The 50,646-nt window shown below is 47.0% G+C and carries 52 protein-coding genes and 1 riboswitch (1 of these 53 running past the window's edge); of the genes, 33 read left to right on the top strand and 19 right to left on the bottom strand.

The features are described 5' to 3' along the window. The 6 genes from C3Y98_RS11965 to dapF form a co-directional block, all read right to left on the bottom strand. Positions 1-858, bottom strand: an 858-nt coding sequence (locus C3Y98_RS11965; RefSeq protein WP_167759938.1) for a TonB-dependent receptor plug domain-containing protein, incomplete at its 3' end; no start/stop codon positions are given. Between the two features lie 66 nt (positions 859-924). Further along, positions 925-1,254 (bottom strand): hypothetical protein, encoded by a 330-nt coding sequence (locus C3Y98_RS11960; protein WP_135278818.1) that lies wholly within the window; start codon positions 1,252-1,254, stop codon positions 925-927. Positions 1,255-1,441: 187 nt separating this feature from the next. Further along, a complete protein-coding gene (locus tag C3Y98_RS11955) occupies positions 1,442-2,023 on the bottom strand; it encodes a Fe-Mn family superoxide dismutase (RefSeq protein WP_135278817.1) in 582 nt (193 codons plus the stop codon). 85 nt (positions 2,024-2,108) lie between these two features. After that, positions 2,109-2,990, bottom strand: a complete 882-nt coding sequence (gene xerC / locus C3Y98_RS11950; RefSeq protein ID WP_135278816.1) for a tyrosine recombinase XerC — start codon at positions 2,988-2,990, stop codon at positions 2,109-2,111. 14 nt (positions 2,991-3,004) lie between these two features. Further along, the gene (locus C3Y98_RS11945; protein WP_135278815.1) at positions 3,005-3,697 is read right to left on the bottom strand and encodes a DUF484 family protein; all 693 of its coding nucleotides are present in this window, start codon (positions 3,695-3,697) and stop codon (positions 3,005-3,007) included. A 28-nt stretch (positions 3,698-3,725) separates the two neighbouring features. Continuing rightward, positions 3,726-4,565: a diaminopimelate epimerase gene (dapF, locus tag C3Y98_RS11940; RefSeq protein WP_135278814.1), complete on the bottom strand. Its 840-nt coding sequence runs from the start codon at positions 4,563-4,565 to the stop codon at positions 3,726-3,728. 336 nt (positions 4,566-4,901) lie between these two features. Between dapF and metK the strand changes: the two genes are divergently transcribed. The 5 genes from metK (at position 4,902) to metF (ending at position 10,400) form a co-directional block, all read left to right on the top strand. Continuing rightward, positions 4,902-6,065, top strand: a complete 1,164-nt coding sequence (gene metK / locus C3Y98_RS11935; protein WP_135278813.1) for a methionine adenosyltransferase — start codon at positions 4,902-4,904, stop codon at positions 6,063-6,065. Between the two features lie 178 nt (positions 6,066-6,243). Next, complete coding sequence (locus C3Y98_RS11930; protein WP_135278812.1) at positions 6,244-7,464, top strand: HD-GYP domain-containing protein; 1,221 nt, start codon at positions 6,244-6,246, stop codon at positions 7,462-7,464. 95 nt (positions 7,465-7,559) lie between these two features. After that, a riboswitch (S-adenosyl-L-homocysteine riboswitch) is annotated at positions 7,560-7,640 on the top strand. Between the two features lie 88 nt (positions 7,641-7,728). Further along, a complete protein-coding gene (gene ahcY, locus C3Y98_RS11925; protein ID WP_135278811.1) occupies positions 7,729-9,138 on the top strand; it encodes an adenosylhomocysteinase in 1,410 nt (469 codons plus the stop codon). Between the two features lie 43 nt (positions 9,139-9,181). Beyond that, entirely contained in the window at positions 9,182-9,526 is a 345-nt protein-coding gene (locus C3Y98_RS11920) for a phage holin family protein (protein ID WP_135278810.1), read from the top strand. Between the two features lie 31 nt (positions 9,527-9,557). Continuing rightward, positions 9,558-10,400 carry a methylenetetrahydrofolate reductase [NAD(P)H] gene (gene metF, locus C3Y98_RS11915; RefSeq protein ID WP_135278809.1) on the top strand — a complete coding sequence of 281 codons (843 nt, stop codon included), beginning with the start codon at positions 9,558-9,560 and terminating at the stop codon, positions 10,398-10,400. 156 nt (positions 10,401-10,556) lie between these two features. Here metF and C3Y98_RS11910 read toward each other — a convergent pair whose 3' ends face one another. From C3Y98_RS11910 to C3Y98_RS11900, 3 genes are all read right to left on the bottom strand, one after another. Beyond that, a complete protein-coding gene (locus tag C3Y98_RS11910) occupies positions 10,557-11,030 on the bottom strand; it encodes a Smg family protein (protein ID WP_135278808.1) in 474 nt (157 codons plus the stop codon). A 65-nt stretch (positions 11,031-11,095) separates the two neighbouring features. Beyond that, positions 11,096-12,211, bottom strand: a complete 1,116-nt coding sequence (dprA, locus tag C3Y98_RS11905) for a DNA-processing protein DprA (RefSeq protein ID WP_135278807.1) — start codon at positions 12,209-12,211, stop codon at positions 11,096-11,098. A gap of 8 nt (positions 12,212-12,219) precedes the next feature. Then, a complete protein-coding gene (locus C3Y98_RS11900) occupies positions 12,220-13,386 on the bottom strand; it encodes a LysM peptidoglycan-binding domain-containing protein (RefSeq protein ID WP_135278806.1) in 1,167 nt (388 codons plus the stop codon). A gap of 183 nt (positions 13,387-13,569) precedes the next feature. On the opposite strand from C3Y98_RS11900, the gene def reads away from it, so the two are divergent. From def to htpX, 3 genes are all read left to right on the top strand, one after another. Then, positions 13,570-14,070, top strand: a complete 501-nt coding sequence (gene def, locus C3Y98_RS11895; protein WP_135278805.1) for a peptide deformylase — start codon at positions 13,570-13,572, stop codon at positions 14,068-14,070. A gap of 20 nt (positions 14,071-14,090) precedes the next feature. Further along, positions 14,091-15,032 carry a methionyl-tRNA formyltransferase gene (gene fmt, locus C3Y98_RS11890; protein ID WP_135278804.1) on the top strand — a complete coding sequence of 314 codons (942 nt, stop codon included), beginning with the start codon at positions 14,091-14,093 and terminating at the stop codon, positions 15,030-15,032. Between the two features lie 65 nt (positions 15,033-15,097). Then, positions 15,098-15,961, top strand: coding sequence for a zinc metalloprotease HtpX (gene htpX, locus C3Y98_RS11885; RefSeq protein ID WP_135278803.1), 864 nt, complete (start codon positions 15,098-15,100; stop codon positions 15,959-15,961). Between the two features lie 172 nt (positions 15,962-16,133). Here htpX and C3Y98_RS11880 read toward each other — a convergent pair whose 3' ends face one another. Beyond that, the gene (locus C3Y98_RS11880; RefSeq protein WP_135278802.1) at positions 16,134-16,667 is read right to left on the bottom strand and encodes a hypothetical protein; all 534 of its coding nucleotides are present in this window, start codon (positions 16,665-16,667) and stop codon (positions 16,134-16,136) included. 137 nt (positions 16,668-16,804) lie between these two features. On the opposite strand from C3Y98_RS11880, the gene rsmB reads away from it, so the two are divergent. From rsmB to C3Y98_RS11855, 5 genes are all read left to right on the top strand, one after another. Continuing rightward, entirely contained in the window at positions 16,805-18,103 is a 1,299-nt protein-coding gene (gene rsmB / locus C3Y98_RS11875) for a 16S rRNA (cytosine(967)-C(5))-methyltransferase RsmB (protein ID WP_135278801.1), read from the top strand. Continuing rightward, complete coding sequence (locus C3Y98_RS11870; RefSeq protein WP_135278800.1) at positions 18,081-18,650, top strand: DUF4390 domain-containing protein; 570 nt, start codon at positions 18,081-18,083, stop codon at positions 18,648-18,650. The genes rsmB and C3Y98_RS11870 overlap by 23 nt, the downstream gene beginning before the upstream one ends. Further along, the gene (locus C3Y98_RS11865; protein WP_135278799.1) at positions 18,647-20,776 is read left to right on the top strand and encodes a sensor histidine kinase; all 2,130 of its coding nucleotides are present in this window, start codon (positions 18,647-18,649) and stop codon (positions 20,774-20,776) included. The genes C3Y98_RS11870 and C3Y98_RS11865 overlap by 4 nt, the downstream gene beginning before the upstream one ends. Before the next feature lie 33 nt (positions 20,777-20,809). Further along, complete coding sequence (locus tag C3Y98_RS11860; protein WP_135278798.1) at positions 20,810-22,126, top strand: sigma-54-dependent transcriptional regulator; 1,317 nt, start codon at positions 20,810-20,812, stop codon at positions 22,124-22,126. Between the two features lie 110 nt (positions 22,127-22,236). Further along, a complete protein-coding gene (locus C3Y98_RS11855; RefSeq protein WP_135278797.1) occupies positions 22,237-22,863 on the top strand; it encodes a hypothetical protein in 627 nt (208 codons plus the stop codon). Between the two features lie 37 nt (positions 22,864-22,900). Here C3Y98_RS11855 and hemB read toward each other — a convergent pair whose 3' ends face one another. The 7 genes from hemB to C3Y98_RS11820 form a co-directional block, all read right to left on the bottom strand. After that, positions 22,901-23,899 (bottom strand): porphobilinogen synthase, encoded by a 999-nt coding sequence (gene hemB, locus C3Y98_RS11850; protein WP_135278796.1) that lies wholly within the window; start codon positions 23,897-23,899, stop codon positions 22,901-22,903. A gap of 71 nt (positions 23,900-23,970) precedes the next feature. Beyond that, positions 23,971-24,759 (bottom strand): indole-3-glycerol phosphate synthase TrpC, encoded by a 789-nt coding sequence (trpC, locus tag C3Y98_RS11845; protein ID WP_135278795.1) that lies wholly within the window; start codon positions 24,757-24,759, stop codon positions 23,971-23,973. A gap of 54 nt (positions 24,760-24,813) precedes the next feature. Further along, positions 24,814-25,263, bottom strand: coding sequence for a DUF3465 domain-containing protein (locus tag C3Y98_RS11840; protein WP_135278794.1), 450 nt, complete (start codon positions 25,261-25,263; stop codon positions 24,814-24,816). Further along, the gene (gene trpD / locus C3Y98_RS11835) at positions 25,260-26,276 is read right to left on the bottom strand and encodes an anthranilate phosphoribosyltransferase (RefSeq protein ID WP_135278793.1); all 1,017 of its coding nucleotides are present in this window, start codon (positions 26,274-26,276) and stop codon (positions 25,260-25,262) included. The genes C3Y98_RS11840 and trpD overlap by 4 nt, the downstream gene beginning before the upstream one ends. A gap of 4 nt (positions 26,277-26,280) precedes the next feature. After that, positions 26,281-26,844, bottom strand: coding sequence for an aminodeoxychorismate/anthranilate synthase component II (locus C3Y98_RS11830; protein WP_135278792.1), 564 nt, complete (start codon positions 26,842-26,844; stop codon positions 26,281-26,283). Between the two features lie 170 nt (positions 26,845-27,014). Next, positions 27,015-28,100, bottom strand: a complete 1,086-nt coding sequence (locus tag C3Y98_RS11825; RefSeq protein ID WP_135278791.1) for an NAD(P)/FAD-dependent oxidoreductase — start codon at positions 28,098-28,100, stop codon at positions 27,015-27,017. A gap of 24 nt (positions 28,101-28,124) precedes the next feature. Beyond that, a complete protein-coding gene (locus C3Y98_RS11820; protein ID WP_135278790.1) occupies positions 28,125-30,110 on the bottom strand; it encodes a cation:proton antiporter in 1,986 nt (661 codons plus the stop codon). A 314-nt stretch (positions 30,111-30,424) separates the two neighbouring features. Between C3Y98_RS11820 and C3Y98_RS11815 the strand changes: the two genes are divergently transcribed. The 14 genes from C3Y98_RS11815 (at position 30,425) to C3Y98_RS11750 (ending at position 43,082) form a co-directional block, all read left to right on the top strand. Further along, positions 30,425-31,450: a KpsF/GutQ family sugar-phosphate isomerase gene (locus tag C3Y98_RS11815; RefSeq protein WP_135278789.1), complete on the top strand. Its 1,026-nt coding sequence runs from the start codon at positions 30,425-30,427 to the stop codon at positions 31,448-31,450. Then, complete coding sequence (locus C3Y98_RS11810; protein WP_135278788.1) at positions 31,451-32,011, top strand: KdsC family phosphatase; 561 nt, start codon at positions 31,451-31,453, stop codon at positions 32,009-32,011. It abuts the gene before it with no gap. 68 nt (positions 32,012-32,079) lie between these two features. Then, positions 32,080-32,787, top strand: a complete 708-nt coding sequence (lptC, locus tag C3Y98_RS11805) for an LPS export ABC transporter periplasmic protein LptC (RefSeq protein WP_135278787.1) — start codon at positions 32,080-32,082, stop codon at positions 32,785-32,787. Further along, the gene (lptA, locus tag C3Y98_RS11800; RefSeq protein ID WP_135278786.1) at positions 32,780-33,466 is read left to right on the top strand and encodes a lipopolysaccharide transport periplasmic protein LptA; all 687 of its coding nucleotides are present in this window, start codon (positions 32,780-32,782) and stop codon (positions 33,464-33,466) included. Before lptC ends, lptA begins: the two co-directional genes overlap by 8 nt. A gap of 39 nt (positions 33,467-33,505) precedes the next feature. Further along, positions 33,506-34,228 carry an LPS export ABC transporter ATP-binding protein gene (lptB, locus tag C3Y98_RS11795; RefSeq protein WP_135278785.1) on the top strand — a complete coding sequence of 241 codons (723 nt, stop codon included), beginning with the start codon at positions 33,506-33,508 and terminating at the stop codon, positions 34,226-34,228. Beyond that, positions 34,225-35,802 carry an RNA polymerase factor sigma-54 gene (locus C3Y98_RS11790; RefSeq protein WP_135278784.1) on the top strand — a complete coding sequence of 526 codons (1,578 nt, stop codon included), beginning with the start codon at positions 34,225-34,227 and terminating at the stop codon, positions 35,800-35,802. Before lptB ends, C3Y98_RS11790 begins: the two co-directional genes overlap by 4 nt. Positions 35,803-35,947: 145 nt before the next feature. Continuing rightward, positions 35,948-36,274, top strand: a complete 327-nt coding sequence (gene hpf / locus C3Y98_RS11785) for a ribosome hibernation-promoting factor, HPF/YfiA family (protein WP_015833100.1) — start codon at positions 35,948-35,950, stop codon at positions 36,272-36,274. A gap of 36 nt (positions 36,275-36,310) precedes the next feature. Further along, a complete protein-coding gene (hprK, locus tag C3Y98_RS11780; protein ID WP_135278783.1) occupies positions 36,311-37,252 on the top strand; it encodes an HPr(Ser) kinase/phosphatase in 942 nt (313 codons plus the stop codon). Positions 37,253-37,291: 39 nt separating this feature from the next. Beyond that, entirely contained in the window at positions 37,292-38,125 is an 834-nt protein-coding gene (gene rapZ / locus C3Y98_RS11775) for an RNase adapter RapZ (RefSeq protein WP_135278782.1), read from the top strand. A gap of 55 nt (positions 38,126-38,180) precedes the next feature. Then, complete coding sequence (locus C3Y98_RS11770) at positions 38,181-38,603, top strand: PTS sugar transporter subunit IIA (RefSeq protein ID WP_135278781.1); 423 nt, start codon at positions 38,181-38,183, stop codon at positions 38,601-38,603. Between the two features lie 29 nt (positions 38,604-38,632). Then, complete coding sequence (locus C3Y98_RS11765; protein WP_135278780.1) at positions 38,633-38,902, top strand: HPr family phosphocarrier protein; 270 nt, start codon at positions 38,633-38,635, stop codon at positions 38,900-38,902. After that, positions 38,899-40,665, top strand: a complete 1,767-nt coding sequence (ptsP, locus tag C3Y98_RS11760; protein WP_135278779.1) for a phosphoenolpyruvate--protein phosphotransferase — start codon at positions 38,899-38,901, stop codon at positions 40,663-40,665. Before C3Y98_RS11765 ends, ptsP begins: the two co-directional genes overlap by 4 nt. Positions 40,666-40,679: 14 nt before the next feature. Then, positions 40,680-41,021 carry a DUF4870 domain-containing protein gene (locus tag C3Y98_RS11755; RefSeq protein WP_135278778.1) on the top strand — a complete coding sequence of 114 codons (342 nt, stop codon included), beginning with the start codon at positions 40,680-40,682 and terminating at the stop codon, positions 41,019-41,021. Between the two features lie 33 nt (positions 41,022-41,054). Then, on the top strand, positions 41,055-43,082 hold the full coding sequence (locus C3Y98_RS11750; protein WP_135278777.1) for a M3 family metallopeptidase: 2,028 nt from the start codon (positions 41,055-41,057) through the stop codon (positions 43,080-43,082). Positions 43,083-43,175: 93 nt separating this feature from the next. On the opposite strand, the gene C3Y98_RS11745 is transcribed toward C3Y98_RS11750, so the two are convergent. After that, on the bottom strand, positions 43,176-43,811 hold the full coding sequence (locus tag C3Y98_RS11745) for an HAD family hydrolase (RefSeq protein WP_135278776.1): 636 nt from the start codon (positions 43,809-43,811) through the stop codon (positions 43,176-43,178). 199 nt (positions 43,812-44,010) lie between these two features. On the opposite strand from C3Y98_RS11745, the gene xth reads away from it, so the two are divergent. Continuing rightward, the gene (gene xth / locus C3Y98_RS11740; RefSeq protein WP_135278775.1) at positions 44,011-44,781 is read left to right on the top strand and encodes an exodeoxyribonuclease III; all 771 of its coding nucleotides are present in this window, start codon (positions 44,011-44,013) and stop codon (positions 44,779-44,781) included. On the opposite strand, the gene C3Y98_RS11735 is transcribed toward xth, so the two are convergent. Then, positions 44,768-47,257: a penicillin-binding protein 1A gene (locus C3Y98_RS11735; RefSeq protein ID WP_135278774.1), complete on the bottom strand. Its 2,490-nt coding sequence runs from the start codon at positions 47,255-47,257 to the stop codon at positions 44,768-44,770. The two genes, xth and C3Y98_RS11735, sit on opposite strands and share 14 nt — an antisense overlap. A gap of 199 nt (positions 47,258-47,456) precedes the next feature. Between C3Y98_RS11735 and C3Y98_RS11730 the strand changes: the two genes are divergently transcribed. From C3Y98_RS11730 to C3Y98_RS11710, 5 genes are all read left to right on the top strand, one after another. Continuing rightward, positions 47,457-48,530, top strand: coding sequence for a pilus assembly protein PilM (locus C3Y98_RS11730; protein WP_135278773.1), 1,074 nt, complete (start codon positions 47,457-47,459; stop codon positions 48,528-48,530). After that, the gene (locus C3Y98_RS11725; RefSeq protein ID WP_135278772.1) at positions 48,527-49,126 is read left to right on the top strand and encodes a PilN domain-containing protein; all 600 of its coding nucleotides are present in this window, start codon (positions 48,527-48,529) and stop codon (positions 49,124-49,126) included. The genes C3Y98_RS11730 and C3Y98_RS11725 overlap by 4 nt, the downstream gene beginning before the upstream one ends. Then, positions 49,123-49,797, top strand: a complete 675-nt coding sequence (locus C3Y98_RS11720) for a type IV pilus inner membrane component PilO (protein ID WP_135278771.1) — start codon at positions 49,123-49,125, stop codon at positions 49,795-49,797. The genes C3Y98_RS11725 and C3Y98_RS11720 overlap by 4 nt, the downstream gene beginning before the upstream one ends. A gap of 47 nt (positions 49,798-49,844) precedes the next feature. After that, the gene (locus C3Y98_RS11715) at positions 49,845-50,348 is read left to right on the top strand and encodes a pilus assembly protein PilP (protein ID WP_135278832.1); all 504 of its coding nucleotides are present in this window, start codon (positions 49,845-49,847) and stop codon (positions 50,346-50,348) included. A 169-nt stretch (positions 50,349-50,517) separates the two neighbouring features. Continuing rightward, on the top strand, positions 50,518-50,646 hold the 5' end (the start) of the coding sequence (locus tag C3Y98_RS11710) for a type IV pilus secretin PilQ (protein ID WP_135278770.1). The gene runs 2,031 nt beyond the window's last position; 129 of the gene's 2,160 nt are visible here — the first part of the coding sequence; the start codon lies at positions 50,518-50,520; its stop codon lies beyond the right edge, outside the window.

Genomic DNA, 50,646 nt, shown 5'->3' with positions numbered 1-50,646 from the left:
ACGCACGTTTTCTTCTGCGACTACGCCGTAGTTGTTGTTCATGGTGGAGAATGAGGTGCCAATGTAGCCGTTATCAAAAGTTAAGGCTGCGCCTAATGCACCGCCGTCACCCTCTGCACTGCTGTTGACGAGTTTGCCGCGGTTCTCGCGGGGAGTATTGTCTTGCTCGCTTTTGCGGCGAGATAGCGCATAACCCGGAATGTCCAAATCGCTGGTTTTTCGCGTATAGGCATCGGCATGTATGGCAATGACGCCATTGCCAACATCAATGACAGCAGCCCCGTTTCTGGTGTTGCTTGGGCCACCAAAGCGCATTTCAGCGCGGCCTGTTGCGCCTTCTAGCTGTTCTTTGGGAATGCGATGGTCAATTGCGTTCACTACGCCACCCACGGCGCTTCCACCGTATAGCAACGCGGCTGGTCCGCGCACCACATCAATTTGCTCTATGATGAGTGGGTCGACCCCTACGGCATGGTCAAAGCTTAAGCTAGAAGCATCTAAAATGCTGGTGCCATTTTGCATGATACGTACACGTTCACCATCTAAGCCTCGAATGACCGGGCGTGAGGCATTGGGGCCAAATTGTGTGGCGCTTACCCCTGGAATGCCATTGAGTGTATCGCCTAAAGTGCTCTCTCGTTTGAGTGAAAGCTCACGTCCGCTGATCACGGCAACTGGCACCACCAACTCGTCAGATGCTACGCCTAGAGGGTTGCCGGTGACAGGTACTGTTGGTAAATCTATCGCAACATTGGCATCGGCGGCGATGGATGAAGTGGAAAATACTGTAGCAACAGCAATCAGTAATGGTTTAAATGCAAATGCGCTAAGCAATTGCAGGTTTGGAGCATAATGCATATCAAAAACCTCAAAATAAAAGCGAGTAATCAGCAAACGTAGTGGCGTTTACTGTCTGGTATTTAGTTAAATACTTGCTATTTGAGGGGGTGCCCTTGCAGAGTAAGGGCTGCTTGCATAGTGCTGAAAAGAGATGTGTACACTAGGTGTTGCAATTAAACCGGGCTGGCCGACAGGCGTGATAGTTGGGGTTGTTAATACACCACTAGCGATTTTTGCATAGCTGATACATTGCGCGCATTGTTCGGCAACAGTATTTTTTTGTTGCGACTTTTCATGGGGTTGCGAGTGTTGCGAGCCATTCGTAATGTGGCTGATTTCATGCGTAGCAACGCCTATTTGCGTGAATGCAAACAGCAGGGCAAGCGTGAGGTGGATGGCGAATCTTTGCAACATAGTTGCGTATTCTAGCAGAGATTTAGTTTTTGGTCGGCTAAAAAATAAAGGTAAGGCGAAACGTAGGTGCTATGCATTGTTGCAATGAGCTATGTTGAAAGGCAAATAAAAAGCCTTAGCGTTTCCGCTAAGGCTTAGTTGTTACTGTGTTGTGCTAACTATTGAGTCGCTGCTGATGCTAGGCGTACTAAGCAAAGTTTGCTGAAGCAAAGTCCCAGTTAGCTAAAGAAGCTAGGAATACTTCTACGAATTTAGCGCGTGCGTTGCGGTAGTCGATGTAGTAAGCGTGTTCCCATACGTCGATGGTCAGCAATGCTTTGTCGCCAGTTGTTAGTGGTGTGCCAGCAGCGCCCATATTGACGATATCTACAGAGCCGTCTGCTTTTTTAACTAACCATGTCCAGCCAGAGCCGAAGTTGCCAACTGCAGAAGCTTGGAATGCTTTTTTGAACTCGTCAAATGAACCCCATTTTGCATTGATTGCATCAGCCAATGCGCCAGCAGGAGCGCCGCCGCCATTTGGTTTCATGCCATTCCAGAAAAATGTGTGGTTCCAGATTTGCGCTGAGTTGTTGTAAATGCCACCTGAAGATTTTTTGATGATTTCTTCTAGGCTTAAGTTTTCAAACTCAGTACCTTTGATCAGGTTGTTTAAGTTAGTCACGTAAGTTTGGTGATGTTTGCCGTAGTGGTATTCAATCGTTTCTACTGAGATATGTGGTACTAACGCATCTTTTGCGTATGGTAAAGCTGGTAATTGATGTTCCATGATAGTCCTTTGTTCGTAAGTTAAAGTCTAAACCGTTATTTTGCCATAATAACAGTGTAAATTAGTAGGGTATTATCGAAATAGCCTATTTTTTCTTGGCCCTAGGGTGGGCGTTGTCGTAGACTTTGGCTAGGTGCTGGAAGTCTAAATGCGTATACACCTGAGTAGTGCTGATGTTGGCGTGCCCGAGCATCTCTTGCACTGCGCGCAGGTCTTGGCTCGATTGCAGCACATGGCTAGCGAAGCTGTGCCGTAGCATGTGTGGGTGCAGGTTTGAGCCCATGCCTTGTTTAATTGCCCATGCTTTAACTCTGTATTGCACTGCACGCGGTGTGATTCTTTTTCCTTGCTGGGTGATAAAAACCGCGTGTTTGTTGATTTCGTCGGTTGATATGTTGGCACGTGCCTGCAGCCATTTTTGCATGGCATTCGCCGCGTGACTGCCCAGCGGAACAATGCGCGTTTTGTTGCCCTTACCAGTCACTTCTATGGTGCCGTCAGTGAAGTCTAAGCGATCAATATCTAGATTAACCAGTTCAGCGAGGCGTAACCCCGAAGAGTAAAACAGCTCCAAAATCGCATGGTCTCTCAGCTCTAGAAAGCCATCACCTTTAATATCAACAAAGTTTACTGCTTGGTCCACTGATAGTGCTTGTGGCAGTGTCTTTGCCGCTTTAGGGGCGCGTAAGCCGTGGACCGGGTTTTGTGTGAATGCGTGGTGGTGAATCAGATAATCAAAAAACCCTCTCCAGGCAGAAAGGGCTCTTGCTATGCTTTTGCTACTCAATTCACGTGCATGTAGCTTGCCGATAAAGCGCCTGATTTGCGCATGCGTTAGGGTTTGCAGCTCGGCACCTTCAGCCAGAGACGCTAGCAGTAAAATATCTCGTGTATAGTTTTTACAAGTGAGCTGACTCAGGCCGCGTTCAAAGGTGAGGTGCTGAATGTATGCGTCTAGGTGAAGCACGGCGTAATGACTATTTATAGATTTAACGCAAATAGATGGTTCAGTAAAGCTGCAGCCACCAGCTCGCCTATGTGCTCTAGGTACAGTGTACCCATGCCGGCTTTAAAACGATCTTTGTCTGCCGAGCCCAGAATAAGTACGCCAAATGAGCGTTGGTCGGCTGCTTTTGTACCTAGGGGGATAATCACAAACGATTGCAGGTTGTGATCAACTAAGTCGCCAACTACTTCAGGTTTGGCGCCACAGTAAGGCTGTGTTAAAGACATTACCCATTCGTTGAATGTATCACTAACGTGGGTAAACACTGCGTCTTGGATGATTGCACTATTGCTTGGTTTTACCCAAATGCGCACTAGTGAGTCCGTGACGGCGAAGTCGAGCTTTAATGTGTCTGCAATCAGTGCTTGTAAGGCGGTGAAGCTTTGCTGATTAAGCAGTTTGACACTAAGGCGGTGGACTTTGGCGCTGGTGGCATCGTTTTCTTCTGCATGCACGATCATTTGCGCCATCATCGCTTCAATCACACGAATTTTATCGCGCTGTGCTAGTTGCTGGCGTTCTGTGAGCGAGATAACACCGCTGCCGTGAGGATTAGGCAGCGTAATCTCCGTGAGTAATGTGGCATTCTTCTCGAAAAAATTGGGGTGATTACGCAGGTAGTCTTTTACATCCTCTGCAGAAATCGTCTCATGTTGATGGCTTGTCATTATCGGACTTTCTTTAAGTTTTATTAATTTAGATCGCGTCTAAGTCTATTTCGCCTGTAAATACGGTGACGGCAGGGCCTGTCATCATCACTGGCGTATCTGTACCTTGCCATGCAATGCTTAACTCACCGCCACGTGCTGATACTTTGACCGGAGAGCTCAAGCGGCCGGACTGGATGCCTGATACCGCAGCGGCGCAAGCGCCTGTGCCACAGGCGAGCGTTTCACCTGAGCCGCGCTCAAAAACGCGGAGTTTGATATGGTGCTCATTCATGATTTGCATAAAACCAACGTTTACACGTTCAGGAAAGCGTGGGTGGTATTCAATCGCCGCCCCTAATGATTGTACCGGTGCTGTTTCTACATCATCCACAATCAACACTGCGTGCGGATTGCCCATAGAGACTGCCGCAATGTTATGTGCCTGATTGTTCACCTCTAGCACGTAGCTATTTGCCGCAGACTCTGCAACAAACGGTATCGCGTCAGGTTTGAATCTTGGCGCACCCATGTTCACAGTGACTAAGCCGTGCGCTTCGAGTTTGGGGGTAATGATGCCACTGGCGGTTTCAACGCTAATTTCACGTTGATGGGTTAAGCCTTGATCAACCACAAAGCGCACAAAGCAGCGAGCACCGTTGCCGCACTGTGAAACTTCGCTACCATCTGCATTAAAGATGCGATATTTAAAATCTGCAACCGCTGATGACTCAACCAATAGCAGCTGGTCAAAACCTATGCCAAACTGGCGGTTAGCGAGTTTTTTAATGGTGTCCGCTGAGAGTGAGATGGGCTGCGTTACGCCATCAATGACCATAAAGTCATTGCCAGCGCCTTGCATTTTTGTAAATTTAATCGTTTTAGCCATATGTTTATTGTAATGAGAATGTATATTCAGGGGTGAAAAAATCGCAGTTTATATGTATCCACTACCAGGTTTTAGGCTGGAGTGTCCGTTTTGTTAATTTATCAGACTTTAATTTATGTAGCGTGCTTGCGGTTGCTACCCACATTATTTGAGCTGAGTAGATTATATTGATGAACCAATCGTAGATATAGCCATCACACACAGTTGGTAATGTGTTGATAATTAGTAATTTTTTTTGATGTCATCACTAATTCAGGTACAATTCACCTCCCCCAATACTTGCTTCAGCCTTTAGTAAGTATCTTAAATAAACTTTTTTCTTTTCAAGGCAGATGAATGAACGAATATCTTTTTACTTCAGAATCAGTATCTGAAGGACACCCGGACAAATTAGCAGACCAAGTATCAGACAGTATTTTGGATGCGATTCTGGCTCAAGACCCAACTGCGCGCGTAGCTGCTGAAACTTTGGCAAACACCGGTTTGGTTGTGTTAGCGGGTGAAATTACCACCACAGCAAATGTTGATTATATTAAAGTAGCGCGTGATGCGATTAAGCGCATTGGCTACGACAATACCGAGTATGGCATTGACTATAAAGGTTGTGCCGTGTTGGTAGCTTATGACAAGCAATCGCCAGACATCGCTCAAGGTGTAGACGGTGCGCATGATGACCCATTGGATCAAGGTGCTGGTGACCAAGGCTTGATGTTCGGTTATGCCGTTGATGAAACGCCGCAATTGATGCCGCTCCCAATCTGGTTGAGCCATCGACTAATGGAGCGCCAGGCGCAATTGCGTAAAGACGGCCGCTTGCCATGGCTGCGCCCGGACGCTAAGTCACAAGTGACGGTGCAATATGTAGATGGCAAACCGTATAAAATTGATACGGTATTGGTATCAACACAACATGCACCTGATATGAGTCTGGAAGCCGTGCGCGAAGCGACGATTGAAGAGATCATCAAGCCTATGTTGCCTAAGGAGTTAATCAAGGGTGACATCAAGTTCTTAGTGAACCCTACCGGCCGTTTTGTTGTTGGTGGTCCGCAGGGTGATTGCGGCTTAACTGGCCGTAAGATTATCGTTGATACATACGGTGGTGCAGCGCCTCACGGCGGTGGTGCTTTCTCAGGTAAAGACCCTTCTAAAGTTGACCGTAGCGCTGCTTATGCAGGTCGCTATGTAGCGAAGAACATCGTTGCTGCTGGTTTGGCATCACGTTGCCTAGTGCAGGTAAGCTATGCGATTGGTGTGGCAAAACCAACCAGCGTGATGGTGGAAACCTACGGCACAGGTAAGGTATCCAACGAAGTGCTGACGCAGTTAGTGTTAGATCACTTTGATTTGCGTCCAAAAGGTATCGTGCAAATGCTTGATTTGTTGCGCCCTATCTATACGAAAACAGCTGCTTATGGTCATTTTGGCCGTGATGAACCTGAATTTACTTGGGAGCACACCAATAAAGCAGCTGCGTTGCGAGCGGCTGCCGGCTTTTAGTTAATTTAGCTACCTAGCTAGTTGAATTTCAAAACCCCGCCATGTGTGAAGCAAGGTGGGGTTTTTGTTAAATGGTGCTACATTTTTCTTAAAAATAATCACGCAGCAAACGGGTCAGTTGTTGAAAGTAATTCATTTATTCTAGGTATAATAGGCATAACTAAATGATTGTAATCACATGTTAAAAGTCGTTTCTACAAAGCAGGTGCGTTTGGGTATGTTTATTCATGAGCTTAAAGGCTCTTGGATGGATCATCCTTTTTGGAAGAAGGCTTTTAAGTTAGAGGATTCGACGGATTTAAAGAAGCTGCAGGCTAGTGCAGTTAAAGAGATTGTGATTGACACATCTAAAGGATTGGATGTCCTACAAGAAGTTGCGCTAGAGAAGTCTGTTGAACTCCCCCAATCCAAGTCCATTGAAGAGCCTCGGATTCTTAATCAGCGGGTGGCCGAGGTTAAGCGTGTGTCTGCAGCTGAAGAGCGAGCGCGTGCTAAACAAGTTATTTCTGCTTCAAGAAAAGCGGTAACTTCTATGTTTAATGATGCTCGTATGGGTAAAGCCATTAAAGCTGAAGCCGCCATGCAATTCGTTGATGATATTGCCGACTCCGTATTCAGAAACGAGGGCGCACTTATCAGTTTAGTTCGGCTCAAAAATAAAGATGATTACACTTACATGCACTCTGTAGCCGTTTGTGCATTAATGATTGCTTTAGCTAAAGAGTTGGGTATGCCTGAGTCAGATGTTAAGCAAGCTGGATTAGCCGGGTTATTACATGATATTGGTAAAGCCTCGGTGCCTGTTGATGTTCTTAATAAGCCTGGCGCATTGACTGATGACGAATTCTCTATGGTTAAGTTGCATCCAGAGCGTGGACACGAGTTGTTGATACAAGCAAATATAACAGACCCTGTCACGCTAGATGTCTGTTTGCATCACCATGAAAAAGTAAACGGCACTGGATACCCGCATCGTTTGCAAGGTGATGCGATTAGTTTGTTTGCCAGAATGGGCGCTGTCTGTGATGTATACGATGCAATTACTTCAAACCGACCTTACAAGGATGGTTGGGAGCCTGGTGTTTCCCTGCAGCGCATGGCGCAATGGGCAGGACATTTTGATGATGTTGTATTTAAAGCATTCGTGAAAAGTGTGGGTATTTACCCCATAGGCTCTATGGTGAAGTTGAAATCAGGGCGTTTGGCCGTGGTAATTGATCAAAGTCCAAAATCCTTACTGACACCGATCGTCAAAGTTTTCTTTTCAACCAAGTCTAAAACAAGGCTGCCAGTTGAAGTCTTGGATCTATCAAAAGCTGGTGCAAGCGATGCGATTGTTGGGCATGAGGACCCCGTGCTTTGGGGTGTGCTCGATGTAGACAAGTTATGGGCCGAATAGTCAGCGAAATTTTGATATAAAACAGATGGTTGATGCAAGGTGCGGGGCTGGTTGTCCACATTTGCGCTAAAAATAATATCAAGTATAATAGATTATCTTCTGAGGGGCGTTGCGAGGCGTGTTAACCATACAGGCTCCCAGGCTCAGAAATCTGCAGTAAACGACGCTCACCAATATTAACCGTGCCGGGCACGGGATATGGGTGAGATAGATTATCTTCCAATAAACACCCCTTCCCCCCGGTCACACATTCAAGGAAAACACATGAATACTGTGACTGATTTTAAAGATTACGTAATTGCGGACATCAATTTAGCGGCTTTCGGCCGTAAAGAAATTGCGATTGCTGAAACAGAAATGCCAGGTTTGATGGCGATTCGTGAAGAGTTCGCGAAAGCACAGCCACTTAAGGGCGCCCGTATTACCGGTAGTTTGCACATGACGATTCAAACTGCGGTGCTGATTGAAACCTTAAAAGACCTAGGCGCGGACGTGCGCTGGGCGTCTTGTAACATCTACTCTACCCAAGATCATGCGGCAGCTGCAATTGCTGCAGGCGGTACCCCTGTGTTCGCGGTTAAAGGCGAAACACTGACTGAGTACTGGGATTATACGCACCGTATTTTTGAGTGGACTGACGGCGGTCACAGCAACATGATTCTGGATGATGGCGGCGATGCAACTTTGCTGTTACACCTTGGTACGCGAGCAGAAAAAGATTTGTCTGTGATTGCTAACCCTGCGTCAGAAGAAGAAACCTGTCTGTTTGCAGCGATTAAAGCTAAATTGGCGACCGATCCAACATGGTACTCAACACGTTTGGCGCAAATCAAAGGTGTGACTGAGGAAACCACGACAGGCGTACACCGTTTGTATCAAATGCATAAAGAAGGCAAGTTGGCTTTCCCAGCAATTAACGTGAACGACTCTGTGACTAAGTCTAAATTTGACAACTTGTACGGCTGTCGTGAATCTTTAGTGGATGCCATCAAGCGCGCAACCGATGTAATGATTGCCGGTAAAATTGCAATCGTGGCTGGTTATGGCGATGTAGGTAAAGGTTCTGCACAAGCATTGCGCGCGCTATCTGCACAAGTCTGGGTGACGGAAATTGACCCAATCTGTGCATTGCAGGCAGCGATGGAAGGTTACCGCGTGGTAACCATGGATTATGCAGCAGAGCATGGTGATATTTTTGTAACAGCGACTGGTAACTACCATGTGATTACACATGACCACATGGCAAAAATGAAGGATCAGGCAATTGTTTGCAACATTGGCCACTTTGATAATGAAATTGATGTTGCCTCACTTGAAAAATACACTTGGGATGAAATTAAGCCGCAAGTTGACCATGTGATTTTCCCTGATGGTAAAAAAATCATTCTGCTGGCAAAAGGCCGTTTGGTGAACTTAGGTTGCGGTACTGGTCACCCAAGCTATGTAATGAGCTCATCATTTGCTAATCAAACCATTGCACAAATTGAGTTGTTTACACAAACAAGTAAATACCCAGTTGGCGTATATACTTTACCTAAACATCTGGATGAAAAAGTGGCTGTATTGCAATTGAAGAAACTGAATGCGCAATTGTCTGTACTCACCGACGAGCAAGCTGCTTATATCGGTGTACAGAAACAAGGCCCATTCAAACCAGATACTTATCGTTATTAAGTAAGTTAGGGCTTAATTGCTCAAACATTCAAGGAGCTACCTCATGAAGTTACTGTTGGGTTGGATATTAAATGCACTGGCATTATTGGCGGTTGCTTACCTACTGCCCAATATTCATGTGGCAAGTTTCTTGAGTGCTTTGCTTGCGTCCTTCATCATAGGTTTGGTCAATGTACTGATTCGGCCATTGCTTATATTGTTGACGTTGCCTATTACTGTGCTTACATTAGGGCTATTTATTTTAGTTATTAATGGGGTCTTGTTCTACTTTGTCGGGCAATCGTTACAAGGCTTCCGCGTAGATACCTTCACAGCAGGTATTCTGGGTGCGGTGCTTTATAGCGTGTTCTCATGGGTGCTGACCGCGTTATTGGTTGATGATAAGTAATCACTAAAGAAATATATATAAAGACATACAAATGAAAACGACTACTAAGAAGTTTGATGTTAGTTTCGAGTTTTTCCCGCCTAAAACCACCGAAGGTATGGATAAGTTGCGTGAAGCACGTAACCAACTGGCAAAGTTTAACCCAGAGTTTTTCTCGGTGACCTTTGGTGCGGGTGGTTCTACGCGTGATAGAACCATGGATACAGTGTTGGAAATTCAGCGTGAAGGTTTTCAGTCTGCGCCGCATATTTCCTGCATCTCATCTAGTAAGGCGGAGATTCGAGACCTCTTGCACGCGTATCAGGCACAAGGAATTAAGCGCTTGGTGGCATTACGGGGCGATATTCCATCAGGTGAGGTCAGTGCCGGTGATTTTAGATATGCATCGGAGTTGGTGGCGTTTATTCGAGACGAAACCGGTAGCCATTTTAGTGTTGAAGTTGCGGCTTATCCTGAGTTTCACCCTGAGGCGCGTACCCCAGCTGCAGATTTGTTGAATTTGAAGCGAAAAGTAGATGCAGGTGCAAATTCTGCCATCACACAGTATTTTTATAATGCGGATGCCTATTTCCGCTTTGTTGATCAGTGTGATGCATTAGGCATTACCGTGCCGATTGTGCCGGGCATAATGCCTATTTACAATATTACCCAGTTAGCGCGCTTTTCAAGCGTGTGCGGCGCTGAAATTCCGCGTTGGTTAAAAATGCGTTTAGAAGAGTACGGTGACGATATCGCATCGCTAAGGGCATTTGGTGTAGATGTGGTGAGCGAGTTATGCGAAACCTTGTTGGCTTGGGGTGTGCCGAGCTTGCATTTCTATACGTTGAATCAGTCTAATACTATCAGCAATATTATCGAGAACGTTCAGGACTAGTGGGTCGGTTTAAAGCTAGCCAGTTAGTTTCAGGCTCTTGCGTAGGTTGGAGCTGTAGCCAATGTAAATGACTTACTCGCCATACTGTACTGTCGGTGTGGTACGGCGAGTAGAGTTATCATCGTAGTGTGCATATCGGTTGTAAAGGCCTGACATTTAATGCAGTGTAGGCTTTTTATCATTTAGTAATACATCTTCAATAAACAAATATTCTTTTGTTTTGTCCGGGCCAGATTTACTTGCGCCCCATGTTGTCATGAGTACTATCCAGCGCATTTCTTCAATGCCTATCATGGCCTGCGGCACGTTCATAGCAAGTTCCAGTACCAATTCGCGCTGTGAGGTGTTGAGAATGTTGGCTTGTACTAAGAATAAAATAAAGCCTATACTTTCGGCCGATATTTTTTTTAGTTCTATTTCTGTAAATATCCTGCTGTTGGCAGCGTCTGCCATTTGAAATAGCTCAGGTTTGCCAGCCATGGATTCAAGCTGATTGAACCAATCGCAAGCGCCGTTAATATCTTCTTCGTCAAACCCTGCGGCAAATAACTCTCTGGTGAGGGTGTTATTATCGGGTCTGAATTGTGTGTCAATGTAGTTTTCGAACATATAAACCAAGGCTTCAAACATAATTTTTATCCTTATTAAATGATTAACTTAAGTGAGATGGTTTAATTAAACTTTTGAATTAAAAACTACATAATTTTTTGATATTGCCCTCCTGATAAGCTGGCTACTTTTCCATCAAGCTCCAGTAACATTAGCATGGATGAAACTTCGGCCACCGTCAAGCCTGTTAACGTGACAAGACGCTCTAAAGGTGAAGGGTCAAAGCCCATAGTCTCGAGTAGTAACTGTTCTGAGGAACCGCTAGGGGCGCTGCCTTGCTGCACTTGTGCGCTGGAGGGTGTAGTATCAAGCCTGGGCTGCAGTTTTAGCTCCTCAGTAATGTCTTGTATGCAATCGACCAGCTTAGCACCTTGCTTAATTAACTGATGGCAACCTTTAGACATTGGTGAGTGAATTGAACCTGGGATCGCAAAGATCTCACGACCTTGCTCTGCTGCCATCCGCGCCGTGATTTGTGAGCCACTCTGTACATTGGCTTCTACCACTAAGCAACCCAAACTTAAGCCGCTGATAATGCGATTTCTTTTGGGGAAGTTTTGCGGTTTGGATGGCGTGCCTAATGGAAACTCTGACAAAATCAGACCGCGCTCCACAATTTGGTGCGCAAGTTCGCGGTGCTTTGCCGGGTATACAATGTCTAGCCCCGTACCGACTACAGCAATCGTTGCACCGTTGGCCTTAAGTGCCCCGCGATGGGCTGCACCATCAATGCCTAGTGCTAAGCCACTGACTATACAAAGTCCGTGCTGACATAGGTCATATGCAAATGCCTCTGCATTCTTTTCGCCCTGTACCGATGCATTGCGGCTACCCACAATGGCGATGCTGGACTGATTTAATAGCGCTAAATTGCCTTTTGCATAGAGATAAGGCGGCGGGTCACTGATTTCTAATAGTGCTTTTGGGTACTCAGGGTCCGCAAGTGTGACTAGATGATTGTTGGGCGCCGCTAGCCATTGTGCTAGCTCGTTTGAGGGTTCTTGGTTTGCCCCATTGCTAATTACATTGGCAATGTTTGCTGAAACCACTTCTTTTAATTGAGAGATGCTTGCCGCGTAGATGTTGTATGGGCTACCAAATGCTTTCAGCAAGTGGCAAAAGGTCTGCGACCCGATGCCGGAAATGCTGCCCAAGCTCACCCATAGCGATTTTTCCGCAATTTCTTCGCGATTAATCGTCATGCGTGTTTTTATGGGTTGTGTACGGAGTCTAGTGTGTTGATCGGGTCACTGGCCTGCATCACTAAGCCATAAGCAATGCGATCAAATACGCGGAATACCATGATTAAACCTACGCGCTCATCCGGTAGTTTTATATAACCAGGCTCCAGTACTGGCTCAGCCGTATTCTCGGCTTTGTCTTTGCCAAAGTTGACGATGGCTTTGCCATCTTCACCAGTGGATATGTCAAAATTTAATTCTTTTAATTTTGGTTTGGCATCCGCTTTCTTGGCTTCTGCTTTGTCTTCTTTGGTCGGTTCAGGGTCTTTAATAATGCGACCATAACGGCTAATCGCCAGTACTTGCCCCACTTCTACGCCATCTTTTGAGCCGCGGCTGATTGAAATAATGCTCCCAGGCCCGGTTTCAGCTAAGCCGCCATAAATCTTCAGCACTCTGCCTTTGATAGGAGTGTCTGGCGCATGTGGAGTAAAGTTGGCAGAAATTTCATCGCCGCTTGGTACTAAGCGGTCTTTGACGAAAATTTCCTCTTTTGCTTTTACCACTTCTGCCGTTGCAGGTTTACCGTATTTTTTAACTCTTAAGTCGCCGAGGTACGTAGCTTCTACGCCAAGCACTTCTTTGGTATCAGGGTCAATAAAAGAGTCACCTGGGCGGTAAATAAACCAGTTCAGATCCTTATTTTCTTCAATTTTATTGATGTAGACACGAGTGCCCGTGCTTAACACCACGCGGTTATCTGGGCCAGCAATAATTCTTGGTGATTCTGCTAATTGGTCTTTTTCTATGACCAGTGGCTGGCTTAAAAATGGTGCAATGGCATTAATCGGAATGGTTGAAATAGCAGCTTGGTCGAGTGGCTCTACAACAACACCAGGCTCCAGCGTAATGGTTTGACGCAACAGCTTTAACTGCGGCTTGCCGCTACTTTGATCCAGCACGATGACGTCGCCAGGGTAAATTAAGTGCGGATTTTTAATTTGGGCACGGTTCAGCTGCCAAACTTGTGGCCACAACCATGGATCTTTAAGAAAACGAGCGGATATCCACCATAAGGTGTCACCTTTAACAACAACATGACGATCGGGATGATCTTCTTTTAGTGCAATTACTTGTGCATTCAGATTGAAGCTTAAGCAACAAAACATGAGCAGCGTTATAATATTGCGAAACATATGTTGATGACCCCGGTCAAAGATGCATTTAGACGACATACAATGGCGTGCAATATGAGCTACACACACCGTGAATTTACGTTAAATTTATCACGTAATTCATTAAAGAATCAAGCTTTTATAGAAAAAGCTATGGTTTTGAGTTTTTTTAGAATTTTTGAATGTGAATATTAAAGAGTTTTTATGGCGATATTAGATATCCTTAATTATCCTGATCCGCGTTTGCACACGGTGGCCAAGCCTGTAAAAGAGGTGAATGCCACTATTCGCCGCTTGATTGATGACATGGCGGAGACCATGTACGCGGCGCCAGGGATAGGGTTGGCAGCAACGCAGGTTAACCAACATATACAGCTGCTACTGGTTGATACCAGTGAGACCAAAGATCAGCTGCAGGTGTTTATTAACCCCAAAATACTGGAACGAGATGGCGAGCAGGTGTATGAAGAGGGCTGCCTGTCAGTGCCTGGCATCTACGAGAGTGTGAAACGCGCAGAAAAGATTTTGGTAGAGGCTTTGGATCAGGACGGTAAAAAATTCACACTGGAAGCACATGGCTTGTTGAGTGTATGCATTCAGCATGAAATGGATCATTTGCTAGGTAAGGTATTTGTAGAATACCTATCGCCACTTAAGCGTAATAGAATTAAAAACAAAATGCTCAAGCAACATCGTGGCAAATAGTCTGATTAAAGGTTAAAGCGTTGAAAATTATATTTGCGGGGACCCCCGATTTTGCAGTGCCGGCATTGGCTGCCTTGATTAATGCCGGTCATGAAATTGTCATGGTGCTGACACAGCCTGATCGTCCAGCCGGGCGCGGCATGAAACTCAAGGCTAGCCCGGTGAAGGTGTTGGCGGAGCAGCATGGCTTGTTTGTGTTTCAGCCCGAAACTTTAAAAAATGAGGCTGTGCAAGCGCAAATTGCGCAAACTCACGCGGATGTCATGATCGTTGCCGCCTATGGTTTAATTATTCCTACTATTGTTTTGCAGATGCCTAAGCACGGCTGTTATAACATCCATGCTTCATTGTTACCGCGCTGGCGCGGTGCTGCACCGATTCACCGTTCCATCTTGGCTGGTGATCAGGAAACGGGAGTTACCATCATGGAAGTTGTGCCGGCATTGGATGCTGGCGCGATGGTGAGTAAAGGCGTGGTAGCCATTACAGAGGCTGACACTACACAAGGCTTGCATGACGCGTTGGCCGCGATGGGGGCTGATTTAATGGTGGAGGCGATGCAGACATTAGCCCAAACGGGTTATCTGGCCAGTGTGCCACAAGACGAATCGCAGGTCACTTACGCACACAAGTTAGAAAAAGCTGAAGCCATGATTGATTGGCGCAAAAGTGCAGTTGAAATATCAAGGCAGGTACGCGCATTTAATCCCTTTCCTGTAGCGCAAAGCCTTTTGCATGGTGACGTTTGCCGTATTTGGATGGCAACCAGTGTCGCTGGTATGCCGAGTGCGGCGTTGCCCGGTACTGTGCTAGATGTACATGATGGCATTTTGGTCGCCTGTGGCGATGGCGTGCTGCGTATTAGTGAGCTGCAAGCCCCGGGCGGTAAGCGTTTAAGTGCGCAGGTGTTTATGCAGGGGCATGCGTTAAAAACTGGTGATCAGTTTGGCGGCGCACTATAAGCTTGAATTTTAAGATTGACGCCACCACTTTATGCAATGTTTAGGCATGAGATAAAGGGGAAATAATGTTAGAGAACTGGCTTAAAACTACTATTTTAATGGCAGCAATTGTGGCCTTGTTTGGCATGGTTGGTGCCGCGCTAGGTGGTGCTGGCGGAATGATGATTGCCTTGGTGTTGGCTGGAGCGATGAATGTTCACGCGTACTGGTTTTCTGATAAGGCCGTACTTAAGATGTATGGGGCACAAGAGGTGACGTCGGACAATCTCCAGTTTCGCAGTTATTATCAAATGGTGCGGCAGTTGGCAGAAAATGCACAATTGCCCATGCCTAAAGTGTATGTGATTAATGAGTCGCAGCCCAATGCTTTTGCGACCGGACGCAACCCTGAGCACGCCGCTGTTGCCGCTACCGTAGGTATTATGCAGATTTTGGACGCCAGGGAGTTGCGTGGAGTAATGGCGCATGAACTTGCGCATGTGAAAAATAGAGACACCTTAACCTCAACGATTTCTGCGACTGTTGCTGGTGCCATTGCCTCTATTGCCCAATTCGGCATGATGTTTGGCGGTGGTCGTAATGAACAGGGTGAGCGTAATATGAACCCTATTGTTGGCTTGTTAGTAATGTTGCTCGCACCGTTGGCGGCGTCATTAATCCAGATGGCGATTTCACGTGCACGTGAGTTTGAGGCGGATAAAGCCGGTGCCGCAATTAGCGGTGATCCACGTGCTCTGGCGAGTGCATTGCAAAAAATTCACCACTACGCGCATCAGGTGACCAATCAAACCGCAGAAGCACATCCAGAAACAGCGCAGATGATGATTATTAATCCTCTCTCCGGTGTTTCATTTGACCGTTTATTCAGCACACACCCCAGTACTGAAGAGCGCGTGTCGCGTTTAATGGCAATGGCTGACCGATACTAGCAGTTTGTTTTAGCTTGATTGGACTGGCCTGGTTGTAATAATTCGTCTAGCCCAAGTCCATTGCAAAGTTGTGTACAACATCTGTTACTGTGTAGCGTGCATTGCATTAAGGCAATATTCATCAGTTAACGGGGAGTAGAATTTTCGCTCCCCGTCTATCGACGGTCAGGCCTTAGTCCCTGCCTCTGCCATGGCCGTTACCATGATTGCCTTTGTCACCACCATGCCCGCGGCCTTGGTTGCCACGATCATGATCTCCCCTGCCGCCGCGATCATCTCTGCCACGGTCATCCCAGCCGCCTCTACCACGATTATCATCATAGTCGTTGTGATCGTAGTAGCCACCATGATGGCGTGCGCGGTATTGCGGCGCAAAGTCGTCGTGATACCAGCGGTCTTGCACGAAGTATACTGGACGACCGCATGCATTGTATCGACCACAATAGCGGCGCCAGTTTTTATAATGGCCTGGGGGTACACGCAAGTACATAGGCTCATATACATCTACATGACGATGCACAATGATAGGTTCTCTGTAAATTACCCGAGGCTGTGGGTATGGGTAGTCGCCAATATCAATCTGGCCGTAAAATCCAGGTTGGCCTACGCTGATGGATACGCCAACATCTGCTGCAAATGCAGTGTTTGCAGAGGCAACTAAAAAGCCGGTAATCAGTAATCGCTTTAATATATTTATTTTGTTCATGGATATCTCCTTGTGAATCGAAATCATATAACGCATGAGCTTCGCTTTGCGATGACAACATAATGAACAGCTTAACCCTAATCTGGCGGATATCAAGTAAAATCAGTGTTTTAGCAATTTATGAATAGAAACTAATTTTGTATATTTCTCAACTAATCGCTGCAGATGCGGTGCATCAAGTGTTTTCAGGTCGTAATCTGACCACAGCATTGCCTGCTGCCTTATCTGTTTTCCCTAATGCAACCCCGCAACAAAAAGGCGCCGCGGCTGATTTGAGTTACGGCACCTTACGTTTTTATGGCGAAATAGATGCATATTTAAAAGCGCTACTTGAAAAGCCGCTGATAGATGAGCGGATTCATGCCTTATTGCTAGTGGCGATTTATCAGCTACGGCATGATAAGGCCGATGCTTTTACCGTGGTGAATCAGGCCGTGCATGCGGTTAGTCAATTAAGGCGACCAGCAGCCAAGGCTTGGGCCAAGGGGTTAGTGAATGCCATCTTGCGTAATTTTTTACGTCAACAAGCGCAATTGGCGCTAAAGTTAAAAGCGAATGAGGTTGCAACTTACTCTTACCCGCAATGGTGGGTAAATAAATTAAGATTGCAATATCCTGATGTCTGGCAGGGAATGCTAGCCGTGGGCAATCAGCACCCACCTATGAGTTTGCGTGTGAATACACAAAAAATCAGCACTGAAGACTATGTGCAGTTGTTAGCGCGTAGCGAAATTGATGCGACGCAGGTTGGGGCGCAGGCGGTAATCTTGACCAAACCTATCGCCGTAGAGAAAATTGCAGGTTTTACTGATGGTGTGGTTTCAGTACAGGACTACGGTGCGCAATTGGCAGCACATTTGATTGATGCCCAAGCTGGTATGCGTGTGCTGGATGCATGCTGCGCACCAGGTGGTAAGACCGGACATATTTTAGAGCTAGCTAATGTGGAGATGACCGCATTAGACAGCGACGCTCTGCGCCTAGAGCGAGTGCAGAGTAATTTGGCACGCCTTAACTTAAAAGCACATTTAATTGCGGGCGATGCGGCAGCCTCAGATTGGTATGATGCTAAGCCATTTGATAGAATTCTGGCAGATGTCCCTTGTACTGCCTCTGGTATTGTGAGGCGCCATGTGGATATTAAGTGGTTGCGACGAGAGGCTGACGTTGCTTCGTTTGTGGCTCAGCAAGCGAAAATTTTACCAAGCTTATGGCAGATGCTGGTAAAGGGTGGTAAATTGCTTTACGTCACTTGTTCAGTTTTTAAAGAAGAAAATCAAGCGCAAATTGATCAGTTTTTACAGAAAAATGCTGATGCACAGCAACTGCCAATTGAGCAGGCGCTCGCACAATATAACGTCACTCATACGCATGGTCAGCTTATTCCCTCTAACTCACATGATGGTTTCTTTTATGCACTGCTGCAAAAAAATTAAGCTCATTTTTTGCATCATTGCGTTGGTGTTATTTTCAAGCTCGGTATTGGCAGAGGGTAGTAGTTTGCGCCTGCGTAGCGCAAACTTAACGGCTTACGAAGATGATTACCTACTTAACGCCGATGCGGAAATCAACTTTGGGGCTGAGGTCGAAAAGGCAATCTTAAAAGGTTTTACGTTTAGCTTCTTGATTGAGTTTCAATTGCTTTCGCCTAAAAAGTACTGGTTCGATGATGAAGTTGTTACGACTGTGCAGCAAGTTAACTTAAGTTATCACGCACTGACGCGCCAATATATTGTTACACGCAATGATCAGCAGCGCGCTTATGCCAGCCTAGATGAGGCAGTTGAAGATCTATCCATTATCCAAGACATGAAAGTATTTCAGGAAGCGGATGTTGATAGGAATGAGCGCTATCGTGCAGTTTTACTGATGCGTTTGGACCAGAAAAAGCTGCCTAAAGCCTTACGCATAGAGGGTATGACCTCGAGTGAATGGAAAATTAGCTCCCAACGCTTTGAATGGACCCCTAACTTATTCAAATGAAATACATTGTTTTTACCAGTGCGTTACTAGGCGGCCTGCTGCTGTACTTGCTATCTAATGCAAGTGCCAATACCGCTGCGTCTGGAGAGCATTATACCTTGCTGGTGGGGCTAAATATTGCGCTAGCCGTGTTGCTGGTAGTGTTGATAGGCGTACAGCTGTTTAGCCTCTACCGTAATATCAGGCAGCGAGTGATGGGTAGCCGCTTTACGCTACGCTTGCTAGGCTCATTCGCGTTGATGGCGATTATTCCCGGCCTGATCGTGTATCTGGTATCTGTGAATTTTCTCACGCGGTCTATTGAGTCCTGGTTTAACGTCAAAGTGGAGTCTGCACTAGAGGGCGGGCTTAATCTTGGGCAAACTGCACTTGAAATCATGCTGGCCGATGTCAAAGAAAAGGGCGAAAGCATGGCGACCAGTTTGGCATTTCAGCCGGCTAATACGCACTTTTCTACGCTGAATGATTTACGTGAGAAGAGCGGCATTCAGGATGCTACGCTCTTCACGCCGCAAGGTGGCATATTAGCGGTGTCCAGCGGCGATGCGAGTAGCTTTTTGCCGGATCTGCCCAGTGTGGCACAACTGCGGCAAGCGCGGCAGCGCATCTATGGCAATATAGAGCCGATTGGTGACAAAGGTTTGTATCTACGCGTGCTGGTGCCCGTGAGTGTGCAGGATATTTCAGGTGAAACACGTATTTTGCAGCTGCTGCAGCCTGTACCTAAGTCGCTGGCCACAACAGCAGAGGCGGTGCAGGATGTGTATCAAGACTATCAGCAGCTCTCATACAGCCGCACTGCGCTTAGAGAAGTGTTTGCGCTAACGTTGACCTTGGTGATGATGTTGGCCATGTTTACTGCGGTGGCGATTGCCTTTGTGTTGAGCCGGCGTTTATCTGCCCCGCTTACCGTGCTAGCTGAGGGGACCAAGGCGATTGCGAGTGGCGATTACAGCACCATGTTGCCGGCACATGGTAAAGATGAGTTAGGCGTGCTGGTGCAGTCATTTAATAGCATGACCCAGCAATTGGGGGACGCGACCAAAGCTGCCGATAGAAACCGTGCGCGTGTTGAAGCGGCACGCGGCTATCTGGAAACGATATTAGCGCATTTGTCGTCAGGCGTGCTGGCACTCAATGAGCGTAGCGAGTTACGCACTTTTAATGAAGCAACAGTGAATATTCTTGGTATTTCCCTTGAGTCTTATGTTGGATTTACGCCAGAGAAAATTATAGAAAAGCAGCCAAATCTGGCGAGTTTCTTCCAGACTATCGCGCTGAGTGTACAGCAAGACGTTGTGCAAAAAGAAGAGGTGCAGGCACAGGTTGAGTTGGCGACTGCACAGGGTAAAAAGATTATCACCCTGCGTGGCACACGACTGCCAGATGGTGGCTATGTGGCCGTGTTTGATGATGCTACCGCCATGGTGCAAGCGCAGCGTGACGCGGCATGGGGTGAAGTGGCAAGGCGTTTGGCGCATGAGATTAAAAATCCGCTGACACCGATTCAATTGTCAGCCGAGCGCATGGCGCATAAATTGCATAGTAAATTGGCGGCGACAGATGCTGAGATTTTGCAGCGCTCCACCGAAACCATTGTGAATCAAGTAGATGCACTGAAGAAAATGGTGAATGAGTTTAGCGAGTACGCGCGCTCACCGACGCCACACTTGGAAAGCCTAGACCTTAACGCGTTAATCCGCGAGATTGTTTCTTTTTATGATGCACCTAAAGTTCGTATCCAATTGGCGCTCACGGAGCAGGCTTGCTTAATCAAAGGAGATAGCACGATGTTGCGGCAGGTGTTGCATAACCTGTTGCAAAACGCACAGGATGCCTTGGCGTCAGCGTCGTCACCACTGATTCAGATTACAACCGCTGTTTACGACAACATGCTGGTGTTAACGGTGCAGGATAATGGCGGCGGCTTTCCTGCGGAGATGATGCTGCATGTATTTGAGCCTTATATGACGACCAAGCCACATGGCACAGGCTTGGGCTTGGCAATCGTTAAAAAGATTATTGAGGAACACAAGGGTAATATTAAAGTTGAAAATGTATTAAGCAATGAAGCGAATAGCTCGGGTGCTATTATTACGATTAGCATCCCGCTATTCATCAGCTAACTAATAACTAACTTAATTAATCAAACAAACCGTATGGCATCAAAACATATATTAGTGATTGACGATGAAATAGGCATACGCGAACTATTGCGTGATATTTTACAAGATGAGGGCTACCAAGTGCAGCTCGCAGAGAATGCGGCGGCTGCACGTGCCATGCGTTTGCATGAGCGTCCGGATGTCGTCTTGCTGGATATTTGGATGCCTGATTGCGATGGCATCAGCTTGCTTAAAGAGTGGGCTAACGGTGGTCTGCTGACCATGCCTGTCGTCATGATGTCTGGTCATGGCACCATTGATACTGCGGTAGAGGCGACGCGTATTGGCGCTTTTGACTTTTTGGAAAAGCCGATTGCACTGCAAAAGCTACTTAAAACGGTAGCGACTGCATTAAAGCATAGTGAGCAGCTACCCAAGTCTGAAATGAACTTGATTAGCTTAGGTAAGAGCCCGATAGTCGCGGCGCTAAAAGAGCGCTTGGATAAAATTGCTATGAGCTCTAGTGTGGCACCTAGCCCAGTGTTGCTGATTGGGCCGTTGGGCTGCGGTGCTGAGCTGTGTGCGCGTTTTCTGCACAACGCGGGTACGCCGTGGCTAGCATTAACCGAGTTTAGTCAGTTGGTGAATGCGCCATTAGAAATTTTAGGGCAGGCAAATGATGGTGTGGTCTATTTGCCAGAAATTGCAGAACTCAGTAAGACTGAACAAAAAGGTCTGCTGCTGTTAATTACCAAGGCCGAAAAATATAACGTGCGTGTGATTTGCGGCACCAGCCATAATTTACAAAAACTGCAGGCGGAAGGGCTGTTTGACCATAATCTGCTGCAATTACTCTCTGCAGTTTCGTTAAGAGTGCCGGCGTTAGAAGAGCATAAGGAAGATATTCCAGATTTGGTGCTGACGATTGCAAATCTGCAGTTTGAAGTTGCCAATTTACCTTATCGTGAGATTGATATTGCCGCGCTCAATGCCTTGCGCAATGCCAGTTGGCCCGGCGATATTGCGCAATTGGATGCAGTGGTGCGTAATCTGATTCAAACCAGTTTGGGTGATAAGATTACTTTAGATGACGTGAATCGGGTCATGCATCAATTTGACGGACAGATGCACTCTGAGTTGAAGGTGATTGTAGATGCGGCGGTGGTTGGTGTTAAACCAACAGGCCTGGAAAACGACGTGAATCTTAACCAGCCTTTACGCGAGGCACGTGATGAGTTTGAACGGCAGTACTTCAATCACCATATTAAGCTAGTGGCGGGAAATATGAATAAACTGGCTGAGATTTCCGGACTGGAGCGTACGCATTTGTATCGTAAGCTTAAGCAGTTAGACGTCAAAATTAAAGGGTAGTCCTACTTTATCACTAGATAATATTAAGCAATGCCGAGTACGAGGTGTGCAGTCTTGATAACGAAGTCTGCGAGATGCCCCGGTTAATGCTGCCATAGAGATAGTCAATAATGTCAAAAGAGAACTTAATGCATATCCGCCAGCTGGTTGCACAGCAAGCTGCACGCATGATGGCTGAGGATGGGATTTCAGATTATGCGTACGCTAAAAAGAAGGCGGGGCGGCAACTAGGTGCGCTGGAGAACAGTAGCTTGCCATCCAACGCTGAAATTGAAGAAGAGCTCAAACGCTACAACGCGTTGTTTTTAAGTGAAGCGCAACCTGAGAATTTACTGGAGCTACGTAAAAACGCACTGTACACCATGCAGCTACTAGCAAAATTTAATCCACATTTAACAGGTGCCGTGCTGGATGGCACCGCAGGATTGCTGTCAGAAACGCACATACATTTATTTGCAGATAGCATTAAAGAGGTGGAGATGTTTTTGCTCAACGCCCAGATTCCGTTTGATGTGAATGAAAAGTCTTATCGCATCATGAATGACGGCAAGCGCGATAAAAAGGGTGATGGTCGCAAAACCGTCCCCGTATTTACCTTGGAAACTGATATCGGCTTAATTAAACTGAGCGTGTTTGAAGTGGATGATATCCGTGTGCCTACTAAGCGTGCGGCAGATGGCAGCAACGCAGATCGGGTCAATATTGAGGGCTTAAGGGCACTATTGACCTTAAGCTAATTGACCCATCAGGCTTGCGTGGTGCGGATGCAAATGGTTATGCGTCAGTTTCCTGCAGCCAGCGCGCTACATCCATAGCAAAGTAAGTCAAAACTCCGTCAGCGCCAGCACGCTTAAATGCAAGCAGGCTTTCTAGCACGCAAGATTTTTCATCTAACCAGCCGTTTTGAGCAGCGGCTTTGAGCATGGCATATTCACCACTCACTTGGTATGCAAAAGTCGGCACGCCGAACTCATCTTTAACGCGGCGTACTATGTCTAAATAAGGCATGCCAGGTTTCACCATCACCATGTCAGCGCCTTCTGAGATATCCAGCGCGACCTCTTGCATAGCTTCATCGCTATTGGCAGGATCCATTTGGTAAGTGTATTTATTGCCCTTGCCCAAGTTGGCCGCAGAGCCTACCGCATCGCGAAACGGACCATAAAATGCAGAGGCGTACTTAGCCGAGTAAGCTAGAATTTTAGTGTGTATATTTTGCGTGCTCTCCAGTGCTTCGCGAATCTGGCCTACACGGCCATCCATCATGTCGCTTGGCGCAACAACGTCAGCACCGGCATTGGCGTGGGAGATGGCCTGTTTCACCAATACTTCGATGGTTTCGTCATTGAGCACATAGCCAGAGGCGTCAATCAATCCATCTTGGCCGTGGGTCGTGTATGGGTCTAAAGCGACATCTGTAATGACGCCCAGTTCTGGAAAATTGGTTTTTAGCGCTGCAACGGTACGTTGCACCAGGCCATCCGGGTTATAGGCTTCAGCAGCGTCTAAGCTTTTGAACTCACTATCCACCACTGGAAATAAGGCAATGGCCGGAATGCCTAGGGCTACACATTCTGCTGCGGTTTTCAGCAGGTTGTCTATGCTTTGGCGTTGCACGCCTGGCATCGATGCCACTTCTTCAATGCGGTTTTCGCCATCTAGCACGAATACTGGGTAAATTAGGTCGTTGCTGGTGAGTACATTTTCCCGCATTAGGCGGCGGGAGAATGCGTCTTTGCGCATACGACGCGGACGAGAATAGGGATAGCTCATGATTAAACCTCAATAAAAATAGTGCCGCAGTCGCGCCCCGCTCTATAGCTACTTGGCGAGGGCTGCAGGCGTTAAGCGAACACCTTTGCTAATTCAATGCCAGGCTCAGGCTGGCGCATAAATGCTTCGCCAACTAAAAATGTATGGACATGGTTTTGACGCATCAGCGCAACGTCGGCTTGGGTGAAAATACCAGACTCTGTAACCACGATTTTATGTGCGGGAATACGTGCTAACAAGCCTAGCGTGGTGTCCAGCGTGACATCAAAGGTGCGTAAATTACGGTTGTTAATGCCGAGCAATGGGGTGTCTAGCTGTAAGGCAAGGTCTAGCTCTTCACCGTTATGCACTTCAACCAAGACCGCCATGCCTAAACTATGTGCGATGGTTTCCAGTTCACGCATTTTGGCTAAATCAATTGCGGCTGCAATCAGCAGAATGCAATCAGCACCCATCGCGCGCGCTTCGTAGACCTGATAAGCGTCTATCATAAAGTCTTTGCGTAATACCGGTAAGCTACATGCTGCACGGGCTTGCTTCAGGTACTCGGGTGACCCTTGAAAATATTCGACATCGGTCAGTACCGACAAACACGCGGCACCACCTTGTTCGTAGCTGGTGGCAATAGCGGCAGGCTGAAAGTCGGCACGAATCACACCTTTGGATGGGCTGGCCTTCTTGATTTCTGCAATGACCGCGGCTTGGTTGTTGGCGATTTTTGCACGGATGCTGCCTACAAAGTCCCTTGTTGCCACGGCCGCAGCAGCCTCTTGCTGCACGACGGCTAGTGGTTTGGCAGCTTTCGCTGCAGCAACCTCTTGCGTTTTGGTGGCGATAATTTTATTCAGAATGTCAGACATATTGCTTTCGCTATTACATTAATCAATCAATGGGTACGGTGGCGTTACATCGCGTTACTGGTATTTCTCATTGTTATGCATGACCCAGCCGCCCGGGTGGTTGCCTTTGGGGCTATGGTGCGTCCAATGGATAACTCCGCCTTTTGGATTATATACATACTCACCGCTAAACGAAATTGTATCACCTGCCTGCAAGGGGACTCTGGGGGCTAAGTCTATATTATGCGCAAATAGCAGGGTTTGCTGTGGGTTGATTTTTACCAGAAACTTTTGGTGTCTAGCCCCTTTGTTGTCGTCGGCAAGTACTTTGACGACAACGCCCGTACCTGAGACCTGTATATTGCTCTGCTTGGCAGAAAATGCCTGCTCAATGCTGCGGTTACTGGTGCTGGCTTGTTCTGCCAGCGGCGATGCTAGGTTGCTTTCGGCGCTGGGCTGGTTACATGCACATAAAGCAAAGGCTAGGATCAGTGCATAGCACAGATGTTTGGCGGCATGACTCATGCGTTGGTAGTGGCAATCAGTGCTTGTAGTTTTTGCATGGCTTTGCCGCCATCTAGCATGTCCGCCGCAGTGTTAATACCGTCTGCGAGCGTATGTGCGATACCGGAAACATAAATTGCCGCGCCTGCATTCAGCAACACAATATCGCGTGCCGGGCCGATTTTTCCGGAGAGTAAATCGAGAATCATGTCTTTGGATTCTTGTGCGTTGCTAACTTTAATGCTGTTTAAGTCGTGCAGTTTTAGGCCAAACTGAGCGGGGTTCACCGTGTACTCATGTACTTCACCCTGCTTAAGTTCTGCAATATAGCTGTCGCCGGTAAATGAAATCTCATCCATGCCATCGGCACCACACACTACCATCACATGTTCACTACCTAGTTGTTTTAATACACGCGCTAATTTACCTGTCAGGTCAGGTGAAAAGACGCCCATGACCTGACGCTTGGCATTGGCCGGATTGGTCAGCGGGCCTAGCAGGTTAAATAACGTGCGAATGCCAAGCTCGCGCCTTACCGGTGCTGCATGTTTCATTGCGCTATGGTGATTTGGTGCGAACATAAAGCCTAGGCCAACTTGGTTCACCGAGTTAGCCACTTGCTCAGGCGTTAAGTTAACGTTAACGCCCAATGCCTCGAGTACGTCTGCACTGCCGCAGGTGGAAGATACGGAGCGGCCGCCATGTTTGGCTACCTTGGCACCGGCTGCTGCCGCAATAAAGGCACTGACCGTAGAGATGTTGAACGTCTGTATGCCATCACCACCTGTGCCGCAGGTATCAACTAAATGGTAGGTGTCTTGAATCTCTACTTTGGTCGAAAGTGAGCGCATCACGCTGGCTGCCGCTGCAATCTCGTCTACAGTTTCACCTTTAATGCGCAGTGCGACCAGCACACCGGCAATCTGTGCAGCGCTGAGTTCGCCCGCCATGATTTGTTGCATTAAACCTTGCATGACAGCAAAGCTTAAACTTTCACCGTTAATTAAACGGGTCAGCGTTTGTGCATAACTCATGGGTTTAGGCTTTCAAAAAATTATTCAAAAGCGCGTGCCCATGTTCGGTTAGGATGGATTCGGGGTGGAACTGTACGCCTTCAACAGCTAGTGTTTTATGGCGCACACCCATGATTTCACCATCGTCGGTCCATGCAGTAATTTCCAGACAGTCCGGCAAGGTTTCTTTCTCAATCACTAATGAGTGATAGCGCGTCGCGGTGTAGGGGTTAGGTAGGTCTTTAAATACGCCGATATTTTTATGGTGTATCAGCGAGGTTTTGCCATGCATTAACTGTTTGGCATGAATGATGTTGCCACCAAACGCTTGGCCAATACTTTGATGGCCTAGGCAAACCCCTAATAATGGGATTTTACCTGCAAACTCTTTAATCAAAGGCACGCTGATGCCGGCCTCATTCGGTGTGCAGGGGCCGGGTGAGACCACGATGTGGTCTGGCTTAAGCTCTGCAACTTTGGCTAAATCAATTTCATCATTACGGTACACCTGCACCTCTTGGCCGAGTTCACCAAGGTATTGCACCAAGTTGTAGGTGAATGAGTCATAGTTATCGATCATTAGCAGCATGTTCTGTCCTAGTTTACTGGCTGGCTTCCTGTTAGCAAAAAGCCGTGTGGGATTGAGTGTTATTTTACCAATGCTTAAAATCTACGTATAGGTAAATTCTGCTTAAATGGTGAAAAGAATCAATCATGTTTTTACGGTATTTGCAGTTAATATAGCTTAGGCCGCGTGTGTTAGCTGGCACATGCGTAGGGGGTTGCGTCTAGCGCCGGGCTATCACCCGTCATAATGGCTGCGATTAGTTCGGCGCTGGCTGGTGCCATGGTCAGCCCGTATCTAAAATGCCCTGTATTTAAGTACAGGTTTTTAATGGTAGGGTGCGCACCTATGGTTGGTAGGTTTTCAGGGGTACCTGGGCGTAGTCCGCTCCAGTGCTTAATGATGGCTTGGCCTTTTAGCGCTGGCATAATGGCTTCGGCTTTGAGACGCAGTTCTGCACGTACCGCTTCTGTTACGCCGTTATCAAACCCCACGTCTTCGAGTGTGCTGCCAGCCAGCAGGTAACCATCCAAGCGCGGAATCATATAAAAACCTTCTTTGTACACCATTTGCTCTAGATTGTTTTGTGGTTGGTAGAGCAAAATCTGTCCACGCATTGGCTTGATATTCAATTTAGCGCTGGTGGCTTTGAGTAGGTCAAAGCTCCATGCGCCAGAGGTGACCACGAACTGATCTGCACTGAGTTTTTCTCCGCTGGTGGTTTGCCATTCATTAAGCTGCTGGCTTTCCTCCAGCGGCATGAGTTGTGTGTGTTCCAGCATCGTAACATGATGCAGCTCTAGCCATTTGCGCATAGCCTGCATTAGGTACGGAGGGCGTATTTGGCATACGGTGGGCAACCATAGCGCATTCTCTCCCTCGAGTGACTGCACGCCAAAGGCGCTGGCCCTAACAGGCTGAAAGCTGACATCGTTGTGTGTACACCATGCCTGCGCGGCATTGAGGTCAAATTTTGGCAGCAGTAAAAAGCCGGATTGTGCAAAGTCGGTCGGCAGACCGGTTTCTTGCTGCAACTGTTGTGATAGTGAACGGTAGAAGTTGGCGCTGTGCTTGGTCAGGGCGTTCACGGGCTCAGAATATTGCCATGGTAGTAACGGAAATATAATGCCGCCGCCAGCCCAGGATGATTCACCTGAAGTTTGGCTAGCGATTTGATTGCGCTCAACGATGGTGACGCGATGGCCTTTGTTAATTAACTCCATTGCGGTCATGCAGCCTACAATGCCGCCGCCAATAATCATGGTGTGTGGTTTAGCCATTAGATACTCAAGTCATTTAAACGTTTATTTATTTGCCACGCGCCCCATTAATAGCGCGTTTTCTGCATTTGCCAAGCCTGCTGGCTGGCCGAGCAATACTACTACATCGCCTTCAGCAAGCAGGCTTTCGTTAGTCATATGTGCGCTGTTGGCGTGTGGGCGGCGAATGTTTTTAATGATGACGTCAAAGCTGTCGAGTTGCATATCGTTGAGGCAGCGGCCGATAGCATAAGCGCCAGTTGTGATAATGACCGAGTGCAGCCGCACTTCTTGTTTGGCAATTTCCTCATTCTCTGCATCGGAAATGCCGCGGAAGTAGCCTTTAAACATGCTGTAGCGTTCTTCACGAAAGATTCTGATGCGCTTCACTACACGGTTGAGTGGTACGCCAAGCAGCATTAATGCATGCGATGCTAGCATCAAGCTGCCTTCCAGAATCTCCGGTACGACCTCAGTGGCACCGGCTTCACGCAATGCCTCCATATTGGCATCATCTACGGTACGTACGATGACTGGTAATTGCGGGTAGCTTTCCTGTGCGATATGCAGAATCTTCATGGCAGCGCGATTGTCGGCATAACTGATAATCAGCGCTTTGGCTCTACCGGCACCGGCCGCTTCCAGTACCACACGTCTGGCTGCGTCACCAAACATGACATTCTCGCCCGCTGCTGAGGCCTCCAGCACCCTAGATGGGTCAATATCCAACGCAACGTAGGGGATGTTTTCCTCTTTCAGGAAGCGGCCAAGATACTGTCCGCTACGGCCATAACCGCAAATGACTACGTGATTATGCAAGTGCTTGCTGCCTTCATCTATTTCTTCGATGATTTGGCTGCTATTGCGGGTGTAACTGCGGGCTAAGCGTCTGGCGATGCGGCCGTTATATTGAATCAGGAACGGTGCAATCACCATGGAAAGTAGCGCTGCAGCTAGTACCACTTGCAAGGTGGGGCCTGCAATCAACTTTTGTTCTGCGCCTAGTGCCAAAATTACAAAACCGAACTCACCTGCTTGCGCCAGAATGATACCGGTACGTATAGCAACGCCGATTTCATATTTCACGAAGCGCACGACGGCTGTCACGATGATGGCTTTTAACAGAATAAACCCAAATAGCGTCAGCATAATGATGCCGATGTTATTGACGATTTCTGTAATATTAAGCAGCATGCCGACGCTGATGAAAAATAAGCCCAGCAGAATGTCGCGGAAAGGGGCGATGTCAGACTCAACCTGATAGCGGTATTTGGTTTCAGAAATCAGCATGCCGGCAACAAAAGCACCCAAAGCGTAAGACAAGCCTGCAGTCTTGGTGGCAAAGGCAACAAGCAACGTTACCATCAACACATTCATGACAAATAACTCGCGTGAGCGTTGGCTAGCTACCAGATTGAATAAAGGGTTTACCAGCCATTTGCCAACTGTAAATAAAAACAGCAGCATGCCTATCGCTTTTAACGTAGCCAGCCCCAGTACGTCAAAAATGTTGGCGTTTGCGGCGCCCAGCGCCGGTATTAGCACTAAAACAGGCACTACGATAATGTCTTGAAACAGCAGTACGCCAATGCTTAGGCGCCCATGTCTTGAGTTTAAGTCTATGCGCTCTGCTAAGATTTTTGAAACAATCGCCGTGGAAGACATGGTAAGCGCGGCGCCAATCACAAATGCTGCCGCCCAGTTCACCCCGGCCAGTTTTGCAAGGCACATGGTGAGAGCTAGTGTGATAAATACCTGCGCGCCGCCAAGTCCGAGTACTTTTCTGCGCATCGCGTACAGTTGGGGCAGGCTGAATTCCAAGCCGATACTAAACATTAAAAACACGATGCCAAACTCCGCGAACTCGCGGCTGGCTTCATCGTCGGGAAGGACGCCAAAGGTGTGAGGCCCCAGCGCCAAGCCGACCAAAAAGTAGGCTAGCATGGCGGGTAGTTGTAACTTACGAAAAAGCGCAACAGCCAGAACTGAGCTGATGAGCAGGATGAGAATTAATGGAAGTGTACCTGACATAATTGTCTTTATTAGCGGCTATTTTTTATTATTAAATTCTTACGATTATCTATTGTTTCACAAAGCACATCCAAAACTAGGAATATCTTAGTCGATTTTTCGTATTTTTTGTAAAAAGCGCTGAGCATTAGCAAAAACTATGCCCAAGATAGATTATTTTTGGCAATATTCTGATATTCGTCATGCATTATGCTTTATCCTCAAAGCAATCCCTTTTATACTAGTTACCTAAGACTTTTAATCGGGTTTTAATTGTTACAAAATGATCAATCAACTGCATTAAGCGTAGATTAAATTTAAGTGTAGATAAAGTTATGGTGTCGTCGACGCAGATTAAAAAATCAAGTGACTTGAGCGAATCGCAATTAGGCGATCAAGCGCAGACACTCGCCTTGGCAAAAGAGATTTTGCAACTAGAGTCTAGTGAGATAGAGGCGTTGGCGCAACGTTTGGATCATCGTTTCAGTGAAGCTGTTTCTTTGATTTTGCAGTGTAAAGGACGTGTGGTCGTTACTGGCATGGGGAAATCTGGCCATATTGGCGGAAAAATAGCATCTACACTGGCAAGTACCGGAACACCAGCCTTTTTTATGCATCCTGCGGAAGCTAGTCACGGGGATTTGGGCATGATTACCGCGGGTGATGTGGTGATTGCACTCTCCAACTCAGGAGAGAGTGACGAGGTGCTGGCGATTGTTCCACCTTTAAAGCGTTTAGGTGCCAGCATTATTGCGATTACCGGGAATGACGCCTCCAGCTTGGCAACGGCCGCAGATATTCATTTGAGTGCGCATGTTAGCCGTGAGGCTTGCCCCTTAGGTTTGGCGCCGACTTCGAGCACTACAGTGGCACTGGCGCTGGGTGATGCTTTAGCGCTGTGTGTGCTGGATTTACGAGATTTTACCGCCGAGGATTTTGCAAGGTCGCATCCGGGTGGCAGTTTAGGGCGTCGTTTGCTGGTGCATGTCTGTGATGTGATGCGTACCGGAGATGGTGTGCCACATGTGCCTGAACATGCTAGCCTGGCTGAGGCTTTGCTCGAGATGTCACGCAAGGGGCTAGGGCTGACGGCCGTAGTCAATGCTGAGCATGAGCCAGTCGGTATTTTTACCGACGGTGATTTGCGGCGTGCCTTTGCACAAAATGTGAACGTGATGACTGCCAAGATTTTGGATGTGATGCATGTTAACCCTAGTACTATCCATCAAGATCAGTTGGCGATTGCGGCGGTTGAGATTATGGAGCAGCGTAAAATTAACGGCTTGCTGGTTGTAGACGCTGCTGGGCATTTGGTGGGGGCATTGAATATGCATGACCTTTTATTGGCAAAGGTGGTTTAGATGAGCGGCGCAGAAAATAGTTTAGAGCTTACACAGCGCCTGAAGAACATTCGCTTGCTGGTGCTGGATGTCGATGGTGTGATGACAGACGGCGGTTTGACGATAGGTGATGATGGTCAGGAGTATAAGACGTTTCATGCACACGACGGCTTAGGAATGAAGCTATTGAAAGCAACCGGTGTTAACGTGGCAATCATTACCGGGCGCACTTCTGAAGTAGTAAGGAAGCGCGCAGAAAGTACGGGCGTTGTACATTTTTACCAAGGCGCGGAAGATAAGCTGGCTGCCTTGCAGGATTTAATGAAACGAACTGGTTTGGCCCCGGAGCAGTGTGCTTTTATGGGGGATGATGTGGTTGATTTGCCGCCAATGCTGCGTTGCGGTTTGGCGATTGCAGTGCCAGACTCTCCTGATTTGTTGCTTAAGCACGCGCACTATGTCACCTATAAAAAAGGTGGGCGCGGTGCTGTGCGTGAGGTCTGTGAGTTGATTATGCAGGCGCAAGACACATTTGACGGGCAAATGGCGCAGTTTTTAACACAAGCTAGCATTGCGAACTAAGTGAAAAACGCTACCGGCATGGATAAACGGTTAATGCAATCTGCTATGAAAAGCACGGGTATTTAAGTATGCAGCTAGGTACAAAATCAGCAATTGTTTTTCCATTGGTGCTGCTACTATTGTTAGCTTTGCTGACGTTCTGGATTAATAAGGCGGTGCAGCCGTTGGCACCTAAGTTGGATGGTAGTAGTCGTCATGATCCCGATTACATCATGCATAATTTCGTGACTACGCAAACCGATGTGAATGGCGCGCTGCGTTATAAATTGGCCGCGGAGGAAATGAAGCACTTTCCTGATCAGGACTCCACAGATTTGATTAAGCCGCGTTTTACCCGGTTTGCGAAGGATAAGCCTTACACCAAGTTAGAGGGAGATACTGGCAATGTCTCCAGTGATGGTGAGGAGGTTGATGTATTGGGTAATGTGCTGGTGTTGCGGGAGGCTTTTGGTGAAAAGGGCGTCATGACGATAGAAACAGACGCGCTCAAAATTTTACCTAATGAAGAGTATGCAACAACAGATAGGCCTGTGGTGATTAAACAGGCGCCCGGCACGGTGGTGCACGCGACGGGGATGATTTATGAACAAAAGCAACAAACGGTCACTTTGCTACATAAGGTGCGAGCACATTACGAGCCACCCAAAGCAAAAGCAAAAAAAGCAGTGATACCAGACACCAAAAATGACGCCCCGCCTAAGGCTAAGAAGCCAGTGGTGGGGGCTCAGCAAGATAAACCAAATAACCATGCGCGCATTCGGAGACGCTATGAATAGGCAGCTTTTTATGATTAACACCAGTACATTCTCGACTCTCCTATTGTGTGGGTGCTTGTTGATGGGTGTAGCCGGACGCGCTTGGGCAGAAGCGGCAGATCGCGATAAACCAATTGATTTGGAAGCGGATACGATGAAGGTCGATGATGCAAAACAAATCAGCACTTACAGCGGTAATGTGATTCTTACCCAGGGCACATTGGAGATACATGCAGATAAATTGGTGGTGCGTGAAGACAAAGAAGGTTTTCAGCACAGCACCTCTCTTGGCAACCCTACCACCTTTAAGCAGAAGCTTGAAGGCAAGAGTGAGTACATACAGGGTAGCGCGCAACGCATTGAATATGATGGGCGTATGGATAAAGTGCAGCTCTACACCAAAGCTTGGGTGAAGCGTGGCGAGGATGTAGTGCATGGCGATTACATTATGTACGATGCGAATGCCGAATATGCAGAGGTGATAGGTGGTAATTCACAGTCTGCAACACCGGGCTCCGGCCGTGTGCGAGCAGTGATTCAGCCTAAAAACAAAAAAGCGCCAGTAGAAGTTAAGCCGGTGGAGCCTGCCACTAAGGCTAAACCAGAGAGTTCTAGCAGCAATGGCCCGATCCCTACAGTAAAAGACGCAAGATTCAGCCGTACCTTGGAAGTCAGCAAAAATGCTGCCAGCGCTCAATAATTTTTGAAACGACGATAACTGCATGATAAGTGAACAACGATGAGCGAATTAACTGTAGAAAGTTTGCGTAAATCCTACGGTGCCCGCACGGTAGTGCAGGACATCTCTTTAACGATTAAAAGTGGTGAGGTCGTAGGCCTATTAGGCCCCAATGGCGCGGGTAAAACCACCAGCTTTTACATGATTGTAGGGCTGGTGGCGCTGGACGCGGGAAAAATTGCCCTAGATGGCGCAGATTTAAGCCATATGCCGATTCATATGCGTGCCAGAATGGGTTTGTCTTATTTGCCGCAGGAAGCCTCTATTTTCCGTAAACTAACGGTATCTGAAAATATTTTGGCTATTTTGCAATTGCAGGATATCTCTGAGGAGGAAATGTCCGCTCGTTTGGAATCCTTGCTAGAAGAGTTGCACATTTCGCATATTCGCGACAGCGCAGCCGTGAGTTTGTCTGGCGGTGAGCGCCGCCGTGTGGAAATTGCACGCTGTCTGGCATCGGACCCCAGTTTTATACTGTTAGATGAGCCTTTTGCCGGCATAGACCCGATTGCCGTAATTGATATTCAGCAAATTATCCGCTTTTTAAGTGCCCGCAATATTGGTGTGTTGATTACTGACCATAACGTTCGTGAAACCTTAGGTATCTGTGATCGAGCCTATATTGTGAACCAAGGGCATGTGTTTGCTTCGGGTGTGCCGGCTGAAATTGTTGCAAACGAAAGTGTACGTGAAGTGTATTTGGGTAAAGATTTCCGCCTATGAAGCAAGGTTTACAGCTAAAGTTCTCACAGAATCTATCACTGACTCCGCAGTTGCAGCAGGCTATTCGCCTATTGCAGCTTTCCACGCTGGAGTTGAATCAAGAAATCGACGTGTTGATGCAGACCAATCCTTTGCTGGAGAGGGGGGATGATACTGAAGATGAATACGGCAACGCTGTTGAGCCTGTGGTCGATGGGACTGACTTGTCGCCTTCCAGCCTTGAGGCTGGTGAGGCCAAACAAGATGCAGAAAGCTTTGATGTTGAGTATGTAGAATCTGTGGGTGAGTTCAGTGGCTCGGAGTCTGGCATGTCTAGTGTTACTGATGCCTCCGAATCAGCGGAGTTTGAGGTGCCGACTACCGAGTATGCGGATACATTCTCGGCTGAATTTAATGATGAGTTTGATGAGTTTTCAAATGGCAGTCGCTGGGATGAAAATACCATGCCGGCAGATGATGACAGTGACTTCAAGCCGCAAGAAACCCTGCAAACAAGCTTGCGTGAGCACTTGCTCTCTCAGCTAAAGCTGATGCCGTTGTCAGAGCGTGATCAGTCGCTAGTGCTAATGTTGGTAGATAGCATCAATGATGATGGCTATTTAGAGCAGTCGTTAGAAGAAATTGCTGAGCTGATGCCTGAAGAGCTGGAAATTGATGCGATTGAATTGCAAACGGCACTGCGTCATGTTCAGCATTTAGATCCGCCCGGGGTAGGCGCCCGCAGTTTGAGCGAGAGTTTGCTGCTGCAACTAGATGTATTGCCCGAATATACACCGCATCTGGCGTTAGCTAGTCTGGTCGCAAAGCACTACCTGCCAGTGTTGGCCTCGCGTGATTTTGTGAAGCTGCGTAAAGAACTGGGCTGTGACGACGCAACTTTAAAGCAAGTGCAGCAGTTAATCACCAGCTTAAACCCGCGTCCTGGCAGCGCTTTTAGCCATATTGGTTCAGAGCACTACATACAGCATGAAGTGATTGTCAAAAAAGTAAAGGGTATCTGGATTGCAAGTTTAAATGACAGCGTGATTCCTAAACTGAAAATCAATCAGCTTTATGCTGGCATTTTGAAGCGTAATCGTGATAGCTCTAGTCAGTACCTGCAAAGTCAGATGCAAGAAGCCAAGTGGATGATTAAAAATATTCAGCAGCGCTTTTCTACGATTTTGCGTGTATCGCAGGCGATTGTAGACAGGCAGCGTAATTTCCTGGAGTACGGTGAGGTTGCCATGCGCCCACTGGTGTTAAGGGAGATTGCGGATGAACTTGATTTGCACGAGTCGACCATTTCGCGAGTGACGACCAATAAATACATGCTGACACCGCGCGGTATTTTTGAGCTGAAATACTTTTTTGGCAGCTCGGTAGCAACCGATGCTGGCGGCACCTGTTCGGCAACCGCAATCCGCGCCTTGATTAAGCAGTTGGTGGATCAAGAAAACCCAAGGAAGCCTTACTCCGATAATCAGATTACCGATTTGCTAGCAAAACAGGGGATTGTGGTCGCGCGGCGCACGATTGCGAAGTATCGTGAGTCTATGAACATTGCGCCGGCAAGCTTAAGAAAATCCTTATAAGTTGATTGTTGAAATCTCTTTAAAAAATTGTTGAATTCCTTGCCACAGACCCAGTGAAAAGTTGTAAACTGAAATTGTTCTGTAAGTCTTAATCACGAATCTCTGACAATTAATATTTGCGGAATATTTTCAAAAGGAGCAAGTCATGAATTTACAATTAACAGGTCATCATTTAGAAATTACGCCCGCTTTACGTGACTATGTCACCAGTAAATTAACTAAAATCAGCAATCACTTTGATCATGTGATCGATGTCAAGGTGACCATGAGTGTCGAAAAGCTGGCTCAAAAGGTTGAAGCTACACTGCATGTGCCTGGTAATGATTTACACGCAGAATGCCAAGATGAAAATATGTATAGTGCAATCGATATGTTGACCGACAAGCTGGACCGTCAAGTGGTGAAACATAAAGAGAAAAATACGAATCATCACAAAGCGAATGGTGCAGTTAAGCATCAAAACATTGACTGAGTTTTTTAGTATTTAATTCTTTTTGTTACCTTAAATATGGCTCAATTCAACGTCGCTGAGCTATTCAAACAAACCCGCCGTAAACTCAAGTTAAGTTGGGTTGCAGGACTCAACGGCGGGTCAAATACTCTCACCAGCGAAACAGTTACTAAACCATCCCTGGCGCTAATAGGCCATCTTAACTTTGTACATCCTAATCGAGTGCAGGTGTTAGGCTGTGCCGAGATGGACTATATCTCCAATTTGCCCACTGCTGATGCAGAGCGTGCAATTAATAATTTATTTTCTACCGACCTAGCTGCTGTCATTGTTGCTAACGGGGAAAAAGTACTTGATATATTATTGGCAGCAGCCAATCTTCATAACGTTCCATTATTTACCTCTACCTTACGTAGCCCTGAGCTCATGGATATATTGAGCCACTTCTTGGCGCAGGCGATGGCTGAAACTATCAGCGTGCATGGCGTGTTTATGGAGGTGCAGGGTTTTGGCGTGCTACTAAAAGGCGAAGCCGCTATCGGTAAGAGTGAGCTGGCATTAGAGCTCATTTCACGCGGACACCGCTTGATTGCCGATGATATTGTGGACTTTTTCAGAATATCGCCTGAGCGCATTGAAGGGCGTTGCCCACCCCTGTTGGAAGACTTTCTGGAAGTCCGCGGCTTGGGTATTTTGAATATACGTGCATTGTTTGGTGATAACGCAGTTAAACCGACCAAGCCTCTGGATTTAATTATTCAGCTCGAAAAAGCAGACCTGCAAACTTTGCAGATGCTGGACCGACTAAGTATTAAAACGCAGCATGAAGAAGTACTTGGGTTAAAGGTGACCAAGGTACACATTCCGATTGCTGCGGGGCGCAATATTGCGGTGTTGGTTGAGGTGGCTGTGCGTAACCATATGCTGTTGCTCCGTGGGATAAACGCAACTAAGCAGCTCATGCAGCGCCAGCAACGCGCAATGAAGCAGCACAAGTAATTTCTGTATCGACTCAACAACAATGACTCATTAATACTAATGAAACAACTGATTATTGTCACTGGACTTTCTGGTTCAGGTAAGAGTATTGCATTGCGCGCACTGGAAGATAGTGGCTATTACTGTATTGATAATTTGCCTGCCACTATGCTGGATACGATTGCAGAGCACCTAGACGCGAACCGTCAACGCATTGCTATCAGTATTGATAGCCGTAGCGCTGCGATTGAAACCTTGCCGATGCATATTGACCAGCTCAAGGCGCAAAATATTGATGTACAGGTGTTGTTTTTAGAGTCCAATGTTGAAACTTTGGTTAAACGTTTTAGTGAGACCAGACGTAAACACCCGTTGAGTGAAGCCTCTATCACACTGGCCGAGAGTATCGCGCTGGAGCGTGATTTACTGAGTGGGTTAGGTAGCCTTGGGCATGTGATCGATACTAGTTATCTCAGTGCTAATACACTGCGTGGCTGGGTGAAAGAGGTGGTTTCTATCGAGCATACAGGCTTGACCTTGTTGTTTACCTCGTTTGGATTTAAGCATGGCATTCCGTTAGATGCGGATTTTGTGTTTGATGTGCGCTGCTTGCCTAACCCTCATTATGACCCTGCGCTCCGTGATCTGACTGGGCGAGATGAGAAAGTGCAGGACTTTTTAAAAGATCATGCAACCGTGAGCGATATGATGCATGATATTAGAAGTTATGTTGAAAAATGGTTGCCATGTTTTGTACTGGATAATCGCAGTTATCTCACGGTGGCGATTGGCTGTACAGGTGGCCAGCATCGCTCTGTGTATTTGGTGGAAATGTTGAGTCAATACTTTAAAGATAAACAAAAGGTCCTAACACGGCACCGCGAATTAAAATAAACGCAAGAGTTAAAGTAAGACTAAGCATTAAAATAAATAGGATTGGTATTAAACAATGATAGGTATTTTGATTGTGACGCATGGTGCGCTAGGCGAAAGCCTGATTGCATGTGCCAACCACGTGCTAGGCGGAGCGCCAGCGCAAACAGCAGCACTGGCGGTGAATAGTCAGGATGACCCCAATATTATGCTACCCAAAGCACAGGCTTTGGTTGCGCAGTTAAATAGCGGGGATGGCGTGCTAGTGCTATCTGATATGTATGGGGCAACACCATGCAATATTGTCACCAAATTGATACAGCCCGGCATGGTGGCCGGTGTGGCTGGTATTAGCTTGCCTATGCTGGTACGCGCCATGACTTACCGGCAAGAGCCCCTTGCTGTCGTTGTAGAAAAAGCCATCAGTGGCGGTCGTGAGGGGGTGGTGCAGTTTACCGGCCAGCAGTGCGAACGTTATGAGCCGGAATCCTCCAATTAATAGATTTTACAAATAACTAGGTCCAAAGCATGATTAGTAAAGAACTGGAAATTATTAACAAACTAGGGTTGCATGCACGCGCATCGACCAAGCTTACGCAAGCCGCTGGTAAGTTTGCTAGCGAGGTGTGGATTACACGTAATGGCCGCCGTGTTAACGCTAAAAGTATTATGGGTGTGATGATGCTGGCGGCAGCAAAGGGCTCTATGGTGACCTTAGAAGCCAATGGCGCTGATGAGGTGTCTGCTATCGACACTTTGGTTGACTTAATTAATAACCGTTTCGGTGAGGATGAATGAGTAATTTAACCAACCCAAGCTTTAGTATTCATGGTGTGGCCGTTTCTAGCGGCATCGCCATCGGGCAGGCACATCTCGTGTCTAATGCTTTGCTGGAGGTTGTGCATTATCAATTACCCAAGCATTTGATTGAAACAGAAATTGATCGCTTTAACGAGGCGATTGCCAGTGTTAAATTTGAACTGGAACAGATTAATCATAGTTTACGTAAAAATGCGCCCGCAGAGCTAAGTGCGTTTGTTGGTACGCATTTGATGATGCTGGAGGATAAGTCTTTAACCGAAGTGCCTCAGGATATTATCAGGCGTGAGCAGTGCAATGCCGAGTGGGCAATCAAACTGCAAATGGATGATATCGTTGAGCAGTTTGAGCAGATTGAAGATGTCTATTTTCGTGAGCGCAAACAGGATGTGGTGCAAGTTGTTGAGCGCATCATCAAGGCATTATTGGGGCATCCCAGTCAACTGAGTAGTGAGCAACAAATTAGCGCTATGCATCAGGAGCGCAAGCTGATTTTGGTGGCCCATGATATTTCACCGGCTGACGCGATTCAATTTAAGCAGCATCAATTTGCTGCATTTATTACCGATGTAGGCGGCGTGACTTCGCATACCGCCATTTTGGCACGCAGCCTTAATATTCCCTCTATTGTAGCTTTGCAGCGTGCGCGCGACCTAATCAATGATGGCGAGTTGATTATTGTCGATGGTAATTTGGGTATTGTGATTGTTAGCCCGTCCAAAGAGATTTTGGCCGAATACAAGCTGCGTCAGGACCAGTGGGAGCTTGAGCAGCAAAAGCTGAAACGAATCAAGAGCACCAAGGCGGTGACCATTGACGGCATTAGTATCGACTTGCTGGCGAATATTGAAGTGCCGGAAGATGTGGCAGCCGTGAAGCTTGCTGGTGCCACCGGCATTGGTTTGTATCGTACCGAGTTTCTTTTTATGAATCGCCACGATACGCCTGATGAAGAAGAACAGTTCTTGGCGTATAAGGCAGTAGCTGAGGCAATGAAGGGGGCGCCAGTCACTATTCGTACTTTGGATATCGGGGCTGATAAGCAGGTTAATTCTGATACGGTTGTGAGTTGCGCCAACCCGGCATTGGGTTTGCGCGCCATTCGCTTATGTTTGGCTGAGCCGCAGCTCTTTCATACCCAGTTGCGTGCATTGTTGCGTGCTTCGCACTTTGGGCATATCAAGATTTTAATCCCTATGCTGTGCACACTTTCTGAGCTAAGGCAGACCAAGCTGTTGCTAGAGCGTGCCAAACAAAGTTTACGTAAAGACAATATCCCGTTTGATGAAAACATTACGTTGGGCGGCATGATAGAGATTCCTGCTGCGGCGATTAACGCAGAGGCCTTTGCCAATGAGCTGGATTTTCTGTCAATCGGTACTAACGATTTAATTCAATACACGTTGGCGATTGATCGTACCGATGATGCGGTTGCGCATTTGTACAACCCGCTGCATCCCTCCATTCTGAAACTGATTTCAATGACAATTAAAGCTGGCATTAAGTTGGGCAAATCCGTATCCGTTTGTGGCGAAATGGCAGGTGACGCAAGGTTTACCAAGCTGTTGTTGGGCATGGGGCTGCAGCAGCTTTCTATGCACCCTTCACACATTCTGAGTGTTAAGCAGCAAGTGTTGCATAGCCAATTGGCTGAGCTCAAGGTGCAGGCACGTAAAGTTTTAAACTTAACAGACATAGAAAAAATTGAACTCAATCTTGCTAAGTTTAATCAGATTCAATAAGGAGAGGGCTGGTCATGAGCAACGCGTTATTTGTTCCAAGTAATGATGATAAAAACATCGCAACTATTACGCACTTGAGTGGCGTGTTGTTTTCGTTCATTCCTTCTTTAATTGTGTGGTTGTTAAAGAAAGACGACAACGAATATTTATCAGCGCAGGCCAAAGAGGCGCTGAACTTTCAAATCACCATTCTTATTGCACAATTTGCTGCGGGTGTACTGATTGCCATTTTGGTTGGTTTCTTACTGCTGGGAATTATTTGGTTGTTCAATGTTGTTTTATGTATAGTCGCCGCCATCTCTACTAGTAATGGCGAGACTTATCGCTACCCACTGTGCTTACGTCTTATCAACTAATGCGTCTTATTCATGCAGTTTTAAGGATTACCTGTGTCAAACCCATTATTACATTTTGCTGGCTTACCAAAATTTAACGAAATCAAACCTGAGCACGTGAGCCCGGCGGTGGATAGTTTAATTGCGGAGGGGCGTGCACTGGTTGAGCAGCTGGCGACCAGTACTGAAGCGCCTACTTGGCAGAATTTTGCAGTTAAGCTAGAGGATCATAGCGAAAAGTTAGGCCGTAGCTGGAGCCAAGTTGGACATATGAACGCCGTGGTGAATAGTCCGGAGCTGCGCGAGGCATATAACGATAATTTAGCTAAGCTGACAGACTTTTACAGTGACTTATCGCAAGATGAGCGCCTGTATGCAAAATTTAAAGCGATTCAATCCAGTGCGGCTTTTGCTACGCTGACTGCTACACAGCAAACTATTATCAATAAAGAAGTGCGCGATTTTAAATTAGGTGGAGCGGAGCTGCCGGCAGAGCAAAAGGTTAGGTTCAAGGCAGTGAGTGAGGCGCTGTCTAAGCTAGGCGCCAAGTTTGAAGAAAATATACTGGATAACACGAACGATTTTAAGCATACGGTTGAGCATCTGGCAGATTTGGCTGGATTACCAGAAGATGCGATTGAAGCAGCGCAAGAGGCTGCTAAAGTGGATGGTAAGCAAGGTTACCAGTTTAGCCTGCACTTTCCATCTTATATGCCAGTGCTGCAATATGCGGATAATCGAGCGCTGCGTGAGGTTTTATACCGAGCCTACGCTACACGTGCTTCTGAGCTGAGTAAGCCAGAGTGGGACAACACCGGGTTGATTCGCGATATTCTTAAGCTGAAGCAAGAAGAAGCGCAAATGCTGGGGTTTAATAACTTTGCTGAGCTTTCACTGGCAACCAAAATGGCAGACACACCTAAGCAAGTGACGGACTTTCTGGATACCCTGGCCAAACGTGCCAAACCTTATGCGCAGCAAGATATGGAAGCGCTCACGGCCTATGCCAACAAACTCGGCATTACCGATATGCAAGCTTGGGATGTTGCCTATGTCAGTGAAAAACTGCGACAAGAAAAATATGCATTCTCTGACCAAGAGGTAAAACAATATTTTCCCGAGCACAAAGTGCTGGCTGGCTTGTTTAAGGTAACAGAAACCATTTTTGGTGTGCATGTGCGTAAAGTGGATGCGCCGGTATGGCATCCTGATGCGAGCTTCTATGAGATCAGTAGTAGCGAAAATCAACCGATTGCTTATTTTTATTTAGACCTATATGCACGTAACCACAAGCGTGGTGGCGCCTGGATGGATGAATGTATTAGCCGCCGCCAGCATGCCAATGGCGTAGAACTTCCGGTAGCCTATCTGACGTGCAACTTCTCAGCTCCAGTGGGCGGTAAGCCTGCGCTGTTTACCCATGATGAAGTCATTACGATGTTCCACGAGTTTGGGCATGGTTTGCACCATATGCTCACCCAGGTGGATGAATATGGCGTATCTGGCATTAAAGGGGTGGAATGGGATGCGGTGGAGTTACCTAGCCAATTTATGGAGAACTTTTGCTGGGAGTGGGAAGTGCTGCGCCAAATGACAGCCCATGTGGATACGGGCGCACAATTACCACGAGAACTGTTTGACAAAATGGTGGCAGCGAAAAACTTCCAGGCTGGCATGCAAATGGTACGCCAAATCGAATTTTCACTATTTGATATGCGATTGCATGGTGACTTTGACCCTAACGGCAAACTCACGGCCTTAGACTTAATCGAACAAGTGCGCGACGAGGTGGCGGTGATGCGGCCACCGCACTGGAATCGTTTCCCCAACAGTTTCTCGCATATTTTTGCAGGTGGTTATGCTGCGGGCTACTATAGTTACAAATGGGCTGAAGTGCTATCTGCTGATGCCTACAGCCTGTTTGAAGAAATGGGTGTGTTGTCCGGCGAAGCTGGCACGCGCTTTAAAAATGAGGTGCTAGCTAAGGGCGGTAGCCGTCCGGCAATGGAGTCCTTTGTTGCATTTAGAGGTCGGGAGCCGAGCTTGGATGCTTTACTGCGCCATAGTGGCATGGCCTCATAATCTTTAATCCTCGGTGTGCGGAGTTACGTAGGCTGGCATGCGTATTTATGCCGGGGCGTAACTCCATGACTAAATGTGTTCAGACTTAAGCCATTAAATGCAGTTTAACCAATCCGACAGGTTGTCGACTACTTGATGGCAGTGTCGTCTTACAAAGTCACTGGGTTGCTTTAAGTCTGGTACCACTACGACCTTCAAGCCAGCTGCAATCGCCGCACGTGCGCCCATTTCACTATCTTCAAATGCGATGCATGCTTCGGCAGGTAGGCCTAGTTTTTGAATGGCTAACAAATAAATGTCCGGATTAGGCTTGCCTCGTCCCACCTCTTGCCCGCTGGTAATGTGGTGGAAGTAATCACTTACACCTACCTGACTTAAGCGCTGAGTGATGTGGTGTTTAGCAGAAGACGATGCAACACTGCAAATAATATCGTGCGCTTGATAGTGCTGCAGCAGGGCGTGTACACCAGGCTTTAATGGGAATGTGTTGTTCAAGCTTGCTAATCGGGCGTCTAAGCCCTGCACCACCAGATTAAATCGTTCCGTGCCGCCTAGTTGCGCCGTCATAATGCGTGTGGAGTCTGGCCCCGCGCGACCAATCAGCTCCACATATTCCGCCTGAGTATAGGTGATGCCGACTTGTTGCGCGGCACTAATGCAGGCTTGCATGATGATGCGTTCTGAATCGATCAGCAGACCGTCCATGTCAAATATTGCGGCTTTTATCACTGGCTAGCTTTTCTGAAATTGGTGTTGTAAAAAAGGTGGACTTTATCATATGGCGTGAATGGCTGACGCAGGTATTTGCTCAGAGATTGTCTACTGCGTTGCAAAGCGCTTAGCTTACGGATTCAGATTTTTGACTCACGTATAGGCACATGCTAGAGTTGCGCACCTGACCCCCTTCATTCATTTCTATCTTAAGCCTATGAAACTCGCCACCTGGAACGTCAACTCGCTGAATGTGAGATTACCGCATGTACTTGATTGGTTAACTGCGAATCAGCCGGATGTGCTGTGTTTACAAGAAACTAAACAGGAAGATAGCAAGTTTCCTTATGCTGCGTTTTCTGAGTTGGGCTACCACGCCGCGCATATCGGCCAAAAAACCTACAATGGCGTCGCTATTTTGAGCCGCCATCCCATTTTCAATGTACAGCACAATATCCCTAACTTTGACGATGATCAGCAACGAGTGATTGCCGCCGATATTAATGGGGTGAGGGTAGTGTGCGCTTACATTCCAAACGGGCAGGCGGTAGACTCCGACAAATATCAGTATAAATTACGCTGGCTTGCTGCCTTAAATGAATGGCTAAAGACCGAATTGGCGCAACATACAAAATTGGCTCTTTTGGGTGATTACAATATTGCACCTGAAGACCGTGACTGCCACGACCCAGCGGCTTGGGAGGGGCAGATATTAGTCTCCCCGCTGGAGCGAGAGGCCTTTAATCGTCTGGTGAGTTTGGGGCTTAATGATAGTTTCCGGTTGTTTGAACAGCCAGAAAAAAGCTTTAGTTGGTGGGATTATCGCATGATGGGTTTTCGGCGCAACTTTGGTATGCGCATCGACCATATACTAGTGAGTGATGCACTGAAAGCGCTCTGTGTTGCTGCGTATATAGACAAGGCGCCCCGCAAGCTAGAGCGCCCATCCGACCATACCCCGGTTGTGTTAGAGCTTAATGCGGGTTAAGTAACTGCTGCACTTGGTCTGCAGGTTTATGAGCGCTCTGCTCTTTGCCGTTTGCTGCGTCAGCCGGTTTCGCGGTCCTGTTCGCACCAAGGTCTTTTCTAGGAAGCAAAGTAATATCAGGTTGCAGCATCTGCTGCGGCTGACTTGGTGGCAGAGTCTCACCACCTTCTAGCATGCCCGGTAACTCGGTCTCAACTTCGGGTGGCGGGTTCTCGTGATAGAAATACTCGTAAATACCATTTTCATCATTGTCTGCTCTGATGCCCGTAGTTGGATCTATGCGCAGCGCCATCACGCCATCTGGTACAGGCATGTCAGTTTCAGGTACGTTCCTTAAGGCGCTAGCCATGTATTTGATCCAGATAGGCAGAGCAGTTGAACCGCCAGTTTCGTTGCGGCCTAAGCGCCTAGGTTTGTCGAAGCCCACCCATGTGACTGCAACCAGTTTAGGGCTGTAGCCTGTAAACCACGCGTCATAGTGATCATTCGTGGTGCCGGTTTTGCCTGCCAAGTCACCGCGGCCAAGCTGTGCGGCCTTGGCAGCTGTGCCATACCTCACCACGTCTTGCATCATCGAGTTCATGATAAATGCGTTGCGCGCATCGATCACGCGCGGTGCGTCGTTTCTAGCGGTCACAAATTTGCTTTGGCTGACTACCTTGCCATTTTGATCAACAATCTTGGATATTAAATAAGGATTAACACGGTAACCGCCATTAGCAAAAACTGCATAAGCACTGGCCATTTGCATCGGTGTTGCTGAGCCCGCACCCAGCGCCATTGTCATGTAGGCAGGGTGGTTTTTTGCAGCGAAGCCAAAGCGCGTAATGTAGTCCTGCGCATAGCCTGGGCCGATGCTGTCTAGCACGCGTATTGCCACCATGTTTTTTGACTTTGCCAAAGCTTGTCTGAGTCGAATCGGGCCGTCAAAAGTGGCGTCATAGTTCTGTGGTGTCCACTCTTTGTTGCCAGTTTCTTCAGATGAGAATGTAAGCGGCGCGTCTTCAACAATCGTTGCTGGGGTGTAGCCTTTTTCCAAAGCGGCGGAGTAAATAAAAGGTTTAAAGCTAGAGCCGGGTTGGCGCCATGCTTGGGTGACGTGGTTAAATTTGTTGCGATTAAAATCAAAGCCGCCAACCAGTGCACGAATTGCCCCATTCTCAGGGGCTATTGAAATCAGTGCTGATTCAACTTGTGGCAGTTGGGTTATACGCCATTGACCCGATTGGGTGGATGGTGAGGCGTTAACAATGCGAATGACTGCACCAACCTTTAGTAAACGTTTCTCAGGTTTCTTTTCATTCAGTGTATTCTGAATCAATGCTAGGCCTTTGCCATTGATTTCAACGTCATCTCCGAATTTAGTGTGCACGGTGATGGATTTTTCTGAAATTTTAGTAATAGCGGCTGGAACTAACCCGTTTGATACATCAATGTCGCTAAGCGCATCTGTAATTACCTCTTTGTCGGCATCGGTAACTGTTGTGTTGATATTAAGTATCTTTTCCGGCCCTCGGTAGCCCTGACGTGCATCGTAATCCAAGATGCCATCTCTCAGTGCGCTGTTGGCCGCTTCTTGATTCGTTTTACGTACGGTGGTGTAAACCTTTAACCCGCTACTGTAAATTTCATCTTGATAGGTTGCGTATAGGCTTTCTCTTACCATTTCGGCAACATAGTCGGCAGATAAGTCACGAGACTGTCTGGATGCTTTAAATCTAAGTGGTTGATTAAGCGCTTTTTTGTAAACAGATTCCTCAATAAAACCGTAGCGCTGCATATCGCGCAACACTTCCATTTGGCGTGCAATGGCGCGCTTAGGGTGCAGGTAGGGGTTGTAGCCAGATGGTGCCTTAGGTAAGCCGGCAAGCATGGCGGTTTCCGCCAGGTTAAGTTTTTCTAGCGGTTTGCCAAAATAAACTTGCGCCGCCGCGGCAAAGCCATAGGAGCGTTGGCCTAGGTAGATTTGATTGATGTATAGCTCAAGAATCTTATCTTTACTTAAGTTGTTCTCGATTTTGATAGCGAGTAAAGCCTCGTTGATTTTGGTGCCAAGAGTGCGTTTGCCATTGGGTTTTGTGAAAAAGTTCTTGGCAACCTGCATAGTAATGGTGCTGGCACCCTCGTGGCTAACCCCGGTGATGTTATTCTTAATCGCGCGCAGGATGCCTTTAGTGTCAATGCCACCGTGCTGGTAAAAGCGGCGATCTTCAATGGCAAGTACCGCATCTTTCATGTTTTTTGGCACATCTGCGATTTTGACGTAAGCGCGCCGCTCTTCACCAAACTCCTCGATTAAGTAACCATCTTCGGAGTACACTCTTAACGGCAGTTTTGGACGGTAGTCAGTGAGCGTTTCAAGCGATGGCAGGCTAGGGTAAATGATTGCAACGGCAATCCCTACAAAAGCAATGGCAGATAGGCCGCTAACAATGATCGTTAACAAGAGATAGTGCCACCATTTGTTTGGAGTCATGGGCGATTTGATTTCTATAAACTAAAAATATAGGGCTATTATAAATTGCTATGGATGCTGACGCGAACAAAGTGAGTGATAAAGCTTAAAAAAATGAATAAATTAAAAATTGCTTTACAGGGTTTAAAGTTGTTGCTAGGATTTAATGTAAATTATTAGAAATGTTCGTAACTAACGAAATCAGAAAAGGAATTTCAATTTGAAATTCAGCTTTTTTACAGAATCGGTACCCCCGCTAGTCGGCATTGATATAAGCTCAACCTCAGTGAAAATGGTTGAGCTTATTAGTGATGGGCGTGGAGGTTACAAACTTGAGAATTATTCAATCTCCCCCCTTGCCAAAGACGCCATTGCTGATGGTAACGTTGGAGACCTTGAAAAGGTCGCTGATGCTATCAAACTCGGATGGAAGTTGCTTGGCTCTCGCGAGAAACGTGTTGCATTAGCCTTACCTTCATCCGCAGTGATCGCCAAAAAAGTCATTATGTCTGCTGATCTCCGAGAAGAAGACATGGAGGTGCAAGTGGAAGCCGAGGCTAATCAATATATTCCCTTTTCACTCGATGAGGTGAATATCGACTTCCAAGTTCTTGGCCCTGCCCCCAATAATCCAGATGAAGTTGAAGTGTTGATCGCAGCTGCGCGTAAAGAAAAAATTGAAGATCGCGTAGCGGCGGCTGAAGGCGCTGGATTGAAAGTGATTGTAATGGATGTGGAGTCTTACGCAACAGAGGCCGCTTATACGCTAGTGTCTAGTCAGCTCCCTAATGCAGGACGTGAGCAGACCGTGATGATCGTGGATGTTGGGGCGACGATGATGCACATTAATGTGCTACATAATAACGCGCCGATTTATGCGCGTGAGCAGAGTTTTGGCGGTGGGCAGTTGACGCAGGAAATACAACGTCGTTTCGGTTTGTCACAAGAAGAGGCTGAAATAGCCAAACGTAAAGGCGGTCTGCCTGATAGTTATGAAAGTGAAGTGTTGCAGCCTTTTGTGCAGTTGCTGGCAATGGAAGTGGCGAGAGCGTTACAGTTTTTCACGAGCTCTACCCAATATAATCGTGTCGACCATATTGTGCTAGCAGGCGGTTGTGCTTCCATTACGGAGATTGCTTTAACGGTGCAAGACCGCACGCAAGTCAACACGATTGTTGCCAATCCATTTCATAGTATGGCGATGAGTGCCAAAGTACGTGCACAGCAAGCTGCTACAGATGCTCCTGCATTATTAATTGCCTGCGGACTTGCCATGCGGGGGTTTGCAATATGATACGCGTCAATCTATTACCGCATCGTCAAATAAGGCGTGAAGCGAAGCAGCGTGAGTTTGGCTTAATGGCGTTGTTTACTGCAGTTGCCGCTTGTGCGATTTTATTTGTGGCTTACACTGTTATTAATAGCAAAGTGGAGTCTCAGTTAGAGCGCAATCAGCGTCTTAATAATGCGATTGCTAAGCTAGATAAAGAAATCGCTGACATTAAAGATTTGCGAGAGCAAATCAGCGCAATGCTCGAGCGCAAGCAAGTGGTTGAGAACTTGCAGACCAATCGCAGCCAGGCCGTGATTGTTTTTGATGAGCTCAGTCGTCAGCTGCCAGAAGGCATGTATCTCAAAAGTATCAAGCAAGAGGGTAAAGTCATTACCATCGAAGGTGTCGCGGACACCAATGCCAGGGTGGCGACATTGGTACGCAACTTTAATCAGTCTAACTGGTTGGAGTCACCTATCTTGATAGAAATTAAAGCAATTACTGTTGGTGCCCAAAAGCAGAATCTATTTACACTTAAAGTAAGTTTAAAAACGCCGACAACAGAAACAGATGATGCAGGTGCTAAAGCGAAAGCTGGAAGTGCGAGAAAATCATGAAGTTAGAAGACTTTAATAATATAGATATCAATAACGCTGGTAGTTTGCCAGCACCAATGAAAGCGGTGCTTCTCGGGGTTGTTTTTCTAGTACTGCTTGCGTTAGGGTATTACTTGTTATTGAGTCCCGCAATGGAATCTTTTGATACAGAAAAGGCAAAAGAGGAAGAGTTGAGGAAGGTCTACTTCGAGAAAAAAAGTCAGGCGATTAATTTAGCCGCATATCAAGCGCAGATGGTTGAAATTGAAAAGACCTTTGGCGCACTATTGAAGCAGTTGCCCGATCGCTCTCAAATTGATGGTTTGCTAACGGATATTAACCAAGCAGGATTAAGTCGTGGCTTGGAGTTTGAATTATTTAAACCAGGGCAGGAAACTCAGGCAGAGTTTTATGCAGAGATGCCAATAGCGATTAAAGTCACCGGTACTTATCATGATTTAGGTGCTTTTGCGACTGATATCTCAAAACTGTCACGTATTGTGACCTTAGGTGACGTTTATGTTGCCGGTAAAAATAAAGATGCCAAACCTGATGCTAAGGCTGGTCCTAATGATGGGGGCTTGGTTATGGAGGCTGTTGCAAAGACTTATCGATATTTAGATGCGAATGAGCTTGCAGAAAAACGTAAAGCTGAGAGCGAAAAAGCTAAAGCAGCTCAGAAAGGTAAATAGTAACCGTGGCTGACATTATCAAACGAATATTTACCTTGCCAATCATCATGCCACTTTTAGTTTGCGGTGTTTTGAGCGCGGTGCTTGCTGGATGCAGTTTTGAAGATGGTGATGATCTTGACCAATATATGCGTGATGCCACTAAAGATGTAAAGCCTAGGGTAAAGCCGCTGCCAGAGGTGCAGCCGTATATGGCTTTGCAATATAACGCTGATGGCACGCTGGTTGATCCGTTCCGTGCTCGCAAGGCTGTGAATAAATCGAGTGCGTTGCAGCCTAACTTGAGTCGGCCCAAAGAGCCGATGGAAGCTTATCCACTCGAGAGTCTGAAATATGTTGGATTGTTATCTAAAAGTAAGTTGATCTATGCGTTACTTAAAACGCCAGATGAATCGGTGCAGCAAGTTAAACTGGGTAATTATGTTGGGCAGAATTACGGCAGAGTGACACAAATTAAAGATGGTGAAATAGTGTTGGTGGAGCTTGTGCAGGATGACCTTACCGGTGACTGGGTGGAGCGTACTACAAGTTTGGTATTGCAAGAGCAGTAATTGTGCATGGATATTGACAACTAAAAGCAAACTTGCAGTGGGGTTTATTGATTTCTGTTTTGGCTTTTACTGAAGCGGCGTTTCGTTTAAAAGTAGTTAAATTATTGTGATAGCGCATTAGGCCCTAGAAATTTTTATATTTTTAGGAAGTGGGATTTAAGGTGAAATAATGAAAACGAATATTTGGATATCAAAACTTTTGCAGGCGACCATGTTGCTTGGCTTAACCTTAGGTTCGGCAATAGCTATTGCCGAAGATCAGGCTGGGCTAACTAATAAAATTGAGAGTGTTGATTAT

Source organism: Methylotenera oryzisoli, from assembly GCF_004661485.1.
Lineage (GTDB): Bacteria > Pseudomonadota > Gammaproteobacteria > Burkholderiales > Methylophilaceae > Methylotenera > Methylotenera oryzisoli.
This window is presented reverse-complemented; position numbering and strand designations above follow the sequence as displayed.

Coding starts and splice junctions, on each gene's coding strand:
- C3Y98_RS11960 (WP_135278818.1), bottom strand. CDS start 1,254: ATGTTGCAAAGATTCGCCATCCACCTCACGCTTGCCCTGCTGTTTGCA.
- C3Y98_RS11955 (WP_135278817.1), bottom strand. CDS start 2,023: ATGGAACATCAATTACCAGCTTTACCATACGCAAAAGATGCGTTAGTA.
- C3Y98_RS11945 (WP_135278815.1), bottom strand. CDS start 3,697: ATGACAAGCCATCAACATGAGACGATTTCTGCAGAGGATGTAAAAGAC.
- dapF (WP_135278814.1), bottom strand. CDS start 4,565: ATGGCTAAAACGATTAAATTTACAAAAATGCAAGGCGCTGGCAATGAC.
- metK (WP_135278813.1), top strand. CDS start 4,902: ATGAACGAATATCTTTTTACTTCAGAATCAGTATCTGAAGGACACCCG.
- C3Y98_RS11930 (WP_135278812.1), top strand. CDS start 6,244: ATGTTAAAAGTCGTTTCTACAAAGCAGGTGCGTTTGGGTATGTTTATT.
- ahcY (WP_135278811.1), top strand. CDS start 7,729: ATGAATACTGTGACTGATTTTAAAGATTACGTAATTGCGGACATCAAT.
- C3Y98_RS11920 (WP_135278810.1), top strand. CDS start 9,182: ATGAAGTTACTGTTGGGTTGGATATTAAATGCACTGGCATTATTGGCG.
- metF (WP_135278809.1), top strand. CDS start 9,558: ATGAAAACGACTACTAAGAAGTTTGATGTTAGTTTCGAGTTTTTCCCG.
- C3Y98_RS11910 (WP_135278808.1), bottom strand. CDS start 11,030: ATGTTTGAAGCCTTGGTTTATATGTTCGAAAACTACATTGACACACAA.
- dprA (WP_135278807.1), bottom strand. CDS start 12,211: ATGACGATTAATCGCGAAGAAATTGCGGAAAAATCGCTATGGGTGAGC.
- C3Y98_RS11900 (WP_135278806.1), bottom strand. CDS start 13,386: ATGTTTCGCAATATTATAACGCTGCTCATGTTTTGTTGCTTAAGCTTC.
- def (WP_135278805.1), top strand. CDS start 13,570: ATGGCGATATTAGATATCCTTAATTATCCTGATCCGCGTTTGCACACG.
- htpX (WP_135278803.1), top strand. CDS start 15,098: ATGTTAGAGAACTGGCTTAAAACTACTATTTTAATGGCAGCAATTGTG.
- C3Y98_RS11880 (WP_135278802.1), bottom strand. CDS start 16,667: ATGAACAAAATAAATATATTAAAGCGATTACTGATTACCGGCTTTTTA.
- C3Y98_RS11870 (WP_135278800.1), top strand. CDS start 18,081: ATGCACTGCTGCAAAAAAATTAAGCTCATTTTTTGCATCATTGCGTTG.
- C3Y98_RS11865 (WP_135278799.1), top strand. CDS start 18,647: ATGAAATACATTGTTTTTACCAGTGCGTTACTAGGCGGCCTGCTGCTG.
- C3Y98_RS11860 (WP_135278798.1), top strand. CDS start 20,810: ATGGCATCAAAACATATATTAGTGATTGACGATGAAATAGGCATACGC.
- C3Y98_RS11855 (WP_135278797.1), top strand. CDS start 22,237: ATGTCAAAAGAGAACTTAATGCATATCCGCCAGCTGGTTGCACAGCAA.
- hemB (WP_135278796.1), bottom strand. CDS start 23,899: ATGAGCTATCCCTATTCTCGTCCGCGTCGTATGCGCAAAGACGCATTC.
- trpC (WP_135278795.1), bottom strand. CDS start 24,759: ATGTCTGACATTCTGAATAAAATTATCGCCACCAAAACGCAAGAGGTT.
- C3Y98_RS11840 (WP_135278794.1), bottom strand. CDS start 25,263: ATGAGTCATGCCGCCAAACATCTGTGCTATGCACTGATCCTAGCCTTT.
- trpD (WP_135278793.1), bottom strand. CDS start 26,276: ATGAGTTATGCACAAACGCTGACCCGTTTAATTAACGGTGAAAGTTTA.
- C3Y98_RS11830 (WP_135278792.1), bottom strand. CDS start 26,844: ATGCTGCTAATGATCGATAACTATGACTCATTCACCTACAACTTGGTG.
- C3Y98_RS11825 (WP_135278791.1), bottom strand. CDS start 28,100: ATGGCTAAACCACACACCATGATTATTGGCGGCGGCATTGTAGGCTGC.
- C3Y98_RS11820 (WP_135278790.1), bottom strand. CDS start 30,110: ATGTCAGGTACACTTCCATTAATTCTCATCCTGCTCATCAGCTCAGTT.
- C3Y98_RS11815 (WP_135278789.1), top strand. CDS start 30,425: ATGGTGTCGTCGACGCAGATTAAAAAATCAAGTGACTTGAGCGAATCG.
- C3Y98_RS11810 (WP_135278788.1), top strand. CDS start 31,451: ATGAGCGGCGCAGAAAATAGTTTAGAGCTTACACAGCGCCTGAAGAAC.
- lptC (WP_135278787.1), top strand. CDS start 32,080: ATGCAGCTAGGTACAAAATCAGCAATTGTTTTTCCATTGGTGCTGCTA.
- lptA (WP_135278786.1), top strand. CDS start 32,780: ATGAATAGGCAGCTTTTTATGATTAACACCAGTACATTCTCGACTCTC.
- lptB (WP_135278785.1), top strand. CDS start 33,506: ATGAGCGAATTAACTGTAGAAAGTTTGCGTAAATCCTACGGTGCCCGC.
- C3Y98_RS11790 (WP_135278784.1), top strand. CDS start 34,225: ATGAAGCAAGGTTTACAGCTAAAGTTCTCACAGAATCTATCACTGACT.
- hpf (WP_015833100.1), top strand. CDS start 35,948: ATGAATTTACAATTAACAGGTCATCATTTAGAAATTACGCCCGCTTTA.
- hprK (WP_135278783.1), top strand. CDS start 36,311: ATGGCTCAATTCAACGTCGCTGAGCTATTCAAACAAACCCGCCGTAAA.
- rapZ (WP_135278782.1), top strand. CDS start 37,292: ATGAAACAACTGATTATTGTCACTGGACTTTCTGGTTCAGGTAAGAGT.
- C3Y98_RS11770 (WP_135278781.1), top strand. CDS start 38,181: ATGATAGGTATTTTGATTGTGACGCATGGTGCGCTAGGCGAAAGCCTG.
- C3Y98_RS11765 (WP_135278780.1), top strand. CDS start 38,633: ATGATTAGTAAAGAACTGGAAATTATTAACAAACTAGGGTTGCATGCA.
- ptsP (WP_135278779.1), top strand. CDS start 38,899: ATGAGTAATTTAACCAACCCAAGCTTTAGTATTCATGGTGTGGCCGTT.
- C3Y98_RS11755 (WP_135278778.1), top strand. CDS start 40,680: ATGAGCAACGCGTTATTTGTTCCAAGTAATGATGATAAAAACATCGCA.
- xth (WP_135278775.1), top strand. CDS start 44,011: ATGAAACTCGCCACCTGGAACGTCAACTCGCTGAATGTGAGATTACCG.
- C3Y98_RS11735 (WP_135278774.1), bottom strand. CDS start 47,257: ATGACTCCAAACAAATGGTGGCACTATCTCTTGTTAACGATCATTGTT.
- C3Y98_RS11725 (WP_135278772.1), top strand. CDS start 48,527: ATGATACGCGTCAATCTATTACCGCATCGTCAAATAAGGCGTGAAGCG.
- C3Y98_RS11720 (WP_135278771.1), top strand. CDS start 49,123: ATGAAGTTAGAAGACTTTAATAATATAGATATCAATAACGCTGGTAGT.
- C3Y98_RS11715 (WP_135278832.1), top strand. CDS start 49,845: ATGCCACTTTTAGTTTGCGGTGTTTTGAGCGCGGTGCTTGCTGGATGC.